This is a genomic window from Ruegeria sp. G10, assembly GCF_056533645.1.
In genome coordinates this window covers 618285-675136 of record NZ_JBQFOQ010000001.1, presented here as the reverse complement: position 1 = coordinate 675136, position 56852 = coordinate 618285, and the positions used below count along the sequence as shown (strand labels likewise).

The following is a 56852-nucleotide window of genomic DNA, read 5'->3' as shown; positions in this document are numbered from 1 at the left end:
GTTTTCTCGGCAATCTCACGCGCAGCAGCAACGATACCGTCCGCAATTGTGGTCCCCTTCGCCGTCCGCGAGGCGGCGATGATCTGGTCATAGGTCGGATCGGCCTCGACCTCGATGGCGACCTTGTTCATGGTCTGCACCGCCTCAACCGGATACGACCCGGCTGCGGATTCCGCGCTGAGCATGATGGCATCCGTCCCCTCGTAGATCGCGGTGGCGACGTCCGAGACCTCGGCCCGCGTGGGCATCGGGCTTTCGATCATGCTTTCCAGCATCTGGGTGGCGACGATGACGGGCTTCGCCGCGCCTCGACATTTGCGCACCAGACGTTTCTGGATCGGCGGCACCGCCGAGACGGGCAGTTCCACCCCAAGATCGCCACGCGCGACCATGATTCCGTCCGAGGCGTCAAGAATGTCGTCAAACGCTTCAACCGCCGCGGGCTTTTCAATCTTCGACAGAATCGACGCACGGCCATCCGCCAGCGCGCGCGCTTCAAACACATCTTTGGCCCGCTGCACAAAGCTGAGCGCCAGCCAGTCCACACCCAGCTGGCACACAAATTCCAGGTCATCGCGATCCTTGGCCGACAGCGCCGCCAGCGGCAGGACCACATCAGGCACGTTCACACCCTTGCGGTTGGAAATCGTTCCGCCAACCTCGACAGTGCAGTTGGCGAAGTCCTGACCGCAATCCTGCACGATCAGGCGGATCTTGCCGTCATTGACCAGCAGCCGCGCGCCCACTTCCAGCGCGGCAAAAATTTCAGGGTGGGGCAGGCATACACGCCCCGCGTCCCCTGGCGCTGGATCAAGGTCCAGCCGGAAGGCCGCGCCTTCCGCGAGTTCCTCGGCGTCGTTGGCGAACACGCCGACGCGCAGCTTGGGGCCTTGCAGGTCGGCCAGAATCGCGATCGGGCTGTCCAGATCCTTTTCGACCTGCCGAATGATACGGTGGCGTTCACGAATCTCGTCATGGCTGCCATGGCTCATGTTCAGGCGGAATACATCCGCCCCGGCCTCGTGCAGGGCGCGGATCATGTCATAGTCATTGGACGCCGGTCCCAGCGTCGCGACGATTTTCACATTTCTCAGGCGTCGCATTTGTCGGGCTCTCCTCAAACGTCCGTATGTTATCGCAAACAGTTCTTTGCCTGCTTATTGCGCAATTCCCTTTCCGAGGCAACTGCCGTACACCTGCATCAAACAAGATGACAGGCTCATGACATACTCTCCGTTTTTCGTGCACGGCGCGGATCGCCCGTCGCGCTGGCTGATTACCTGCGATCACGCAACCAATATGGTGCCGCCCGACATCAACGGCGGCGATCTGGGCCTGCCGCGCGAGGATATGGAGCGTCACATTGCCTATGACGTCGGCGCTTATGAGGTCTCGAAACATCTGGGCGAGCTTCTGAACGCGCCGGTGATCGCGGCCAATTTCTCGCGTCTGGTGATCGATCCGAACCGGGGTGAGGATGACCCGACGCTGGTGATGAAGCTCTATGACGGCTCGATCATCCCCGGCAACCGTCATGCGGACGCGCCCGAGCGCGAACGCCGCCTGCAGATGTGCTATCGCCCTTATCACGAGGCGCTTGCGGAACTGGCGGCGCTGCCCCATGCGGTCATCATCTCGATGCACTCTTTCACGCGCCAATTGCGCGGACGCGAACCGCGCCCGTGGCATATCGGCGTGCTGCATACCCCGGACGAACGGTTCTCGCGCCCTTTGATCAACCGGCTGCAGGCCGAGGACGATCTCTGCGTCGGGGTCAACGAGCCCTATACCGGCGTCCTGCCCGGCGATGCGATCGACAAGCACTGCACCACGTTCGGGCGGCCCAATGCGCTGATCGAACTGCGCAACGATCTGATCGCGGATCATGACGGGCAACGGCACTGGGCCGAACGACTGGCCGTGATCCTGCAGGATGCGTTGTCCGACAGCGGGCTTTAGCGGCTTTTGTTGAAACATCGGGGGCGGGTTGCTACCTCAGACGGGAACACGCCCAACAAGCCGGAGCCCTGACATGGACAAGCAAACCGAAATCGAACTTCAGGCCGCCGCCTTCCGCCGGTTGCAAAAGCATCTGATGGAAGACCGCACCGATGTGCAGAATATCGATATGATGAATCTGGCCGGGTTCTGCCGCAACTGCCTGTCACGCTGGTATCAGGAAGCCGCCAGCGAAAAAGGCATCGAGATGGGCAAGGACGAGGCGCGGCAGGTTTTCTATGGCATGACCATGGATGAATGGAAGGCGAACTATCAGACCGACGCCAGCGCCGAGAAACAGGCCGCCTTCAAGGTCGCCTTCGAAGAGAATGTGGGGAAAGAGGGCTGATCCCCGAGTTCTCTTGACCGTTCCGGAAAGTATCCTAAAGTATTCCTCACAAGAATACTTCATCCCAATCCCGGGTAACACAGGATACCGATGAGCCAGGACCATCACATTCCGCGTCCCGACGAGGCCGCCCTGATCGCGGGCCTGCTCAACCCCGACCCGCTGGTGGGGGAGAGCGCCGGGCTGTTTCTGGCCGCCCCGCGCCGCACCGGCAAAAGCACCTTCCTGCGCCGCGATCTGACCCCGCTGCTCGAAGGTCAGGGGCGGTTCGTGATCTATGTCGACCTCTGGGCCGACCGCAGCAGCGATCCCGGCGCGCTGATCACCGCTCGTCTGGCCCGCGCGCTGCAGGAGTGCGACTCGCTGATTGTAAAGCTGCGCCGCAGGGTACCGTTCTCATCCATCGGGGCGCTGGGCTTTAGCGTGAACCTCAAGGCCGCCGGCGCGTGGGAGGGCACGATCCCAGACGCGCTGATGCTGCTGTGCGAGGCCACCGGCAAGGATGTGGTCCTGATCGTCGACGAAGCGCAGCAAAGCCTTGCGACCGAGGCGGGCCGGAATGCGATGTACGCGCTGAAGGCGGCGCGGGATGCGGTCAATCAGGCGGGGTTCGAGACGCGGCTATATCTGGTCATGACCGGCTCGCATCGCGACAAGCTGGCGGCTCTGATCCACAATCAGCAGGCCCCTTTCTTCGGCGCGCGTGTGCGCGATTTCCCGAAGCTGGGGCAAAGCTATACCGCCGCCCTGACCGAACGGATCAATGCACGGCTGGCCGAGGATGCACAGGTCTCGGCAGATACCATGGATGCGGTGTTCGAAGATCTGGGCCGCCGTCCCGAAATCCTGAACGACTGCCTGCGCGATCTCATTCTGGAAACCACCCCCGGCGATCAGGCGCTGCGCGCCATCGCCGACCGGAAGAAAGTTCAAATGCGCGAGGCGCTTCTGGCCGAGATCAGCACCCTGACCGACCTGCAACAGGCCATCCTGCGCAAGATGGCCGTGGATGGCATCGACTTCACACCGTTCACCGACGACACCCGGCAGGCATTGGCCGGTGACCGCAAACCCTATAGCAAGGGCGGCATCCAAAAGGCGCTGGACGTGCTGCGCGACAAGGGACTGGTCTGGCGGCCCAGCTTCGGCAGCTATGTGCTGGAAAACGCCGACCTCGCGCAGGCGCTGCGCGAAGAGGCGCGGAGTTAGACCGCCGCTTTCAGGCTTTCTTCCAGATAAATCTCGCGCAGGCGCTTGGCGATGGGGCCGGGCGTACCTGCGCCCAGCGTCTCGCCGTCAATCTCGACCACCGGCATCACAAAGGTCGAGGCCGAGGTGACAAAGGCCTCATCCGCCTCTTTCGCCTCATCGATGGTGAACAGCCGTTCCTCAACCACCATCTGCGCCTCGGCCGCCATCCGCAGCACCGCCTTGCGGGTGATGCCGTGCAGAATCTCATTTGACAGCGGGCGGGTGACGATCTTGCCGTCCTTCACGAAATAAGCGTTGTTCGAGGTGCCTTCGGTCACATAGCCATCCTCGATCATCCACGCGTCATCTGCGCCCGCCTTCTTGGCCATCATCTTACCGAGCGAAGGATAAAGCAGCTGCGTTGTCTTGATATCGCGGCGACCCCAGCGGATATCGTCGATCGAAATGACGCTGATCCCCTTCTGCGCCGCCGGGCTGTTGGCCAGGCCGGGCTTGTTCTGCGTGAACAGCACCAGCGTCGGCTTGACGTCATCTGCCGGAAAGACGAAATCCCGATCCCCATCGCTGCCGCGCGTGACCTGCAAATACACCATGCCCTCGTCGATTTCGTTCAGCTCGACCAGCTTGCGATGAATGTTCAGCAGCTCATCCTTACTGCAGGGCGCCGCCATATCCAATTCGTCCAGCGACCGTTTCAGACGCACCGCGTGGCCGTCAAAGTCGATCAGCTTGCCGCCCAGAACGCTGGTCACCTCATAAACGGCATCCGCCATCAGAAAGCCCCGGTCAAAGATCGAAACCTTGGCCTCGGTCTCGGGCAGGTAGTCTCCATTCACGTAAACGGTGCGGGTCATGTTTGTCTCCTCAACCCCAGAGCTCCACCTCAGGCGGATGCACCCCGGCGTCATCAAAAATCAGCGGTGTAGTGCGGTCTTCGGCCAGAAGAAGCGGCCCGTCAAGGTCCGTTACCATGGCCCCCTGCGCCAACAGCGTCGCCGGAGCCATCGCCAGAGAGCTTCCGACCATGCATCCGACCATCACCCGATACCCCTCGGCCAGCGCGGCGCTGCGCAACTCCAACGCTTCGGTCAGCCCCCCGGTTTTGTCCAGCTTGATGTTGACGACATCATATTTGCCCTTCAACGCGGGCAGGCTGGACCGGTCATGACAGGATTCGTCCGCGCAGACAGGCACAGGCCGCTCCATCCCGATAAGCGCGTCATCATCTCCGGCAGGCAGCGGCTGTTCGACCAGCGCCACGCCCAACCGCACCAGATGCGGGGCGAGGTCGGCATAAACCTCGGCGCTCCAGCCCTCATTGGCGTCCACGATGATCCGGGCATTCGGGGCCCCCGCGCGCACGGCTTCAAGCCGCGGCATGTCATCGGGCGTGCCCAGCTTGATCTTCAGCAGAGGCCGATGCGCGTTCTGCGCCGCCTGCGCCTGCATTGCCTCGGGCGTGTCCAACGACAGGGTATAGGCCGTGATCTCAGGCCCCGGCACCGGCAGCCCGGCCAGATTCCACACCCGCTTGCCCGACCGCTTCGCCTCAAGATCCCACAACGCACAATCCACCGCATTGCGCGCGGCACCGGCAGGCAACAGGTCCATCAGCGATTGGCGCGAAAACACCTCGGGCAGAGCTGCAATCTCGGCCTCAACCGAGGCTAAGGTCTCATCGTAACGCGCATATGGCACGCATTCGCCCCATCCCTGATGCGCCCCGTCGGTGATCCGTACGGTCAGTACCTGCGCCTCGGTCCGGGACCCGCGCGAGATGGTGAACACCTGCGCCAGCCGAAACACATCACGAGAGACTTCAACCTGCACGCGCCCGCTCCTTCATCTTTTCCCAAATACTCCCGCCGGAGGCAGAGATTTTTCGACGAAAAATCTCCCCCCGCACAGACCGTTCAAATCATATCGCAGCCAGCGCGTCGACCAGCTTGCCCGAGCCAAAGCGGAACGGATCGGTTGCAGGCAGGCCCATATCGGTCTCGATCTGCGCCAGATATGCCACAGCGTCTTCTTCGCTCATATGCTGGGTATTCACCGACACGCCCACAACCTGACAATCCGGATTGGCGACCCGCGCCAATGTCAGTGCCATATCGCGCAAGGCCTCCAGCGAGGGCTGCTGATATCCGGGCAAACCCCGCATATGCGTGCGCGTGGGCTCATGCGACAGGATCAATGCGTCGGGCTGCCCGCCATGGATCAGCGCCATGGTTACCCCCGAATAAGAGACGTGAAACAGTGACCCCTGACCCTCGATCAGGTCCCAGTGATCGTCGTCATTGTCCGGGGTCAGCCATTCGACCGAGCCGGCCATGAAATCCGCGACGACGGCATCCAGGGGCACCCCGTCGCCGGTGATCAGAATACCGGTCTGACCGGTGGCCCGGAAGGTGGATTTCATGCCGCGCTTACGCATCTCGGCATCCATCGCCATCGCGGTGTACATCTTACCAACCGAGCAATCCGTCCCCACCGCAAGACACCGCTTACCGGTCCGTTTGACACCATTGGCAATTGGATAATCGACCTCGGGGACCCGCACATCATGCAGCTTGCGCCCGGTGGCCTCGGCCACGGCGACCAGATCGGGTTCATCACGCAGCAGGTTGTGCAGGCCCGAGGCCAGATCAAAGCCCTCTTCCAGCGCCATGACCAGAACCTTCTTCCACTCCTGGCTGATCACGCCGCCCCGGTTGGCCACGCCAATCACCAAGGTCTTGGCCCCGGCTTCGCGCGCTTCGACAAGTTCCATGTCTGTCAGACCAAGATCAGCTTTGCAGCCGTCCATGCGGTACTGGCCGACGGCATTCTCGGGCCGCCAGTCCTTGATGCCCACCGCAACCTTGGCAGCCAATTGGTCAGGCGCATCCCCCAAAAACAACAGGTATGGTGTTTCGATCATCGCGCAGCGCTCCTTTGCTTCCGCTCCAAACTAGAGAACCGATTTGACGAGCGTTTCTCAAACTCTTTCCGCAACTCTATCCTTGGCGCAAATATTTTGCGTGATGGGTAAGGAATCCGGGACGATCTTCGAAGTTTTCAAACTGATCAATCTTTGAGCACCATTTGCGAGCTCCTGATTTTCTGTGCTGCACACGCATTGCCGCAGCTGCACAATCGCGCTTGCGTGCGTCCGCGCAATTTAATATCTCATCACCAAGAACAAACGTAATTTCATTGCTCACGCGAGGTCCAGATGAGTTTCCGTATCCAACCTGCCGCTCCGGCGCGGCCCAACCGTTGCCAGCTGTTCGGGCCGGGCTCGAACACCAAACTGTTTCCCAAGATGGCGGCATCGGCGGCGGATGTGATCAACCTCGATCTTGAGGACTCGGTCGCGCCCTCGGACAAGGGTACCGCCCGCGCCAACGTCATCGAGGCGCTGAATACCGTGGATTGGGGCAGCAAATACATGTCAGTCCGTATCAACGGGCTGGATACGCCGTATTGGTACCGTGATGTGGTCGATGTACTGGAACAGGCGGGCGACCGGCTGGATCAGATCATGATTCCCAAAGTGGGCTGTGCTGCTGATGTCTATGCGGTCGATGCGCTGGTGACGGCGATCGAACGGGCCAAGGGCCGGAGCAAGCCGATCTCATTCGAAGTTATCATCGAATCCGCGGCAGGTCTGGCGCATGTCGAGGAGATTGCCGCCTCTTCACCGCGTCTGCAGGCCATGAGCTTGGGTGCCGCCGACTTCGCCGCGTCCATGGGGATGCAGACAACGGGCATCGGTGGAACGCAGGAAAACTACTACATGCTGCGCGAGGGGCAGAAGCACTGGTCCGACCCGTGGCATTGGGCGCAGGCTGCCATCGTCGCAGCTTGTCGGACCCATGGCGTGTTGCCGGTGGACGGCCCGTTCGGCGATTTCTCGGATGATGAGGGCTATATCGCACAGGCCAAACGCTCGGCCACGTTGGGCATGGTTGGCAAATGGGCGATCCATCCGAAACAGATTGCTTTGGCCAATCAAGTCTTCACCCCGTCGGACGAGGCAGTTTCGGAAGCCCGCGAAATTCTTGCCGCGATGGAGCAGGCCAAAGCCAATGGCGAAGGCGCGACCGTCTACAAAGGCCGTCTGGTCGATATCGCTTCGATCAAACAGGCCGAAGTGATTGTGGCGCAGGCAGAACTGATCGCAGCCGGAGGCTGAGCATAGAGCGGCGCCCGAAAGGGCGCCTCTTTTGGATTATGATCCGGCCTCAGCGACCAAAGGCATTATCTGGCGTCCAGGACAGTTTCTCGCCACTCTTGCCCCATTTCATCATCAAACACGACGTCGCGTACTTCTGATAATAGAAAATCTTGAGCTCATACCAGCCAGCCTGGGGGACTTCGACCTCAGTTCGCTGGTTGGCATTGCAGGGTTGACGACCGATCACTTTCCCGACCAGTTGACCCCCGATATATGCTTCGATGCCGTCGTTAGACCAGGTTTCAAGCTCATATACTCCAGGCGCATCAAATTTGATGTAGCCAGAGATATCGGCGGCGACGTTATAATGCTCGGTATGGGTCAAGACCGGGTCACCTTCGTCAGTATCCCGATAATCCAGCCCCTTTAGCGGCTTTCCGGCTTCCGAACCGTCCTGAAGCAGCGTTTTTGCTGCAGAGATACTGTTGATCCCCGCAGGCGGGGCACCGGCCCATGCGTATTTCACGTTCAGCCCTGCCTTGGGGCTGGGTTGCGGACTTGCGGGTTTCAATTTCAGCGGCTCCGACAAAGCCGCGCCGGCGATCAATGCGATCGCAGCGGCAAGCGCTCCGACTCGAACAAGTGTCATGGTTTCCTCCCAGTGTTTGGCCTTCGCGCGTTTGAACTTCGTCGGCAGGCCTTTTAGATGACACTATGATGTGAGTTTTAGCCCTGCAAGACAGTTAAAGATCACAATTCAGGCGTCATGCCCGCATGTCCTTGGGCGAACCCATCACGACATAGGATGTGATAGACGTGACATGCGGCAGGGTCCCCAGCACCTCGGTATGGAAGGTTTTATACGAGGGCAGATCGGCGCATTCCACGCGCAGCAGGTATTCAATTGTGCCAGTGATGTTGTGGCATTCCACCACTTCCGGCGCGCTTTGCAATGCCTTCTCAAAACCCTCCTGTGCGGCTTTGGTATGCTCTCCCAGACCGACCCCGATATAGGCCACAAAGCCGATCCCCAGCGCCGCGGGATCCAGGACCGCGCGGTAACCGGCGATCACGCCCGCACGCTCCAGCTCTTGCACCCGGCGCAGGCACGCGGATGGAGACAGCCCGATACGCTCGGCAAGGTCGAGATTGCTGATGCGCCCGTCATGAGAGAGTTCGCGCAATATCCGGCTGTTTATGTCATCTATTTTCGCCATTTATTGCGAGTTTATCCGGTTAACGCACTAATACGCAATTTCATTTGGCCAAAGCTGCGGGATTATCCACCGTATGACCTATGAGATCCTATTGGCGCTGATCACTTTTGCATTTGTCTCGTCGATCACGCCGGGACCCAATAACCTGATGCTGATGGCGTCGGGTGCGAATTTCGGGTTCCGCAGGACAATCCCTCATATGCTGGGAATCGGACTGGGGTTCACCTTCATGGTGCTGTTGGTCGGGGCCGGGTTGGTGCAGGTTTTCAACCGGTTTCCGCTCAGCTTCACATTGCTGAAGATCGCTTCGGTTGTGTACCTGCTGTATCTTGCCTGGAAGATCGCCCATGCCGCCCCCGCCGAGTCGGATGCGCAGCGCGGGACTCCGATGACGTTTCTGCAAGCTGCAGCCTTTCAATGGGTCAATCCCAAGGCGTGGGCGATGGCGCTTACGGCGACCACAGCTTACGCGCCGGGTCACACCGTGTTGGCGATCGTCTTCGTGGCGCTTGTATTTGGCGCGGTGAACTTACCATCGGTCAGTGTCTGGACGGTACTTGGCCAGCAAATGGCTCGGTTTTTAACAAATCCGAGGCGGTTGTTGGTGTTTAACTGGACGATGGCCGCCCTGTTGCTGGCTTCGCTCTATCCGGTGCTGTGGCCCTGAAAGCCTGCCCGGGCCTATGGGCCTTGAATGGTGCGTGGTCGGTCCTTCACGCGTTTGATCCGCTCGCAGCGCATTCCGCGTTACCTGGCTGTGGTTTCCTCTAGCGACGTTGGCAGTGTTTGCACTCCTATCCCCCGTCGAAGATCTTTGCCGAGTTGCATCCGCGCCGACCTTTAGTCATATAGCAGGGAACTTCCGCGTTGAGAGGCGTCATGACCCAGTATCTGGATTTCGAAAAACCGCTGGCCGAGATCGAAGGCAAGGCCGAGGAATTGCGCGCGCTGGCCCGCGCCAATGAAGAGATGGACGTGGCCGAAGAGGCCGCCGCGCTGGACGCCAAGGCCGCCAAGCTGCTGGACGAGCTGTATGCCGATCTGACCCCCTGGCGGAAATGTCAGGTGGCGCGCCACCCCGAACGCCCCCATTGCAACGATTATGTCGATGCGCTGTTCACCGAATTTACGCCTCTGGCCGGGGACCGGAACTTTGCCGACGATCTGGCGGTGATCGGCGGTCTGGCCCGGTTCAACGACCAGCCGGTGATGGTGATCGGCCATGAAAAGGGTTCGGACACCAAATCGCGGATCGAACGCAACTTCGGCATGGCTCGCCCCGAGGGCTATCGCAAGGCCGTGCGCCTGATGGAAATGGCGGGGCGCTTTGGCCTGCCGGTGATCACCCTGATCGACACCGCCGGGGCCTATCCCGGCAAAGGGGCCGAGGAACGCGGCCAATCCGAAGCAATTGCGCGGTCGACCGAGATGTGCCTGAAAATCGGCGTGCCTCTGGTGTCGGTGATCATCGGTGAAGGCGGCTCGGGCGGTGCGGTGGCATTCGCAACGGCGAACCGCGTGGCGATGCTGGAACATTCGGTCTATTCTGTGATCTCGCCCGAGGGCTGCGCCTCGATCCTGTGGAAGGATTCCGAGAAGATGCGTGAAGCCGCCGAGGCGCTGCGTCTGACCGCGCAGGACCTCTATAAACTGGGTGTCTGCGACCGGATCATCACCGAACCCAAAGGCGGCGCCCATCGTGACCGCCCTGCCACTGTTGAATCGGTACGCGCAGCCATCGCCGCCATGCTGAAAGAGCTGGACGGCAAGGATGCGGTGGCCCTGATCAAGGACCGCCGTCAGAAATTCCTCGATATCGGTTCCAAGGGTCTGGCGGCCTAAGCCGTCAGCCGCCCAGACGCCGCAGCAATTCAACCGATGGCGTGCCGGTCACGGCCATGCCATTGGCGCGCTGATAGCCGCTGATCGCGGCCTCGGACTTCTTGCCGATCACCCCGTCCGCACCCTGCGTGTCATACCCGGCGGCGGTCAGGCGGCGTTGCAACTCCTTGCGGTCTTCCAGCGTCAGCCCGTTCTCATCCGGCCCGAACGAGGCCTGAAACGGTGCGCCCCCGGCAATCCGGTCAGACAGGTGGCCGACACCAATCGCATAGCTGTCCGAGTTGTTGTACCGCTTGATCACCTGAAAATTGCGAAACACGGCAATGCGCGGCCCGGGCGTCTGCGGCTGGAGCACGGCGACCGGCGTGCCGCTGACCGTACCGGCCTCGCCCCCCCAAGGTTGCCCCCGCACCCAACCGGCGCGCGCCAGATAGGCCGCCGTTGACGCCAGCGAATCCGCCGGATCCTCGGACCAGATATCGCGCCGTCCGTCGCCGGTGAAATCCACCGCATAGGCCAGATACGAGGTCGGGATGAACTGCGTATGCCCCATGGCACCGGCCCAACTGCCGGTCATGTTGGCAGGGCTCGTGTCGCCCTCCTGAATAATCTTCAGCGCCGCCACCAGTTGCTTTTCAAAAAACGCCCCCCGCCGCCCGTCATAGGCCAGCGTCGATGTGGCCGAGATCACCGGCACATCCCCGCGCCGCGCGCCATACCGGCTTTCCAGCCCCCAGACGGCAACGACCACCTCTTTGTCGACGCCATACTGCGCCTCGATCTGCGACAGGGTACCTGCATGGCGCACCATCATCTGCTTGCCGGTGCTGATCCGCTCATCCGAGGCGGCAATGGCCAGATAATCCTCGAGCGAGCGTTTGAATTCGACCTGATTGCGATCGCGTTCGATCACGCCAGGCAGATAGCCCGCGCCCTGAAAGGCCCGATTGAGCGTAGACTGTGAAATGCCCTGAGACCCGGCGCGACTTTTGAAGCTGGCGACCCAGGCATCATACCCTGCGTTCGGGACGGTACGCATGCGGCTTGCGGGGGCGGAACTTGGCGTGCTGCCGCCAGAACAGGCAGCCAGCAGGCTTGCCCCAAGCCCGGCGGAAAATGTGCGACGATTGATCATGGTTGAAATCTGCTCTTGTTGTGATTTGCGAACAGATTACCCCAGCCGGGTCGCGCAGACCAGCGACGCGATACCCGAAATCAACAGGCTTGGCAGATGGGCAAAATGCCGCTCAGGTTACAAGCAGGCGCAGGCCTTGCGTCACATCTGAACGAACCGCCAGCCGCAAGCCCGGTTCATCCCCGGCCTTGAGGGCAGAGATAATCAGGCGGTGATGGTGCGGCGGCTCGGTGCGCCTGAGTTTGCCATAGAGCGCGCGCATCGTCGGGCCCAGCTGCAACCAGACAGTTTCTGCCATCGCCAACATCGCCGGGGCTTGTGCCCTTAGATACAGAGTGCGGTGAAACTCCAGATTGGCGCGGATATAGCCCACCGCATCGCGTTTCGTGACCATCTCGGCAACGCTCATGTTGATGCTTTGCAACCGGTCGATCAGTGCCATATGGGCGCGGGGCAGGGCGCGGCTGGCCAGCTCGACCTCAAGCAGTGCCCGCAGCGCCGCCAGTTCCTCGATCCGGTCTCGGCTGAGTTCGGGCGTCGAGACCCGCCCAGAGGTGGATAGCGATAGCGCGCCTTCCGCCGCTAGTCGCCGCACGGCTTCACGCGCAGGCGTCATCGAGACGCCGAATTCCTTGCCGATCCCGCGCAGGGTCAGCGCCTGACCGGGCGCGATTTCACCATGCATGATGCGGGATCGAAGGGCGCGATACACGCGATCATGAGTGGCAGTGTGCGAGTCGGCGGTGCGTGTGGTCAACATGGGCTTATGTGATCACAAATCCCGCGCAGGTCAACCGCTGGCCTCGAACCGGTAGCGGTGCAGCTGCGTTCCGTGCTCGCGCAGCCAGCGCCGTGGCGCTTTGTATGATCCATAGATGCGCTCAACCTGAGCCCAAAAGGCTGCCGAGTGGTTCATTTCGGCCAGATGTGCCACCTCATGCGCGGCCACATAGTGCAGCACATCGGGCGGTGCGAGGATCAGCCGCCACGAGAACATCAATCCCCCGGCAGAGGTGCAGGACCCCCAGCGCGAGCGCGTATCGCGCAGGGTCAGGGTATTGTACGGGCGGCCAAGCATCGCCGCATAGTCATCGCAGGCGCCGCTCAGCCGATCCCGGGCCAGCTCTTTCAGGAAACGTGCAAGACGGCGCGCTTCGGCCCCTTTGGGAACAGCAACCTCATCGCTGCTCAATTGAACCCGTCTGCCCGTAGCAGGGACGATTCGGCGTTCTATTCCCTCAATCGGAATCGTTTGTCCGAATTGCACAAACACGGTCTCTGGGCGATCGTCGAGATGCCCCCTGATCCAATCCTCTTTCTGCTGCGCGAAACTCAGCGCTTCGGCCTCGGCAACACCGGTCGGGTAGGTCAGCGTAACCCGCCCATCCAGTTGGGAAATCCGCAAACTGATCCGCCGCGCGCGCGCCGATTTGCGCAATGTCAGCGGCACCGGAGGCCGTCCCGGCAATGCGTGTCGCCCCATGGGCCGATCTCCTTCGCGCAAAGGCTTTGACAGTGCCTGCCGCATGTGGCAGGTGACCTGAATCATTGTTGAGATTCACCTGATATCAAGGGGATTTGATATGCCCAAGGAAGAATGGGGCGTAAAGCGTGTCTGCCCGACCACCGGCAAACGCTTTTACGACCTGAACAAGGACCCGATCGTCAGCCCCTACACGGGTGAGGTCGTGGAACTGGAAACCGGCAAAAGCCGGATGATCGCTGCTGATGCGGAAGATGCGGCCTCGGTCAAAGCGCGCGAAGCGTCCTCGGACGAAGATATCGTGCTGGACGATGACGACAATGTCGATGTCGAACTGGACGATGATCTGTTGGACGACGATGACGACGACGGCGACAACGTCTCGCTGGACGACATCAAGGATATGTCGTCGGAAGACGAGAACTGACAGGACCCGAGGCGGCCCTTGCCGCCTCGTCCCCCCCCTTGGGGCGCAGGCCGAAACTTTTTGCGCGTTTCGATTTTTAGGTCTTGCACTTGCTTGCTACGTCTCATAAACGTCCGTCCACCGCTGCGGCGGTACCTGAATGGGGCCTTAGCTCAGTTGGGAGAGCGCTTGCATGGCATGCAAGAGGTCAGGGGTTCGACTCCCCTAGGCTCCACCAAACAAACTCCCTAACATACTGATTTAAGACGATTATATCATCAGTTTCTGCGATCGATCCCCCCTTTTTTCACCCCTTGGGCCTTCGCTAAGTAATAGTAGTAGGACACGATTCCTGAGCGCACGCACAAATGTTTTCGTGCGACAATTCCCACCCACAGGCCATACCCCCTCAGGAAGGACCCGTGTTTCGAATCAAATATGATGAAGTAGAAATGCGCCCTCGGGGGAAGGATCATAAAACCCGAGAGCGCAGCCTGGCCAATCAGCCAGTACATGTTGGGCGGTATTCCTGACAACGATCCGCCCAACAATTCTTCAACCCATACCGAACCACGGTGCGTCCCAGCTCACGCGAATTAGACCGCGCGGCCGTCGCCTTCGCCCAGAAATTCGGCGCCTCACACTTCGCAGCCTCATGCTGTGACCGCTGGCCAGCTTTCGAGCCAAGAATCGATCTCAGCAAGAGCCCAGCGCTTGTAGCGGCCTATTTTCAATGGCTGGGGAAAACCTTCGGAGTACTGTAGCTCCTTCAATTGGTTTTCGCTGATCCCAAGGTAGTAACTCAATTGCCCGAGGGTGCAGGTAGGGGGTAGTTGATTGCGCATGGGCTTCCCTTTCACGCTTTTTGATGATTGGTTTTTTGATCGAGAGACCGTTGGCCCATATGGATCAGGCGACGTGCTACCTGAGATAAGGATAACTCCGCCCCCTCATCTCGGAGAATACGTTTTTGGGCGGCTTCCAGTGACTCACGTAGGTTTCCGTCTTTGTCGTATAGTCTAAGATCAGGCATTACGGTCTCCAAAGTAACGTTTCCATTCATCTCCGGGTTGGTCGGCAGCGGGTGTTCTTCGGAATGCGGCTAGATTTCGTTTCCCGATCTGAGCTTCGATTAGCTTTGCAGCGCGTGCGCACGTCAGCACGAGCAGTATTCTTACTCACAAATCCCCAGCTATGCGGGCGGTGGCAACTATTGGGATACGACGGGCGAGGCCCTTGTGCTTGATCTGGGAGAGGATCATTATCTTTTTGCATTGATCCCCAAAACCATCGCCGCGCGTAGTTTCGATAACGCCGGTCGACTGGCGAACTGGCGCAACAGCACATTCGGATTCTACCACGCTTTTCTGGGTTTGAAGTTTTTCACAAAGGGCGCAGTGCCCGTGTCTGAAAGTAGCATGCCCACGCTGGTTAGCTTTGTGGATATCAATGATCCTGCGACGGTGTTTTTGGTGGACCCCAATAACATGGCGGCCAGCTTGGGTGAGGGCTTTTCCCTTCAAAGCATGGATGTAGAAGTAACTTGGAGCCCAGTGACCGAAGGTGCGTTGGAGCAGGTATTGGGATGGTTGGGTGATGGCGTCACGCTGGAAAGTATCTGGAGTTCTCTCACACCGGGTCAACGTGATCTTCTTAGTAGTGTCAATTGGCGTAAGGGTATTGAATAACGATTGTTTCCGGCCTTCCTGGCGATGGATAGTACCCATTCTGCGAACCCGGTCTTTGCTATGGAGCGATTTGTTCAACGTAGTGCCACGGCATGAGCTCATGGAGGCGGTTGATTTTGTGATCCGCGATGCGCTCCAGAACCCAGGTCAGCCAGGCTTGTGGGTCGACGCCATTGAGTTTGGCGGTCTCAATCAGGGTGAAGGCAATGGCCATGGCTTTGCCGCCACCTTCTGATCCGGCGAACATCCAGTTCTTGCGCCCGATTGCGACGGGTTTGACGGCGCGTTCGGCAGCGTTGTTGTCCAAATCCAGGCAGCCCTGATCCAGATACTGGTGTAGCGACTTTGCGGGTGAAGCGCAGGACGTTCGAGGATTTGCTTATAGAGTGACTTAGTGAGAACTTTGGGGGAACCGATAGGGTTTCCTCGTTTTTTGTTTGTTGGTAAGTACTCCAACTACGTTGGGAAACCTCTAGCTTTCAGGCGTTTAGTGTATCACTATATCGGACAATGGATTTTACTAGTACATACTCTTGGCTCGGCATCCCTGACACCGTAGCAACGATATTGGTTTTGGTTTCGTTAAGTCTTGCCCTAGCGCCGTGGTTTAGTGGGACGGAATTGGGCCCTTTGAAACTCCCTCAACTCGGACGAAGGCAGAGTCTCTTTCTGAAGTACTGTGGCCCCCTCACCTTTGTCATGGCGATTGCCGGGTTTTTCCCGGCATGGTCATACACAAACCAGAGCAAAACAAATGAGGCTACAATCTCAATCGGAGATGGCATACAAGTCGAAATAAGCAACAAATCTGGCGAAGTGATAGTTGAGGTATACGTAACAGACCTTAATCAGGCAGAATGGTCAGTCAACCTACTTGATTGGGATGTAATTGAACCGAATAGTGAATTTGAGCTTCAACTACCTAGCGGTGAAATCAGTTACTGTAGAGCTGACCTACGTGCCGTATTAGGTAACGGACAGGTTGTTGAGATATATGATCACGACTTTTGCGGGATGCAATCGATAGTGATCAATTCCGCTAGTAGCGATTAGCCGCCCCACAAGTTTTGAGTTTGTTTACCTGCTACCGTTTCGGCAACGGGATGAACTCCTGATCATCACCGGGCGGAAGATGAAACCGTGGGTTGTTACTGGTGAATGCTGGTGGGACATCTGTGCGGTTGAAGCGCAGGACGTTCGAGGATTTGCTGAAAGAGTGACCTGGAGAATTAGGAGGGGCCTAACGGTTCCCTCCTTTTCTCGTGGTTAGTTCTCGTCTGTGGTATCGGGTTCAGTAGCAGCTTTAGTAATGTTGAGTATAGCCGATTGAACGGAACGGAGGTGCATCTCTATGTCAGCACTTGTCAAAGCTAACTGCCTACCCAGAGCGATGTCCTCACCAGTTTGTGCCAAGTAATGTTCATCGACAACACCCCTGTTGTGGACGAAAAGGTTGCGCTTCTGATTTAGCAACCATAGATCGCTACCCAGACTTCTTTGGATTTCTTCGTCGCTAAACAGCGCCTTCATCACTCCCTTGATCGCCTTGAGGTTATCAAGTCGTTTCCCATGGAAAAGCACCGATCCCATGGACTGCGAAAGGTTGAAACCGTGGTCGCCAATCGTCTGGAAATCCACCGTCTGTTTGCCGAAGAAATCACGTAAGTCTGGCGATGAAATGACCGGAGTCGCTCTTAATGGGTCTTGATTAATCCAATTGATAGAAAAAGATCGGGCGAAACTCTCGAACACAGTCCATGTGGAAATTAGAGTTTGGACAAGTTGCTCTCTAGCGGCGGCCTTAATCTCATCTGATTGCAAATGCTGAAACATTTCTAGAAGGGTGGCATTTCGTAGCGTCTCACTACCAAGTCTGCTTCCTACGAACTCGTCCATTTGTTGTTTCGCTTCTACCCAAGCCTTTTCTTCGTGCGCCTTCGTAAGGCCAGCGCCTGGGCTTACTTCCTTTAAGCTGCCAATGCGCTGTGCCATGTGCAAACGATCAAAGTGGCGCTCAAATATCGAGTGGTTAATGAGCCAGAAAGGAAGCGAAGCCGCACTGATAACGCTTCGCAGTCCCGCCTCTGCCGCTAAAATGCTATCTCGCCACGGCTCCCCACCTTGCGCGGCTGACGCCAGTGGCTCCAAAATTGGCTCAGGTGAAATCACCAAGAACTGTTCCAACACTGCATCAAGGACTTCTTGAGGTGGGTGAGGGATGGTGCCTTCATCAGTTTCCGCGTTTTCGGTCACTCACTGCCTCCCGTAGCAATTTATCTCAATAAAAATATGGTCAGCGACGTTCAATCTGTGGGGATATTAGGAAGACAAAACTGCCAAATATGCAAACTACTTAGCTCGGCGCTCGCCGTTAGCTATTGCGGCGTTTTGTGCGTACAAGTCGAACGGATTGCACTAGGTACTCAGGTGGTTGATACAGGCAATTGCAAGTGCAGGTTGTCGAGCTTCGCCTCGAGCGTGCGAGAAGTCGCAAATTGGGAAACAGGTATGACGTTTACAAAATTAGGTTCAGTTATCGCGTGGCTCTTGTTGGTACTCGGGGGATTTCGGGTGGTAGTTGGGTTTCTATTGGCATTTGGAGCAGAAGACAACGAAGCCGCAGCCCGACAAATTCTGGCCGCTGCAACCACAGGTGAGGCAATTAACGAAGGGATGATTGCTATCTTCGTTGGAGTAGCGTTGGGTATCTTGGTCGAGATCAGCAAGACGCTACGCGCAAAACAGGAAAGTGAACAGTGAGAAAGTCTCGGGTGGTTGGTGCTATCACAGGCGGGTTGATCGGCTTCTTGATAGGCGGTGGGACAGGTATCGTCGGAGGCCCGTTTGTGGCCGTTGCCGGGGTCTTCGTTTTTGCCGGGATCGGGGTCCTCTGGGGGCTAAGCGCCGGTCCTGATCTTACTGACAAGGTGAGAGCTTGGCGTTCCAGCAGATAAGCAGTGGTGATCGAATAGTGTTACAGTGGGTTGTTACAGCGCAAGATGAAGAGTATACGTAAGCCGCTGATTTAATTGAAACCTACCACCTCAGGATCGCATCCCCTAGGCTCCACCAAATCCCGCAATTTCATCCATCGCTCACAGCATCGCGCTCCGACAGGTTGTGCCGCTATCTGGCTTGTTTGTGAGAGGACGTGTGGCAAGGCCCTTCGTGCTTGTGTTGGGCTGAATACCCCCGGGCATCACATCGTTATAAAGCGATGCGCCGACTGTGCACCAAGATCAAGCGCGCTGAAGACGTCAGGTGGCACTGCCGGAGAACGGACGTCCAGATTACCGCACTTCTTCAATTCCTGTTTCATGTCGATCGACTTGCCCAGGTATTTCCAGGCCGCTCTTGATGCGAATGGCATGCGCCTGTGGCTTGCCGTGGTTCCGAAAGTCAGCCCGGTCAGCAGGTTCAATTCGTTGCGATAAGGTGCATAGAGGATCGTTTCGACAACCGAATCCCGTGTCAGCACTTCGAATTCGGAAATAAACAGATATCGCTCAAGATACGTCACCATACCCGAATATTTCGAAATCACGCGTTTGCCTCTGGCTGTCGGTCGGGAGCGTTCGATGGTTCGAGAAAACACGTAGCCGTCTTGTTCGTTCAGACGGACAAGACTGCAGAACACATTATCGGGGGATTCCGACGAGACAAAGTAACTGCGATAGTAGCCCGTGTATTTGCGCAACTGGCGTGGATTGCCGGGGAAAGCGCGCGCGATCAGAGCGTCGGCTTGCATTGGCAATTGCCGCAACGGCTCGTGATCCGAGTTCTGGTATTTGGCGGCGAACTGCGCAGGTTCAAGGAACAGATCATTGGCCGCGACGCGCAGATGTTTGGAAATGCGGTTCAGATTATAGGCCGAAGGAACAGAGGCGCCGCTGAGATACTTGTTGAACTGCTGCCGGTTAACCCCAATCGCGCGACAGATCTGCGATGTCGATTCGTGAAACCCACAGATATGGCGCAGGTTCTCTGCGAAGTTACTCATGGCCAGGCCCCGATCATCTGTTAGGTATAAACAAACTGCTGCAATCTATATGCTACTTTATGCGCTATGGCGCAATACCGCATAACAGGGTTTAAACTCAACAAATCGCCACCCCAATGAACAGCGGCTAGCCTGTCATTGGAAACAAACTGTTTGGGAACTGGTATGCAGCTGGAAGAATATAGCGGTTATGACGCGATTGGGCTTGCTGATCTGATCGCTCGTGGTGAGGTTTCGGCGCAAGAAGTGCAGCAAGCCGCGCGCGAAGGCCTGGAGCGGCTGAACCCGGCGCTGAATTTTGCGCCGCATATCATCCCCGGTCCCGAGGCGGGGCAACACCGTACAAGTGGCCCTTTTGACGGCGTACCATTTGCGTTGAAGAATCTCGATCATGGTTGGGCGGGGCTTCCCAGCTCGATGGGAAGTCGGATTGGGGTTGGATATCAAGTGCGCAAAGATTCGGCTTTTGCGTCGCGCCTCAGAGCCAGCGGTCTGAAACCGATCGCGATTACCGCTTCTTCAGAATTCGGGATCAATGGACTGACTGAACCTCTGTCGGATGGTCCCTGTCGCAATCCTTGGAACACCAATCTGTCGACCGGCGGATCAAGTGGTGGTGCGGCTGCGGCTGTGGCCGCGGGGGTCTTGCCCATGGCGCATGCAAGCGATGGCGGGGGGTCCATTCGGGTTCCGGCGGCATGGTGCGGGCTGGTGGGTTTGAAGCCGTCGCGCGGGCGCAATCCGCTGGGCGGTGCCCTGTCGACCGATGGCAGCAGTTGGATCAGTGCGCAGCACGTCGTTTCAAGAAGTTTGCGCGATACCGTTGCGGCCCTTGATGTCACCGCAGGTCCGGTGCCGGGTGACTACGTGCCGTTGCAATCGCCTGAACACAGCTTTGTGTCGCAGCTGTCGAAATCGCCTGGTAAGCTGCGGATTGCTGTTGCAATTGATCAGCCGGGCGGTCCGGCCGTGGACCCCGAATGCGCCGCCGCCGTGCGCAAGACGGCGAAGTTGCTGGAAGATCTGGGCCATGATGTGGAAGAGGCGTGCCCCCGGATGGACTATCCGCATGTGCGCGATCTGTGTTTCGAGCTGTTCCTGCCGGGTATGATCGAAGGGATCGAACGGATCAGCGATCAGACCGGCCTGCCGCTGGGTCCTGAGACGCTGGAGCCGCAGACTCTTGCAACGCTGGATGCAGGTCGCAGGATGTCCGCGCTGGCGTTCAAAAAACGGTTGACCGAGCTGTCGGCCCTGTCACGGATGATGGGGGCCTTCATGTCGCGGTACGACGTATTTCTGACACCGACCGTGACCCAGCAGGCGCCTGAACTGGGCCTGTATTCCGGCCATGTCTACAGCGACACCTCGACAGACTTCTGGAACCGCGAAATGGATCTATATGCCTTTTGTGCGATTTTCAGCATCTCGGGCCAACCGGCGTTGAGCCTGCCTTTGCACACGACCCGGGCCGGTCTGCCGATCGGCGTTCAATTGAGTGCCGCAATCAATGACGAGGCCACGCTGTTCCGTCTGGCGGCGCAGCTAGAGCAGGCCAATCCATGGTCTGAACGGCGGCCTGATATTCATGTTGCCCATCATAACGTAAATGAACCCGCCTGATACAGGAGAGCAAAAAATGTACCGTCCTTTGACTTCAGACCTTTCGCGTCGTCATTTCCTGCGAAACAGCCTGGCCACGGGGGTCATGGCCGCCGGCGCTGGCGCTTGGCCGGGTATCTCGCTTGCACAGGAAACGCCCAAGAAAGGCGGGACGCTCAAGATCGGGTCGCGCCATGGCTCATCGACGGATACAGTGGATCCGGCGCATCTGGAGAACGGATTTCAGACCGCTCTGACCCGAGCGTTCAGCGATACTTTGACCGAAGTGGATGCGGACGGGAACCTGATCGGGTCGTTGGCGACCAGTTGGGAGGCCTCTGCCGACGCGAAAGAATGGACATTCAATCTGCGTCAGGGCGTCGAATTCCACAACGGCAAGAGTTTCAAGGCCGAGGACGTGATTGCCTCGCTCAACTATCACCGCAGCGAGGATTCAACTTCGTCGGTCAGGCCGCTGATTGATCCGGTGAAAGAGATCATCAAACTGGATGATCACACGATCAGGTTCGTGCTGGAAAGCGGCAATGCAGATTTCCCGTTCAATCTGGACACGCCCGGCTTCATGATCCTGCCCGCTGAACCGGATGGCAGCATCAATTGGCGCGCGGGGATCGGTACCGGCGGATATATTCTTGAAGAATACAAGCCGGGCACATCGGCGACGCTGAACCGCAACCCCAACTACTGGAACCCGGATCGCGCCCATGCTGATCGCGTCGAGCTGTACACGATTGCGGACTCGACGGCGCGATCCAACGCTTTGTTGACCGGAACGGTTCAGGTGATCGATCAGGTGGCGCTGAAGACGGCGGATCGGTTGGCGAGCATTGCAGGTATCACAGTGGAAGAGACTTCTGGCCCACTGCACTACACCTTTGCGATGCTGACCAAGCAAGCGCCATTCGACGATGTTAACGTGCGGAAAGCGTTGAAACACGCGCTGGACCGTGAAGAGCTGCTGGACAAGGTTCTGCAAGGCCGCGGGACCATCGGCAATGACAACCCGATCGGACCATCCTATCGGTACCATGCATCGGATATCGAGCAAAACAGCTACGATCCCGACAAGGCTAAACACTATCTCAAGAAGTCCGGCCTTTCAGAGCTTGAGGTCAACCTGTCGGCGGCCGAAGCCGCGTTTGCCGGCGCGGTGGATGCGTCAACTCTGTATCAGGCGCGTGCGGCGGACGCGGGCATCAAAATCAACGTGGTGCGTGAGCCAAATGACGGATACTGGTCCGAAGTGTGGCTTAAGAAACCATTCTCGGCTGTCTATTGGGGCGGCTACGCCACCGAAGACACCATGTTCACCACCGGATATCACCCGACCTCGTCGTGGAACGATACCAACTGGGATCATGAGAAATTCAACGCGCTGCTGCTTGAGGCACGCGGAGAGTTGAACGAAGAACTCCGCCGCGAGATGTATCGCGATATGCAGATCATATTGCGCGACGAAGGGGGCACCGTCGTTCCGCTTTTCGCCAACAATGTGATGGCACGGAATGCCGATGTCGGGCATGGCAAGCTTTCCGCTGCAAGCTCGCTTGACGGGGCCCGCGTTGCTGAGCGTTGGTGGGTCAACACGTAACCGACGACAGGTGCGGGGGCGGCCTTTGCCCCCGCGCCGCTTGCCGTTTTGGCAAGCAAACCAGCGGTTTCAATGCTTTTCGTGACGGGTGTGACGGAAACAAGACCGCATTGCGCCGCGACAAAGACGGTCAGGATCAGGCGGGGTATGCGACAGGTCAGCTTGCGTCGGTCAGGCGCCAGACATCATGCTCTCCGAAGCCGCGGATCAGTTTTGGCCCCAGGTCCTCCAGATCGAACTGGTCTTTGAGCACTTGGGCCACCTCGTCTTGTACGGTGATCGACATCGGATCAGAAAACTCCTGCAGCCGTGAGGCAAGGTTCACGGCGGGTCCGAATATATCGTAGACATATTTCTGGATTCCGACGACCGACCCCACGACCGACCCGGACGCCAAACCGATGCGGCAGCGCCATTGATGCGGGTGGCTCAGGTTCCGGCGGTTGAGATAGCGCACAAAACGTATGGCAGTGTTTGCAATCGCCTTGGCGTGATCCGGGGTCGGATCCGGAAGCCCTGCCACGGTAATATACGCGTCACCGATGGTCTTGATGCGTTCACAGCCGAACTGTTCGCCGATCCGGTCAAAAGCGCTGTAGATGTCATTCAGTTCGGTGACGGTCACGCTTGGATCCTGCGAGGCGACCATGTCGGTGAACCCGACAAAATCCAGCATCAGAACGGACACTGGATCATAAAGCTGCGGCGTGACCACGCCGAAGGTCTTGAATTCCTCGTAGACCGCGCGCGGCATCAGGTTCAGCAGCAGCTTTTCGACCTGTTCTTTTTCACGCTTCAGTTCGCGCGTGTTCCGTTCAACCATCATCGAATAGGAATCGATCATGGATTCCAGCTCTTTGATGCGGGTGATGTTCTGGCAGACAAGAACCAGAACGTCGTCATGCGCGACCGTAAAGTCGAGCGCGATCACCAGCGTCCTGCGTTTCTTTTTGAAGCTGATCTCAGAGGTATGCCGACCGGTCTCGGTCAAACTGTTCTCGACGGCACTGATTTCCAGATCAGGAAAAAGCTGCTGCAGCTCGTCTGATTGGGTATCGCTGCCGAACCATTCGTCAAACGTGTCATTCCGAAAACCGAACCGCAGCGTCCGGCGATCCAGAAGGGCAACACCGACGCCAATCGCGCGCAGCAGTTGTTCATTGATGGCTTCGATGGTCATGATCTACCTAACAATCAGGGGGCGTCGTTTCTCGAATTCCGCGACCACCGCCGCGATATCTTCTTCGGCGACATCGTGTTTTTTCAAAGCCCCGTGCAACACCGTTTCCAGTTCGTCGAAATGGGCATTCGTGATTTCCAGATGAGAATGCAACTGGCGCAGTTGATTGTCCGTGTAAGAGGCAGGACCACCCAGCAGCGACGCGATGAACTTGGTCTGGTGATCGACCATCTTCGTCATGTCCACATCGTCGAAGAACGGTCCGACCTCATCATTGTCCAGCAGTGTATCGTAGAATGAGATCACGATTTTGCTGATCTTGGAAAACCCGCCATACTTTTCGTATAATGTGCGTTCAACCATCGTTACGTCCTTTCTAACCAATACAAAACACATCCGTTCAGCGGTGCCTGGTGTTCAACGCATCCGGGCATGTTTGCCAGAACGCGTTGAATACCACGATATTGCGTCAGCGACGCTGTGCAATGATCTCGGCATATTCGGACGAGATGCACAGGGCGCCATTTGTGGATATATCGAATTTTTCGATCAAAGTCATAATGTCGCTGTGCAGGGCCGCCTGACCTGCGGGATCCAATGCATCAAATGCCTTTTGCATGGGGCCGTAAAAAGTGCGGAAATACTCGACAAAATGGTCTGCAGACCGGTAGCGGAACATGAAGTTCTTGCGCCGGAAAGAGGTTACTTCACACTCCGTGCCAAAAGCGTCTTCGATCCAGTCACGGCTGCCCCACAAGGCGGGCGAGTTCACGCCCGTTGGCGGCGGAACGTGTTTGCCAATGGTCTTGAAAAGCAGCCCGATAAAGCTGTCGGGTGTCCAGTTCGCCATGCCGATCTTGCCACCGGGTTTCACGACGCGCTGTAGCTCGGTTGCAGAGCGTTGCTGGTTGGGTGTGAACATTACGCCAAAAGTGGACACCACCGCATCGTAGGATTTATCCGAGAAGGGCAGGTTTTCGGCATCGGCAACCTTGTAGGTCACAAACAGACCTTCCGCTTTTGCGCGTTGGCTGCTGGCCTGCAGCAAAGTGTCGACGTAGTCTGTCGAGGTCACATCGCAGAACCGTCGGGCGAATGCCAAAGTGGCGTTTCCGTTGCCTGCCGCGACATCCAGAACCTTTGCGCCCGGAACCATATCCATCGCTTCGGCAAGCTCTTCGCCGGTTATCTGAAGTGTGACGCCGACCTTGCTGTAATCCCCTGACCCCCAGGCCGCATTCTGTTTTGCCTTGATGGCGGCAAAGTCGGTCGATGACGCGATTGATGATTGAATACCCATGTTTTCAGTTCCTTTTTTGTGTTTGCCGGTTTGACGCCAGCGGTTTCGGTGAGAACGAAGGGATCAGGCGGCGTGTTGCTGTGGCCAACTGATCGTTGCAACGGGCCGCTCTGCGCAGGCCACGTGTTCAAGGATGCGCGCATTGATCCACTCCGGCTGGAAAACCGGCGCCATATGCCCAAGCTCTGGCAGCAGCGCGATCCGGGCATTCGGCAGCGCCTTGGCAATGGCCACGGCAGCGTGCTGCGCGATATCGGGGGACTCCAGCCCTGTCATAACCAGCGCGGGCACTTCGATTGCGGTGAGGTCCTTCAACGCCCATGTCTCTGCAAAGCCATTGGCAAAATCGGACATGACGGACGTGATCAGACCGGCAAAGCGGTTTTTCGCTGCTGCAGGCAGGGTGTCCCAAAAGCCCCGGTGGTTCCAGAAGTCCAGAAAGTGCTGCATTCCGGCGGCGGCGTCTCCGTCAGCTGCGGCGGCGGTCAACAGACCACGCACCAAGCGGATTTGCTGGAACAGCTCTTGGCTGCGTTCGTTTCCGTGTTGAAGGAAATGAAAGGCCGCGGGCTCGTACAGCGTCAGGCTTTTGACAAGGTCTGGGCGCATCAGCGCGACCTTGATCGCGACACCGCCACCATTCGAGTGACCGACCAGATGCACGGGGCACCCGAAAGCTTCAATCTTGCGGATGACCGGCAGCGCGGAAACGGCCATACCCTGCTGAGAGGTATCAGCTGCCATCGGAGCAGCGCCATAGCCAGGCAGATCGAAGGCATGAACCTCAAAGCGCCCATCCAGATCCGAAGTCAGCTGGGCCCATTGGCCACTGTTTGAAGCGGAAGAATGCAACGCGACAATGGGTGCATTGCTTGTTTCAGAGGACATAAATGAAATGGTCATCGTTCTTACCCAATTGAATGTGTGATGGGCAATAAATGGCCTTTCATTGTTTCAATGTGATTTCTGAAAGCGGGGCCGAGTGTTTCAGTTGTAGCTCTGTGAACCAGGTCACACAGCGCGCTATCTGTTTCGAAATAAATCAGGAATTCGGGCGCGGCCGGCGGGCGGGCCTGCCGGATGAAACAATTGAAACACAACTGGCCGATTTTGAAATGGCATTGAAACAATGATATCTTAGAAAATCAGGATGACGATGGACATGGCGAACGATCTGGAAGAAATCGAGAAGGCGAGGGACCTTCTGCGCGATGCCATTGAATCCCTCAAGGAAGGCTTCGCCCTTTATGACGACGACCGTCGCCTTGTCATGTTCAACCAGCGATATGCGGAAATGAACAAGGGGGTCTCGGACTTGCTGCAGCCGGGGCTGGACTGGGAAATTCTGATGCGCGAGACGGCGCGCCGGGGCATCTATGCTGACGCGATCGGAAACGAGCAGCAATGGGTCTCGGACCGGCTGGAAAACGGGATCGAGTTCATTCAGGACTATGAACTGACCGAAACGGATGGGCGAACATATCTTGTTTCTGTTCACCCCACGAAATTTGGCGGCTTTGTCGTCACGCGCGAGGATATTACAGAGCGCAAACAGGCAGAGTTCGAAGAGCGTGACGGCGATCTTCTGATCCGCAAGGTTCTGGATGCCAGCGCGGCAGTCGTCACTATGGCGCAGATCGGAGATGGACAGATACTGTATCGCTCACCCGCTGCGCTGCAACTGTTCGGCCCCTGCAAGTCTGCAAAAGAACATTACCGTAATCCTGAAGAGCGCGCGGATTTCGTCACGCTGTTGCTGGCGGACGGGCGCGTTGACGATTACAAACTGGATCTGGTGAACGCCTCGGGCAAAACCTTCCCTGCGTCAATTTCTTCGCAGTTGATCGACTACAAGGGTGAAGAGGTTGTTGTCACCAGCATCATTGACCTGACCGTCCAGAAGGAAGCCGACGCGCTGATCCGGCAGGTCATGGAGGCCTATCCGGCCGCGATCAACATGACCCGCGCGGATACCGGCGAGGTGCTTTTTGCAACGCCTGAGATCAAGGATTTGTTTGGTGAACGCGATAGTTCGACGTCATATTATGCCAATCCCGGGGATCGAGAGCTTTATCTGAAAGACCTGCGACAGGCCGGGGCGCTCAGGGATCGGCGGATGCAGTTCATCGACGCAACCGGGCGCAAGTTCTGGGGTGCGGATTCTTCGCGTTTGATCGAATTCAATGGCGAAGAGGTCATCGTGTCGAACACGCGCGATCTTACGGATGAGTTGGCCGTTGAAGCAGAGCTTGAAAAGCAACGCGAGCTGGTTTTCCAAAACGAAAAGATGTCGGCACTCGGCGAGCTGCTTGCCGGCGTGGCGCATGAGCTCAACAACCCGCTATCGGTGGTTGTGGGGCATGCGCTTATGCTCAAAGAAGAAATAACAGACCCGGATTTGACTGCCAGAATAGAAAAGATTGGTACGGCGGCAGAGCGGTGCGCGAAGATCGTCAAAACATTTCTTGCGATGGCGCGTCAGCAACCAAGCAAAATCGAACAGGTCGATATTGCAAGCCTCATCGAGACCGCCGCTGATGTGGCAGGCTATGGCAGTTCGTCGGGTGAAGTCCGCATCGAACAGAATCTGCCTGCGGATTTGCCGCCGATTGCGGGCGATGCCGATCAGCTGACCCAGGTCGTCCTGAACCTCATAATAAATGCAGAGCAGGCCATGACCGCGTCAGGTGTGGGCGATCGGATCGTGTTGTCGGCCAAGGACCATCCCGATACCGCAATGGTGGAACTTACGGTCGAAGACAATGGACCGGGCATTCCCCGCAACATTGCCCCCCGGATTTTTGAACCGTTCTTCACCACCAAAGAGGTTGGCGATGGAACGGGCATCGGCCTGGCGTTTTGCCACCGGATTATCCTGTCGCATGGCGGTCATATCCGCCTTGATCAGGGCGCAGGAGCCGGCACCCTTTTCCGGATCACCCTGCCCGCCGCCATGCAAGAAGATCACCAAGCAGAAGAGGCCAGCCAACCTGTACCCGAACCCGCAAGACACAGGGCGCTGGTAGTGGATGATGAGGTCGAAGTGGGCGAGTTGCACGCCGAAATTCTGAGAAAAGAGGGGCTTCAGGTCGATCTTGCCACATCCGGAGAGGACGCGTTGATGCGTTTGCAGTCCACCAGATACGATGTGCTGCTGAGTGATCTGAACATGCCGGGCGTGGATGGCCGCAAGATCTACGAAGCGCTGCGGGACCGCTTTCCTCATATGCTGGCGCGAACCGCTTACATCACCGGCGACACGATGGGAGAGAGCTCGTTGGGTCTGTTGCAGGAATCCGGTCTGCCTTACCTTGAAAAACCTGTCTCTCCGTCAGAGCTTCGGACACTCGTTGCAAAGCTGCTTGCCGATCAGAAGGACCAACAAGATGGATGAAACCAAAACCCACGTTCTGGTCTGCGATGATGAGATTGATGTCCGCGAAATGCTTCAGGAATATCTCAGCAAACGCGGCCACACCGTCTCGGCCGCGTCCGGCGGTGAGGAGTTGCGGGCGATTGTTTCGGCAACCGACGTGGATGTCATTGTCATGGACATCAATATGCCAAAAGAAGATGGCCTTTCGATCCTGCGCTCGCTTCGACCGGAAAACACCACGCCTATCATAATGCTGACTGCGGCGGGTGACGTCGTTGATCGGATTATCGGCCTTGAAATGGGCGCTGACGACTACCTGGGTAAACCGGTCGATCTGCGTGAGTTGGAGGCCCGGATCAAGGCGTTGCTGCGGCGTGGCGCGCTCAATGCCTCGGTTGCATCTGTCAGCTCGGACGGTGGCTGCGCAGTTTTCGGCCAATACACGCTAGACACCGAGGCGGCGAAACTGCTTGCACAGGATGGGTCAGAGATTCAGTTGACCGCGATGGAATACAGGCTGCTCAAGGTCTTTGCTGACAATCGCGGGCGTGTCCTGAACCGTGATCAACTATTGGAGCAAGCACACGACCGGTCTTGGGATCCGTTTGACCGAAGCATAGACATCCGGATTTCAAGACTGCGGCGGAAGATCGAAGCCAACCCCGAAAAACCCGAGATCATAAGAACGGTCCGCGGAATCGGATATCTGTACGATCCGAGTTAAAGACCTTCACGCGTATCGGAATCGGGTTGCGCCTCAACACCGATTGGCTCGCCCTGTCGCGGCACGCTACGCTAAAGACAGCGTATTATTCCCAGCACAGCGACACAGCGGACGCCCAACAAGGAACATCGCGAACAGTTCCCGCCGAATCTTGAGATCGGTACGAGAGCGTTGATCTGTCGTGAGATAGATGGCTGGGGTGGTAGGATTCGAACCTACGATACACGGTACCAAAAACCGCTGCCTTACCACTTGGCTACACCCCAACGGTGAGCGGCTATCTACGACTGTTGGTTTCAGGGTTCAAGAGCTTTTTTGGACAAAATTGGCATGGACCCGGAAATTGCTTTTACGCAAGCGCCTGTGCCGATGCGCTTTGATCCTGCGGCGGGCAACAGGGTTCCCGAGGTTCCGGGTCAGGGTGTCTTTCGAGCGGGTATATTGATCGCTTAAAACAGATTCCCGCGCGAAACTGCGAGTGATACTCAATGGCGAAAACACTTGGTTAAGATGATGTTTTTGCGAAAAAATCTGGCACCTTATGTTGAGGCCAAGCCGCCGACGCCCTATCTTTGTTGCAAACGCCATCCAGTCCGAAGGAGCAAGCGATGAAACTGAATGCAAGAGTCGCCAAGGCGCTGAACAGTCAGATCAACACCGAGCTGCATGCCTCGTATACCTATCTGGCAATGTCCGCCTACTTTGAGGCGCAGGATTTACCGGGTTTTGCCAGTTGGTTTCGCGCGCAATCAGCCGAAGAGGAAACGCATGCCATGCGGATCTTCGACTTTATGGTGAAGCTGGGCGCTCGGGTTGAACTTGATGGGATCGCCAAGCCACAGGCGGACTACCTGTCCGCCGTTGATGTGCTTGAACAGGCACTGGCGCAGGAACAGACAGTGAGTGGGCAGATCAATTCTCTGTTTGCTTTGGCGCAGGATGAGAAAGAGTTCAGTACTCAGAATATGTTGAACTGGTTTCTGGCCGAACAGGTCGAGGAAGAAGATGTGATATCTTCGATTCTGGACAAGGCAAAGGCGGCGGGTGACAACCGCTGGAACCTTCTGCTTCTGGATCAGGAATTGGGCCAGCGGGGTGGCGCAGAAGCTGAGGCCTAGCTAGTCGCGGATCTCGCTTGGTTCTACCCCCCAAAGGTTGCTTTTAAGGGTCCAGCCGCGATATCCGCCCGCCGAAATGCGGCACCAGTCGAGGGTGCAACTGCCCAGGCGGGCCACGACCCCGGTTTCGAAATGTGCATTCACTTGCGAGTTCGGGTCAGGGTTGGCGTAAACCGGCAGCATGTCGGATTCGATCAGGACTGTGCGCACACCGGACAGCAATGCATAGTGGACCCAGCCGCCGGCGCCGTCGCGGTCCTGGACCTTGCGCCAGTTGCCGTACTCGGCCGTGATCTGCAGCGGCATGCCACGCCGTTTGAACACCCAGTCGATTCGATGGGTCAGCGATGGGCCGCGGCGCACGTTGCCCTCAGCCGCTTTCATAGAGACGTAGCGCGGCAGCGGCAGATTCGTGACAGGGCCGCGTGTGCCCTGTGCGAATGCGGTAGCCGCAGCAAACGCCAATACAAACGCTGCAACCCCCGCCACCAAACGGCGTTTCACTGAAAACCTGACACTCACTGCCTGCTCTTGCTGCCTGTTGACCGTGTTTCGAAAAAAGGTCGGGCCTTTGGCCCTTGGGGTTCTTGTGCCCCGTGTCATCCTGCGCCACGATGCCATGGCGCGCGACTGTTTGCAAAGCGGTAGGAGGGCTGAGGTGCCAAGAGAACGTCTGAGTGTTGTCGTTACGCGACGGTTGCCCGAGGCAGTGGAAACCCGGTTGAGTGAGCTGTTCGACGTGCGCCTGCGCGACGACGATACCCCCATGACGCGCGATCAACTGGTTGCGGCGGTGAAAGAGGCCGATGTGCTGGTGCCGACCATCACCGATAAGATCGACGGTGGCATTCTGGGGCAGGCGGGGGAAAATCTGCGCCTGATCGCAAACTACGGGGCGGGCGTCGATAACATCGACGTGGCGACGGCGCGGCAGCGGGGCATTCTGGTCTCGAACACGCCCGGCGTGTTGACCGACGATACCGCGGACATGACCATGGCGCTGATCCTGTCTGTGACTCGTCGCATCCCCGAGGGGCTGGGCCTGATGCAAAAGGGTGATTGGGAAGGCTGGGCGCCGACCGCATTGCTGGGGGGGCGGGTTGGCGGCCGTCGTCTGGGCATTCTGGGCATGGGCCGGATCGGGCAGGCCGTGGCGCGGCGGGCCAGTGCGTTTGGGATGCAAGTGCACTACCACAATCGCCGCCGTCTGCGCCCCGAGATCGAGCAAGAGCTTGAGGCCACTTATTGGGACAGTCTGGACCAGATGGTGGCGCGGATGGATGTCATCTCGATCAATTGTCCCTCGACGCCATCTACCTTCCACCTGATGAACGCGCGGCGGCTGAAGCTGATGAAGCCTTCGGCGGTGATTGTGAACACGTCGCGTGGTGAGGTCGTGGACGAGAATGCGCTGACCCGGATGATCCGCGCGGGTGAGATCGCGGGGGCGGGGCTGGATGTTTATGAACACGGCACGGATGTGAACCCGCGTCTGCGGCAATTGCCCAATGTGGTCCTGTTGCCGCATATGGGCTCGGCCACGCTGGAAGGGCGGATCGAGATGGGTGAGAAGGTAATCATCAATATCAAGACCTTTGAAGATGGCCACCGGCCGCCGGATCAGGTCGTCCCGGCGATGCTCTAGGCCGGAAGGGGAAAGACGATGGCGCAGGCATCTACTTTGCCACGCAATGAGGCCGGGATTGAAACGGCCGTGGGGATACTGAAGCAACGGTTCGGGGATCGGCTGCAAACCGGTGCGGCGATCCGCGAACAGCACGGCCACACCACCACCTGGATCGAGAACCAGAGCCCGGATGCCGTGGTGTTTCCACACTCGACCGAAGAAGTTGCCGAAATCGTCCGAACCTGCGCCGCGCATAAGGTGCCGGTGATCCCGTTTGGCACCGGCACCTCGCTTGAGGGGCATGTAAATGCGCCCGCTGGGGGCGTGTCGGTGGACCTGAGGCAGATGAACAAGGTTCTCGCCGTCAATGCGAGCGATCTGGATTGCACCGTGCAGCCCGGCGTGACCCGCACCGAACTGAACACGCATCTGCGCGATCAGGGGCTGTTTTTTCCCATCGATCCGGGGGCTGATGCCTCGTTGGGTGGGATGGCGGCGACACGTGCCTCGGGCACCAACGCGGTGCGGTATGGCACGATGAAGGACAACGTGCTGAGCCTTGAGGCCGTTATGCCCGACGGGCAGATCATTCGCACCGGTCACCGGGCGCGCAAATCCTCGGCAGGTTACGACCTGACGCGCCTCCTGATCGGGGCCGAGGGCACGCTGGGCATCATCACCGAGATTACCCTGCGGCTGCAGGGCATCCCTGAGGCGATCAGCTCGGCCCGCTGTTCTTTTCCATCGGTGGATGCGGCCTGTCAGGCGGTGATGATGACCATCCAATACGGCATTCCGGTCGCCCGGATCGAACTATTGGATCAGATGTCTGTCCGTGCGGCCAACGCCTATTCCGGGCTGACACTGCCGGAAACGCCCTTGCTGCTGCTGGAGTTCCATGGCTCGGAGACAGGCGCTGCCGAGCAGGCCGAAACCTTCGGCCAGATCGCCGAAGAGTTCGGAGGCACGGATTTCGCCGCGACCTCGACCACCGAAGAACGCACCAAGCTGTGGCAGGCGCGGCATGATATGTACTGGGCCAGCCTGCAGCTGCGCCCCGGTGCGCGCGGGATATCGACCGATGTCTGCGTGCCGATCTCGCGTCTGGCCGAATGCGTCACGACGGCTCAGGACAAGGCGCAGGAACTGGGCTTGCTGGCCCCGATTGTCGGCCACGTGGGTGACGGGAACTTCCATACCTTGGTGCTGGTCGACATGGACAGCCCGGCCGAAGTCGCGGCAGCGGACGAATTTGTCGGCTGGCTGAACGATCTGGCGATTTCGATGGACGGTACCTGCACGGGCGAGCATGGAATCGGTCAGGGCAAGCGCCCCTATCTGGTCAAGGAATTGGGCGCGGCCACGGCCTATATGTCGGCGATCAAGGCGGCGTTGGATCCTGATAACATCATGAATCCGGGCAAGATTCTCTGACCATTCGGTTGGCACACGGCCATAACAACGCCTCAATTATATGTGAATGATCCGCGCAAGAGCAGTTTTTTGAGGTCATTCATGGGCGCGTTGCGTTTTGTTGGATTCCTGTTGGTTGCCGTAGTGGTGATAGCGGGTCTGGATTACTACCAGCAGGACAAGAAGGTTGATGATCGTCTGTCCCTTCAAGGGTATGTCGACACCATAAATCAACGCTTCAATCTCTATCGGGTCGAGCTTGCCGCGGAAGAAGTCGCGCGTGAGCGGCAGAAGCGTTGGAAAGAGGGGCCAAAGCCATATCTTCCAACGACGGGCGATGGTTGGGTGCGTCGGGCAATTGTCGACGCAGACTATGCCCGTGATGCCCGCGAAGGGGTTTTGCAGAGCAACGTAAGCGAGGCGGCCCGCCCCCTGGCCCAAAAGCTGGCCGTGCAAGAGGCTGAGCAGCTTGCAATCAAACTCGATCGCACCAGCGCCGTTTACGAGGATGGCACCCACACCGTCTGGCTGCAGATGCGGTTCAGGGCAAATGCGCAATCGAATACGCTGGTCGGCAATCTTGCGATGACTATGGATGGTCTGGGCACCGGTTCCCGCGATTACGCCCCGTTTGGCATTGTCGGAGGCGTAGCCTACTTCCAATTTGCGCAGAACAAATACAGCCCGATCACCGTTGACGACCGCTCGTTCTGGTCAATGGTGACCGAGAGCATCACGGATCTGGAATCTGAACCCAGCTTTGACATCTACAAAGCGACAATAGGATTGGGGGAAGAAATCCGCCTGCAACTTTACTCGGATGCCCCCGCGCCAAAGCTGCGCAGCTTCCTCAAGCGCCTGAACTATGACGAATTGAACGCGTTACTCAGCAAGCCGGTGCCGGGCGTTGGCGATGGGGCGGTCTCCGACCCCGAGCGCGAACGCGAGGTCGCGGCAGAGATGGCCGGCTTGCGCAATGAGTTCACCAAACTGCGCCGGGAATTGGCGCAATTGCGGCTTGAGAATATCGATGAGCTTTCCCTGATGGCGAACACGCTGGCCAACCAGTATGGGCTGCCGGACGGTGCGTTCGATCTTACTGCCAACAGGATCGATTCGTCCGAAGATCTTGTGCAGGTCGGATACCGAAAAGGGTTGGCGGATATTCTGGAAGACCAAGTGCAGAAAGCAGAGGGTGGCAAAGGCGGCCTCATCGGGCGACTTCTCGCAAGCTTTGGTGTTGGTGATTCCGAGTCCGATGAGGTGGAGCCATCAAACAAGGGCGGCGGGTTCCTAAGCGGGCTGATGTCGGGCTTTGGCAAATCGGACTCGAATGAGAAAACGGCGGTCCGCGTCAACAAGGGTGGTGCGGGTTCGGGCAGCGAATGCCTGATGAACGGGTCGTCCAAACGTTGCACGCTTGGCGGCGGATAATCCACGAGTCAGAGCCTACAAAAGCGACCGGGCACATCTGCCGGGTCGTTTTTTTTATATCACTGGTCGGATGAATGTCGCGCCGGGGGCCGCAAATGCGCCATATGGTGTCAACTGAATTCAAGGGGGAGACACCCGGCTATGAAAACCCAAGTCAAAGCACTGGTCGTTGGCGGTGGCGCCGTCGGCACCTCGATTGCCTATCACCTGGCCAAGGCAGGCTGGGACGATGTGATGCTGATCGAACGCGATGAGCTGACGTCCGGCTCCACCTGGCACGCAGCTGGCCTGCTGCCGCTGTTCAATATGTCCTATGCGACAACCCACATCCATAAATACTCGGTTGATTTCTACAAGCAGCTTGAGGAAGAGACCGGCCTGAACGCGGGCTTCGCCGTTGTCGGCAACCTGCGCATGGCGCAGACGCAAGAGCGTATGGACGAATACATGCTCTATGCCTCGACCGCCGAGACCTGCGACGTTGCCTATGAATGGCTGACCCCCGAGCAGATCAAGGAACGCTGGCCACTGATCGAAACCGGCGACCTGAAGGGTGCGATCTATCATACCGAAGATGGCTATATTAACCCTGCTGACGTGACCCAAGCGATGGCCAAAGGTGCCCGTCAACGTGGCGTCGACATCGTTCGCAAGATGCAGGCGGATGCCTTCCACTGGAACGGTACCCATTGGGAAGTCACCTGCACCAAGATGGTCGAGCAGGGCGGCAACCTTGTTCCCTCGGATGAGCAGGTCGTCATCACCGCCGAGCATGTCGTGACCGCATCGGGCAACCACGCTCAGCGTACCGCCAAGATGCTGGGCATCAAGATGCCCGCGATCCCGGTTGAGCACACGTTCATCGTCATGGACAAAGACCCTGAGCTGGTCAAATGGCGTGAAGCCGGTAACCCCGAGCACCCTGTTGTGCGTGACGCCGACAACGAGTCCTATGCGCGTGAAGAACGCGGTGGCTGGATTCTGGGTATCTATGAACACGGTGCACCTGCGCGCTTTGAACATGGTGTGCCGGACAGCTTCCGCGCTGACCTGTTCCCGCTGGATATCGACCGGATCGCGGATCAGTACATGGCGATGGCCGAACGCGTGCCCTCCTGCGCCGAATCCGGCCTGAAAGACGATTTCAACGGCCCGATCTGCTACACCCCGGACGGCAACCCGTTGGTTGGTCCGGCTCCGGGTCTGCGCAATATGTGGCTGGCCGAGGGCTTCAGCTTCGGGATCACCGCCGCAGGCGGCACCGGCTATTATCTGGCGCAGATGATGGTCGATGGCGAAGCCGAGATCGACATGGCCTCACTGGACCCCAAGCGCTACAGCAGCAACTGGATGACCACCGAATTTGCGGCCCGCAAGAACGAAGAGTGCTATGAGCACGTCTACATCCTGCACCACCCGGATGAAGAGCGTGAAGCCTGCCGTCCTCTGCGGACTGTTCCGGCCTATGATCGCCAGAAAGCCCGCGGCGCGCAGTTCGGTTGGGTCAACGGTTGGGAACGTCCGAACTATTTCGGCCCTGTCGATGCGCCGGACAATTTCGACAAGGAAAGCCGTTCGTTCCGCCGTGGTGGCTGGTGGCAATATGCCGTCGAAGAGGCCAAAGCGATCCGCGAAGGCGTTGGCCTGATCGACGCGTCGGCCTTTACCAAGCACGTCGTCAAAGGCCCCGGTGCGACCCAGTTCCTGGATTGGTTCACCTGCAACAAGCTGCCCAAGGTCGGTCGTATCAACCTGACCTACGCGCTGACCTCGCACGGCACCACCCGCACCGAATACACCATCGTGCGCAACGGCGAGAACAACTACTACATCGTCTCTGCCGGTGCCTGGACCGAGTATGACGCCGACTACCTGCGCAAGGCGGCCGAGGACAAGATGGAAGAGTTCGGTTACATCGAAATCCAGGACGTGACCACTCAGTGGGGCGTCTTCGCCATCGCCGGACCCAAGTCGCGTGACGTTCTGAAAGAGGTCATCAAGGACGCCGATCCGAAAACCGCGCTGTCGAACAAGCGCTTCCCGTGGCTGTCGGCGCGTCAGATCGAACTGGGTATGTGCCCCGTGAACGCGATCCGCGTGGCTTATACCGGTGAGCTGGGTTGGGAATTGCACCATCCGATCGAAATGCAGAACTATCTGTTCGACCTGCTGGAAAAAGCCGGTGAGAAGCATGGTATGAAGCTGGTCGGTGCGCGCGCCCAGAACTGGCTGCGTCAGGAGAAATCCTATCGCGCTTTCGGTACCGAACTGGGCCGCGATGCGACCCCGTTGGAGGCCGACCTGCCGCGCTTTGTCGACCTGTCGAAAGACTTCTACGGCAAGGCCAAGCTGGAAGAGACCGGTGTGCGCTTCAAGTGCTGCACCCTGCTGATCGACGGACCAGACGATGCCGACCCATGGGGCCGCGAGGCGCTGTATACGCCCGAAGGTCAGCGCGTTGGTCGTCTGACTTCGGGTGGTTACTCGGTGGCGTTCGAGAAATCCATCGGCATGGGCTATGTGACGCCTGATCTCGCGGTTGAAGGCACCAAGCTGAAGGTCAAGATTCAGGACAAGCTGTGGGATGCCGTGGTCACCTGCGACAGCCCCTACGATCCGAAGAACGAAACCATCCGCAAGGACGGCTGATACCAAAAATGACCGGGGCGGCGCGTGTGAATGCGCCGCCTGCGGCGACGCATACCTCGGGCGGCGCCACCAAGTCTGCGTAAGCAGGGTTCCATTGGCGCGATGCTGCGGTGATTTATCGTTTGGAAACAAACGCCAGGTTGTTTGCTGGCAGTTCGGCAATTTCGACTACGTCTAGCCCGCTGTTTTGCAACAGGGCAACGACGTCGGCATCATTCTTGTAGCCGATATCCGCGTCCTGTTGAACGAGGGCGTCGTGAAAACGCCTGTCCCCCTCGCTGGTCAACTCTCCGGCACGCATGAAAGGGCCGTAAAGAACAAGGCGACCGTTGGGCTTCAGGGCCAAAGCGGCCTCGGCGATCAGCACGTTCATTTCGGCATGGCTGATCAAATGCAACAGGTTGATCAGAACGATCAAGTCTTGCGGTTCAAGCCGGGAATGCCAGTCGGGGGATGTCGCGTCCAGATGGACCGGAGCTGCCACGTTGGCTTCGGATTCGGTATAGGCACGGATGCTTGCGCGGCGTTCCTCGGTGATCTCGCTGGGCTGCCAACGTAAATCCGGCAGTGTCTGGGCGAAGGCAAGAACGTGCTGGCCCGTGCCGCTTGCAAGTTCCAGCGCGTGCCCCGATCTGGGGGCGACACGATCAAGCAAATCACAAAGAATGGCCGAATTCCGGGCGGCGGCGGGCGCAATAAGTCTGTTACCTTCCCCTTCGGTGGCGACGCTGGCATTCGAAGGCAACTTACGCTTGGTCATTGGCGGAGCCTTTCGGGCTGTAGTGCTTTAACCGTTGTCGCGCCAATTTGTGGCGCGGTGCCGCTTACCAGATCGGCCACAAGCTGCGAGGCGGCGGGCGCTGTCTGAAAGCCGTAGCCGCCTTGCGCGGCGGACCAGATAAACGACTGATCTGCGGGATCTGGTCCCAAAACCAGGGTGCCGTCCGGGGCAAAGCTGCGCAAGCCTGCCCAGTTGCTCTCGACGCGCACGACAGGTTCGGTCACCATCTCTTCGTAGCGCGCGATCCCAGTGGCCAATACCATATCGTCGGCATAGGCGTCGTGCGGCTCGGTCGGTTCGGCCTCGGCTGGCGAGATCAGCAATTTGCCCGCATCCGGCTTGGCGTACCAGCTTTCCCCAACCCCCAGCATCATTGGCCAGTTTCTGACATCATGGCCCCCCGGCGCCGGGATACGCGCCATTGACCGACGGCGCGGAGAAATGCCGATAGGATCAACCCCGGCCATGCGGGCGATCTCATCCACCCAGGCACCTGCGGCGTTCACGATGTGGCGTGCTTCGAACGTTTGCTGGGCTTCGATGATCCAGTGACTGGTTTTTGCGAGACGCACGACGTTCTGGCGGGTCAGAACCACGCCCCCGTTTGCCCGGATCTCGCGGGCAAAATCCTGCAAAACGCGGTCGGTGTCGATATCCCGGGCGTTTTCACTGAGTGCGGCGCAACTCAGCACCTTGGGATTCAGAATCGGTACGCGCTGACATGCATCTTCAATCGATATGGGACGCGCGCCAAGATCTGCGGCGTCTTCGGCGAATTGATCGCGCTGATGCTGAGACCCGACCAACATCAAACCGCGCTGTGTCAGATAGGGTCCGTTCTCAAAATACGATCTGCTGGCTTTGCTCAGTTCGACAACAGTCGTCGGGCCATAGCCTTCTTCGAACATCGCGGCAGATCGGCCCGACGCATGGTATCCCAGCGCATCCTCGGCTTCGAGCACGGTGACAGAGCCAAGCTTGGACAGGCGGGCCCCGGTACTTAGCCCGGCAATGCCGCCGCCGATTACCAGAAAGTCGATCATGTGTGCTCCTGTCCGGTGGGGGTTTTAGCGGTGGGGTCGCCAATTCATCTCATGGGCGGACCATTGCACGGGTATCGCGTCGCGAAAAGACTGAAGTCAAGAGCATTGGAAACTTGATCGCGCGGCTTCAGACTGGTTTTAGTGCACAGTGTAATGGATTTGGAGACAGACGTGACCCCGGCAGACCTTCACCCAATGGCGACGGGCCATATCCCGTCTTACGTTACGCAGGCGGACGGCAGTGATTTTCTGTTCACGTTCATGCTGCTGTTTACCGTTGCAGTGGTGATACTGATCGGAGTGGGGTATTTCACGCTGCACTCGATCCCCGAAAAAATGGCGCATGAAAACAATCATCCGCAATTCCAGCTGGTTGGGATTCTCGCGCTGCTTGCGCTATTTACGCATAACGGAATCTTTTGGGTTGCCGCGGTACTGGTGGCGGGTTTCCAGTTTCCTGATTTTGCCGCCCCTTTGCGATCGATTGCTGACGCAATCCGGTCGCTGGCTCCGGGGCAGACGCCGGTGGCGGAGCCCGAGCCTGAACCCAAGCCGACAGAAGCAGAAGCACAGGGGCACTGAACTATGATCGAGACGATACTGTGCGCCCTTGTTACGGTGCTTCCCGACTATCTGTTCCGCCGCTTTGTGCAAGGCAAGCGGATCGGGCATGAGATTACCCTGTTTACCATGTGGTACGAACTGCGCTGGGGCCTGACCACATGCGCCATTCTGGCGCTGACGGTGATCACTACGCTGTTTTATTTCCATCCGTCCAGCTCGACCGCGGCGTCTTATTTCCGGACCGTCACGATCCTGCCCCAACTGGGTGGGCGTGTGTCCGAGGTTTATGTGCGCAACAATGAAGTGGTGACAGCCGGTCAGCCGATTTTCCGGATCGAGGATTTCAGCCAGACCGCTCAGGTCGAGGCTGCGCATGCGCAGATCGCGCAGGTTCAAGCTTCGTTGAAAGTGGCCGAAACTGATCTGGCCGAGGCCGACGCTGGGATCGCGGGTGCCCGCGCTGCGCTGGATCAGGCTCTGGAGGATCTGGAGCGCAACACCACCTTGCGCGACGAAGGGTCCAGCGCTGTGCGTCTGGCCGAGATCGAGCGGCTTGAGAACCTTGTTGAAGAACGCGAGGCGAAGGTGGTTGCGGCGCAGTCGCAGCGGGCCGCTGTTGTCCAGCAGATCGAAGAACTGATCCCTGCGCAATTGGCCAGCGCCAACGCACAATTGGATGCTGCCCTGACCGAGTTGGACAAGACGGTGATCAATGCCGGTGTGACCGGTCGGGTCGAACAGTTCGGCCTACAGGTTGGCGACTATGTCAGTCCGCTGTTGCGGCCGGCCGGTATTCTGGTGCCCTCGAACCTGGGTCGCGACCGGTTTCAGGCCGCGTTCAACCAGCTGTCTGCGCAGGTCATCAAACCCGGCATGATCGGAGAGCTGGGGTGTATGACCAAACCCTTCACCGTGATCCCGGTCGTTGTGGTCGAGGTGCAGGACGTGATCCCCTCGGGTCAGTTCCGCCCCTCGGATGAATTGCGGGATGTTCAGAACAACACCAATCCGGGCTCGATCCTTGTTTATCTGGAACCGCTCTACAAGAGCATGGCCGACGATGTACCGCCCGGCAGCAACTGTCTGGCCAATGTTTACACCGACAACCATGAAAGGCTTGAGCATGAGGATCTGGGCTTCTGGGAAGCTGCATTCCTGCATGTGGTCGACACGATTGGTGTTGTCCACGCCGCGGGTCTGCGCCTGCGCCTGATCCTGATGCCGGTGAACACGCTGGTGCTGAGCGGTCATCACTGAGGACTAGAATGCGGTCGCGCGGGCGTTGCGCGACCGCGCTACAATTGGGGCGCGCTTTTATCCCGCGCGCTGTTTTCCAGCGATAAGATGTCTGCGGCGGGCAGTAGCGACAGATTGACATGCGCCTCGGTCGGGATCAGGCCGCGCAGCTGCAGGTCCAGATACCTCAGGCAGCAAACCCGCAAAAACGACGTGAAGTTCCCCAGGTCATGCCCGGCATCAAGGCTTTCGTTGTACAGTTTATGCAGCAGCTGAGGCACCGTCAGAGTGTCTCGTGCGCCAATGGTTTCCAGCGTGCGCCAGAACAGCTCTTCCAGGCGCACGCTTGTGACCATCCCGTCCATCCGGAAGGATCGCGTATGCGACGCCCAAAGCGCCGGATCGGCATCGATAAACAACTGGCACATTGGGGTCCTCCGTCTTTAGCGTCCCAGCCGTTCTTTCACATCGGCTGCAAAATCCTCGTATCGGCGCAGTGATTTCACCTCGACCGTCACATGGTGGCCCATTTTCTGCATGATGGGCAAATCAAACAGGATACGATCCAAGGTGTCGGGGTCTTCGACATCGACAATCGCGGTGACCTTGCGCTCGCCCACGACCTTCCACAGGTCTTTGACAACCCCCGCTGATTTAGCACCCAAAGCCGCTTCGGCTTCTTCGGCCCAGATGCCCAGAAGACCCTGCTGGGCCATGCTGGCATCGTATTCGACGTTAAAATTCAGTTGGTAAAGCATCATATCCTCCGCTTGGTGCTTTTTGAAGTTTTCAGGTAAAACGACCGCCCTTTTCGATGACTTCGACCTGATATCCATCGGGATCGGCGACGAAGAAAAACCGTGCGACACGGGTGCCGCCCGGCTGAAAATCGACGATATTGTTGGGGGCTCCACCAGCCGACGCGACCTGCGCATGGGCGGCTTCCAGATCGTCGACCACAAATGCGATGTGGCCATAGCCATCGCCTAGCTCGTAGGGGTCTGTGCGGTCTTTGTTGATGGTCAGCTCAAGTTCAAATGCCGAGCCGTCGGACACCATATAGACCAGCGTAAAACCTTCAAAATCCAACCGATCCCTGATTGTCAGCCCAAATGCGGATTCGTAGAACCGGACCGAGCGGTCCTCGTCCATCACCCGGATCATACTGTGCGCGAGTTTTGCCATATCTCACCTCCTGCATCTTTGTAACGAAGGAGGGTTCGTGAGTGGTATTAAGCGCTTAATACGCGGTGATTTTCGGTTTAAGCATCTGGCCTAAAATGAAATTTAGTCCATTTGGTGTCATAAAAAAAGCCCGCGACAAGGCGCGGGCTTTCCAGATGCTGTGCTATGGCGGTTATTGCGGAATTTCGCCTTCCAGCCCTTCGACGTAGAAGTTCATGCCTGCAAGTGTGCCATCATCGGCCACTTCGCCCTCGGCCAACCAGTCGCTGCCGTCCTGCTTTTTCAGCGGACCGGTGAAAGGATGATATTCACCAGCGGCCATTGCTGCCTTCATCGCAAGGGCCTCTTCCTTGACGTCTGCGGGTACGCGGTCGCTGATTTCACCTATCTCGACCATACCCTCGGCGATGCCATCCCAGGTGTTCACGGTTTCCCATGTTCCATCCATGACCGCCTGCGTGCGGGCGATGTAGTAGGGTGCCCAATTGTCGATGATCGAGGAGACGCGCGGGAACGGGGCGTATTCGCTCATGTCCGAGGCCTGACCAAAGGTGACAACGTTGCCCGCCTCTTGTGCAGCCGCCTGCGGCGCGGTCGAGTCGGTGTGCTGCAGGATCACGTCCGCGCCCTGTTCGATCAGTACGGTGGCGGCGTCGGCTTCTTTCGCCGGATCGAACCAGGTGTAGGCCCAAACAATCTTGAACTCGACATCCGGGTTCACCTTCTTGGCGTGGATATAGGCCGAGTTGATGCCGCGGATCACCTCAGGAATCGGGTAGGAGCCGATGTATCCGATGATGTTCGATTCAGTCATCTTACCAGCGATATGGCCCTGAACCGCACGGCCTTCGTAGAAGCGCGCCGAATAGGCGGAAACGTTCGGGGCGGTCTTGTAGCCAGTCGCGTGCTCGAACTTCACATCCGGAAATTTCTTGGCCACGTTTATGGTGGGGTCCATGTAGCCGAACGAAGTGGTGAAGATCAGGTCAGCCCCTTCCAGCGCCATCTGGGTCATCACACGTTCAGCGTCGGGGCCTTCAGGTACGGATTCGACGAAAACGGTCTCAACCTTGTCGCCAAAATGTTCTTCTACCGCCTGACGGCCCTTGTCATGCTCATACGTCCAGCCGCCGTCTCCCACAGGGCCGACATAGACGAAGCCGACCTTGGTCTTGTCTTCGGCCATGGCGCCTGTCGCCAGACCCAACGCCATTGCGGCGCTTGCCATTAGTGTGGTGAATTTCATGTGTTACTCCCCAAGTTGGTTTGGTTCAGTTGGCCCCTAGTGCGAGGCGTGGAAAGTCCGGCCCAATGCGGCAGGTGCGCTGCTCTTGTCGGCCGAAAGGATCACAAGCACAAGGATCGTGATGATGTAGGGCGACATTGCCAGATACTCGACCGGAATGGCAACGCCCGCTGCCTGCAAATTGAGCTGCAGAACGGTGATGCCGCCGAACAAATAGGCACCCAGCAAGGCGCGCCATGGTTTCCAGCTGGCGAAGACAACAAGCGCCAGCGCGATCCAGCCGACACCCGCGGTCATGCCCTCGGTCCATTGGGGCACCCGGATCAGGCTGATATACGCACCGCCCAGGCCCGCACAGGCCCCGCCGAACAGGATCGCCATGATGCGGATCTTGATGACCTTGTAGCCAAGCGCGTGTGCCGCATCGTGATTTTCGCCCACCGCGCGCAGGATCAGACCAACACGAGTGTATTTAAGGGTGGCCCAGACAGCGGCGGTCAGCGCGATACCGACATAGAGGATCGGGTCATGCTGAAACAGGATGGGACCGATCACCGGAATATCACTGATCACCGGGATATGGATGTCAGGCATATCGGGCGGTTTCACACCAACATAGCTCTGTCCCATCAGGGCGCTAAAGCCGAGGCCGAACAGGGTCAGCGCAAGCCCGCTTGCCACCTGGTTGGCCAATGCGACCTGTGTCAAAAGCACAAACAGCAGCGACAGAACCGCGCCGCCGATGGCCGCTGCGACAAAGCCCAGCCAGGGTGATCCGGTTTCAACCGAGATCGCAAAGCCGCTGATTGCGCCCACGATCATCATCCCCTCGACGCCAAGGTTCAGAACGCCCGCTTTTTCGACGACCAGCTCTCCGATCGCGGCCAGCAGCAGGGGGGTTGCAGCCACCATCAACGAGGCGACCAGAAGGACGGGATTGATTTCACCAAGGTCCATTACGCTACCTCGCTACGGGCCGCACGGATGCGGTAGTTTGTCAGAAGATCGAAGGCCAGCAGGAAGAACAAAAGCATCCCCTGAAACACCTGAATGGCAGCGGCAGGCAGGCCCAGTTGCGACTGGGCGATCTCACCACCAATGTAAGTCAGCGCCATCAGGCCCCCGGCCAGCAGGATACCCACCGGATGCAGACGGCCCAGAAAGGCCACGATGATCGCGGTAAAGCCGTAACCTACGTTAAAGTCGATGCTGACCACGCCCGAAGGTCCCGAGACCTCGAACATCCCTGCCAATCCGGCCAGAGCGCCGGACAGACCCAGACAGAACAGGATCAGCCGCGCCGGGTTCACACCCGCGAACTTGGCCGCGCGGGGCGCTTCACCCGTCAGGCGGATGTGAAAGCCCAGCATATGCCGGTTCAGCAGAACATAGGCAAAGATCACCGCGATGAGGGCGGTGACGACGCCCCAGTGCATCCCGGACCCCGCTATCAGCTCGGCATTATGCGCGCTGTCATAGGATTGCAGGTTGCGCGAGCCCGGAAACCCAAAGCCCTCGGGGTTTTTCAACAGGCCCAATGATACCGACGCCAGCATCTGCTCGGCCACATAGACCAGCATCAGCGACACAAGGATTTCGTTGGTCCCGAACCGCACCTTCAGGAAGGCGGGGATCATCGCCCACAGCCAACCACCAAAGGCCCCCGCAATCACCATGATCGGAAAGATGTACCACGCGTCCAGTGGGTAGAAGGCCAGCCCGGCACCGGCACCAAAGATGGCACCCATGATGTACTGCCCCTCGGCCCCGATATTCCAGATGCCGGCGCGAAACCCCAGCGACAGGCCAATGGCGATCAACACCAAAGGCGCGCCTTTCACCAGAAGTTGCGGGCGGTAGTAGAACGCAAACTCGCCGAACAACGGTTCCCAGAAGATGGTGCCAATGGCCTCGACCGGGTTCTTACCCAGAATGGCGAACAGAATGCCGCCAAACACCATCGTGGCGATCACCGCCACCAAAGGGGTCGCGTAAGACCACGCCTTCGACGGCTGAGGCCGTTTCTCCAACACAATCATCCGCGCATCCCCCGCCCGTCTTCATCTTTTTCCAAATACTCTCGCCGAAGGCGACGCGACTGCTCAAACATGCGCCACCTCCATGCCATGGGCACCACCCATCATCAGGCCGATTTCATCAACGGTCAGGCCGGTGGTCTCGCGCGGCGCACTCAGCCGCCCTTCGTTCAACGCCGCAAAACTGTCCGAGATCTCCATCAACTCGTCCAAATCCTGACTGATGCAGATCACCGCAGTTCCCTTGGCCGCCAGATCCAGAATAGCCTGCCGGATCGAAGCCGCGGCGGCGGCATCCACACCCCATGTGGGCTGGTTCACCACCAGAACATCGGGGTTCTGCAGCACTTCGCGACCAATCACGAATTTCTGCAGGTTCCCACCCGACAGCGAGCGCGCTGCGTTCTCGGGCCCCGGCGTCCGGACGTCAAACGCGCTAATGATCTTCTCAGCAAAACTCTTGGTTTCGGCCCATTTCAGAAACCCGTTGCTCTCCAGCCCTTCGCGAACCGATCCGGTCAGCAAGGCATTTTCTGTCAGGCTCATGTCCGGCGCGGCAGCATGCCCCAGCCGTTCTTCGGGCGCGGCTAGCACGCCCAGTTTGCGGCGCGCGGTGGGTCCGAGTTTGCCAATCGGCTGACCGTTGAACTTGATCGCATCGGCAGCCGTTGTGATTTCACCGGACAACACGCCCAGCAATTCGTCCTGCCCGTTCCCGGCGACGCCGCCAATCCCCAGAACCTCGCCCTTGCGGACGGTCATATGGACGTTCTTCAATGCGGTGCCGAACTCTGACGGCGACGGCACTGACAATCCGCTGACATCCAGCGCGACCTCACCGAACGCGCGCCCCGACCGTTCGGGCGTCTGCAGAGTCGATCCAACCATCATCTCGGCCATGTCCCGCGCCGAGGTCTCTGCCGGAACGCATTCGCCCACATTCTTGCCCAACCGTAGGATCGTAGCGTGATCGCACAGCGTTCGGATTTCTTCCAACTTGTGAGAGATATAGAGGATCGAGGTCCCCTCGGATCGCAATTTGTTCAGCGTCTCAAACAGGATATCAACCTCCTGAGGCGTCAGCACGCTGGTCGGTTCGTCCATGATCAACAGCTTCGGGTCCTGCAGCAGGCAGCGAATGATCTCGACCCGCTGTCGTTCACCGGCGGACAGATCGCCAACCGTGCGATAGGGGTCCAGCGGCAGGCCATAGGTTTCCGACACTTCCCGGATGCGTGAGGCCAGATCACCCATTGGGGGCGGGTTCTCCATCCCCAAAGCGATATTCTCGGCCACATTCAAAGCGTCAAACAACGAGAAATGCTGGAATACCATCGCAATCCCGTCGCCACGCGCTGCACGCGGCTCCGGTGGTGCAAAAGGCTGGCCGCGCAGCAGCATGGTGCCGCTGTCTGGTTTGACCAAACCATAGATCATCTTCACCAGCGTGGATTTGCCCGCGCCGTTTTCGCCCAGCAAGGCGTGCACCTCGCCTTCGCCAATATCGAAAGACACTTGATCATTGGCCACGACGCCGGGATAGGCTTTGGTCAGCCCTTGAAGACTCAAAAGTGGAGTGGTCACGCGCTCAGGTCCTTCTTCAACTCGGTCTGTCGGGCCGGGCGCAAGAGCTGCGCGGCGACGCCAACGGCGATCATTTGTGGGTGCTTACCCAGGCCCGGATCGCCGATCGGGCAAGTGATCCGGCTGATCCGTTCGGGCGAGTGTCCAAGGGCCGCCAGCCGCGACCGGAATCGCGCCCATTTCGTAGCCGAGCCGATCAGTCCCGCAAAGCGGAAATCATGCGAAAGCAGCCTGTTGCACAGCTCCAGATCCAGATTGTGCGAATAGGTGAGCACAAGATGCTCGGCTTCATCCGGTGCATGGCGCACCAATTCGGCCGGTTTGGCCGTTGGAATGACGGTCACTCCGACGGGGACGGTATCGGGAAAACGCTCAGGGCTCGTATCGACCCATGTGATCGCGAGATCGGGCAGCGGTGCCAGAACATCGACCAAGGCACGACCGACGTGGCCTGCGCCCCAAATCCATAGGTCGCGGGTCGGTTTGTGGACTGGCTCGATCATCCAGCCGTCGACCAGTTGCGGTTCGGGCGCGACGCCCTGACTGCGCGCCGATGCCAGCAGCCGTTTGACCGACAGGGGCATGTCTCCGCCGGACGGAGCGCGCGCGATCACAGCGTCGTCCAGAGCGTTGACGGTGTTCCAGTCATAGACCTCGCTCAGCAGCGATACAGCACCGCCGCAGCATTGGCCCATATCCGGACCAAGCGCGTGATGGGTCAGGCGGGCCGGGATCGTTTGGGTTCGCGCGGCTTCGGCAGCCTGATACTCGAGCGTTCCGCCGCCGATGGTGCCGCTTTGACCATCCTGCCAGACCAGCATCGCGGCGCCCACTTCGCGCGGGGACGACCCTTTGATCCCTGCGATGACGACCCGGACTACGCGCCCATGGTTTTTGACCGCTTCCCGCAAAGCCTCCACGTCAAATCCCATCAGATGTCTCCCTTCATCCGTTGGACACCGCGCCAGACCTCTTCGGCCGTGGCAGGGGCGTCCAGCGCAGGGTAGGCGGTGCCGCAGGAGGCAACTGCATTCGACAGAGCCAACCATGCCGAAATACCCAGCATGAAGGGCGGCTCACCCACCGCTTTCGAGCGATAGATCGTGTCCTCGCGGTTCTCGCCGTCCCAGAGCGCGACGTTGAAGATGTCGGGCCGGTCCGAGCAGGCGGGGATTTTGTAAGTCGAGGGCGCGTGCGTGCGCAGGTTGCCCTTGCCGTCCCAGACCAGTTCCTCGGTCGTCAGCCAGCCCGCGCCCTGCACATAGGCCCCTTCCACCTGCCCGATATCCAGCGCCGGGTTCAGCGACGCGCCCGCGTCATGCAGAATGTCTGCGCGCAGGATGCGGTTTTCTCCGGTCAGCGTGTCGATGGCGACCTCGGTGATTGCGGCCCCGTAGGCGAAGTAGAAAAACGGACGCCCCCGCCCCTTGATCCGGTCCCATTCCAGCTTGGGTGTTTTGTAGAACCCGGTCGCGGACAGGCTGATGCGGCCCATGTAAACCAGTGCCGCGGCCTCGGCGAAGGTATAGCGTTCCGCGCCCACCGAAACGTGGCCATCTGCAAAAACCACGCTTGCGGGATCGGCCTGATGCCGCTTGGCCAGATAATCGGCCATCCGGTCGCGGATCGTGTCGCAAGCCGCTTTCACCGCCATGCCGTTCAAATCGCTGCCTGACGAGGCCGCCGTGGCCGAAGTGTTCGGCACCTTGGCGGTATCGGTTGCGGTGATCTTCACCATCTCCAGCGGGATTCCAAAGCGCGAGGCCGCCACCTGCGCGACTTTCTGGAACAGACCCTGCCCCATCTCGGTGCCGCCATGGTTCAGGTGGACCGAGCCATCCTGATACACATGCACCAGCGCACCCGCCTGATTGAGGTGGGTCAGCGTGAACGAGATGCCGAACTTGACCGGAGAGAAGGCGATGCCTTTCTTGATCACGCTGTGTTCGGCGTTCCATTTCCCGATTGCCGCTTTGCGCGCGGCGTAGTCGCTGGATTTCAGCAATGCCTCGGTCATGCCGTGCAGTTCGAAATCACCGACCTCCATCCCATAGGGGGTCGTGTTGCCCCCGGCGGGGAGGGGGCGCACGGGGGCCTCGCCCGTCGCAACCGCGCCGCGGCTGGTCAGGTCCTCATGCGGGTCGGGATGGCCCAGCGGTTCTTCGGCGGTGGGCTGCCCGGCGACCTTGTGCGCCGGTTCGTAATAGTTCCGGCGGCGCAGTTCGACCGGGTCCACGCCCAGCTCATGCGCCGCGTGATCCATCACACGCTCGATGCCGACCATGCCCTGAGGGCCGCCGAACCCGCGATAGGCGGTGGCGGATTGGGTGTTGGTTTTCAGCCGGTGGCTCTCGATCCGCGCATTCGGCAGCAGATAGGCGTTGTCGGAATGCAGCATCGCACGGTCGGCGACGGGCAGGGACAGATCCTGCGCCCAGCCGCAGATCGCGTGGTGCAGGAAAGAGACGCCCTGAATATGCCCATGTTCATCGAACCCGGCCTTGTAGGCGATGCGAAAGGCATGGCGCTTGCCGGTGATGATCATGTCATCATCACGGTCATAGCGCATCTTGCAGGCCTTGCCCGTCGCACGGGCAGCAACGGCGCAGGCGACCGCCAAAGCGTTGCCCTGACTTTCCTTGCCGCCGAACCCACCGCCCATGCGGCGGGTCTCGACCCGGACGGCGTGCATTGGCACGCCCAACGCGTCGGCCACTTTGTGCTGAATCTCGGTCGGGTGCTGGGTCGAGCTGTGCACCAGCATGTCCGCGCCCTCATTCGGCACGGCCAGAGCGGCTTGACCTTCCAGATAGAAATGTTCCTGCCCGCCTAGTTCAAACGAACCCTCGATGACATGGGTCGCGCTGGCGATGGCAGCTTCGGCGTCACCCTTGGCGTAGATGCGTGGGCCGTCTTCGAACCGGCTGTCGGCGGCCAAAGCGTCTTCGACCGTCAGGATCGGTGTCTCTTCGGAATAGTCGATCTTGCCAAGCCGCGCGGCCTTGCGGGCGGCCAGATGGCTGGTGGCGATGACCAGAAACACAGGCTGGCCGATGTAATGAACGGTTCCGTCCGACAGCAGCGGTTCATCGTGGATGGAAGGTGAAACGTCATTGGCAAAGGGCAGGTCTTCTGCCGTCATCACCATCACCACCCCATCGGCGGCTTTTACGGCTGATAGGTCCATCGCGGTGATCTTGCCTTTGGCAAGCGGGCTGAGGCCGAATGCGAGATGCAAAGAACCCTTTGGCGTTGGGATGTCATCCACATAGCGCGCGGCACCTGCAACATGCAGAGGGGCCGCGTCGTGGGGGAGGGGCTTAGACACGCTCATGCCGACACCTCCAGCACGTTTGTGACCTCGCCCTGATCCTCGAGGAAATAGCGCTCCAGCATCGCTTTGGCCGTTTCCAGACGATAGGTGGCCGAGGCGCGCATGTCCGTGAGTGGAGTGTAGTCGTCGGCAAATGCCGGCAGCGCGGCGTCAATTGTTTCGCGCGTCCAGGGTTTGCCGATCAATGCGTCCTCGACGTTGGTTGCCCGTTTCGGAATGCCCGCCATGCCGCCAAACGCGATGCGTGCCTGCGTGACGGTGCCGTCCGTAACGGTGATGTTGAAACAGCCGCAGACGGCTGAGATATCCTGATCGAACCGTTTGCTGAGCTTGTAGACCTTCAGCCGGTCGGGTTGGCGCGGAAAGCTGACGGCTTCGACGAATTCAGCAGGCGCGCGGTCCTGTTTGCCGTAGTTGATGAAGAACTTCTCCAACGGAATCTGTCGCCGTTCGTCGCCCTTGCGCAGATGCAGGGTTGCGCCCAACGCGATCAGGGCGGGCGGGTTGTCTCCGATCGGTGAGCCGTTGGCGATATTGCCGCCCACGGTGGCCGCGTGGCGCACCTGAACGCTGGCGTAGCGGCGGATCATCTCGGCATAGGACGGGTGGTGGTCTGACAGAGCGTCGCCCATACGGTTCATGTCGACCATCGCGCCAAAGCGGATTTCGGTGTCGGTGATCGTGATCTGTTTCAGGTCCTCACAGCGGCTGAGGAAAATCACGGGGTCGAGGTCGCGCAGTTGCTTGGTGACCCAGAGGCCCACATCCGTCGCTCCGGCAATCAGAGTGGCGTCGGGGTGTTGCGTATAAAGCGCGGCCAGTTCGTCGGCGGTTTCGGGCAGGAAGGGGGGCTCTGCCCCCCGGCCTTCGGCCTCCCCCCGAGGTATTTGTGAACAAGAGAAGGATTGGTCGTTGGTGACCCATTCAGGGACCGGGTGGGGTTCGGCGGCTTTGGCGGCGCGGATGATCGGGGCATAGCCGGTGCAGCGGCACAGGTTGCCTGCAAGCTGGGTGTCGTGATCGGTTGCGCCATTGGCGTGGCCTGCGACCATCGACATCACGAAGCCGGGGGTGCAGAAGCCGCATTGTGAGCCGTGCAGATCGACCATCGCCTGCTGCACCGGGTGGTGTTCCTGATCGGGGCCGCTTGCGCCCTCGACCGTGCGCACCGCTTTGCCGTGCAGCTGAGGTAGGAACAGGATGCAGGAATTCAGCGCTTTGGCCGTGCCATCTTCGGTGACCATGACCGTGCAGGCCCCGCAATCGCCTTCGTTGCAGCCTTCCTTGGTGCCGGTCAGGCCGCGATCTTCGCGCAGCCAGTCCAGCAGGGTGGCTGTCGGATCGACATCCGCCAGCTCCACTGTCTCTCCGTTCAGAAGAAACGTGATGTTCATTCGAGAAACCCGTCGCGTTACCCTGTTGCGCCCGTTGGGCCCTCCTTCGATGCGACGTAGAAAGAGTGGCGGGCGAATTGCTTGCCATCGGATGTTAGAAACTGCGCAGCCGATCTGGCAAGAAAAACTGCCTGCGGAATGCACTATTGCACGGGCTACGCCGAGAATTACCGCGTTTGTTTGCTATTCAGCCGCCTGAAACTAAAGTGTTTTCTGTCATTCGGGTCTGCGTCTTTCCGAAGCACCTTCTGGAAAAGCCGAATAATCAGAGCTGATTTTTTAAGCATCGCAAAGCGTCGGTTCGCGCTTTTGCAGCGCCCTTGGCTGGGATAGCGTAGGGGGCATGAGCAGCACCCCTCGATTCATTCACCTCCGCGTTCACACCGAATATTCTCTGCTGGAAGGCGCTGTGCGGCTGAAGAAGCTGCCGGGTCTTTGCGAGAAGGCCGAGATGCCTGCTGTTGCGGTGACGGACACCAATTCGATGTTCTCGGCGTTGGAGTTTTCCGTGACCGCCAGCGGTGCGGGTATTCAGCCGATCATGGGATGTCAGGTTGATTTGGCGTTTGTGCAGGCGCAGCCCGGTGAGAAGCCGAAAGCGCCCGCGCCGCTGGTGCTGCTGGCGCAGTCCGAGGCCGGGTATGAGAACCTGATGAAGCTGAGCTCGTGCCTCTACGTGGACAAAGGCGGGCAACTGCCGCAGGTCACCTTGGACGAGTTGGCCGCGCGGTCCGATGGCCTGATCTGCCTGACCGGCGGGCCGGACGGGCCGGTGGGGATGTTGCTGCAGCAGGGGCAGCGCCCGGCGGCCGAGGCTTTGGTGGACCGGTTGGCCGGAATGTTTCCGGATCGGCTCTATATCGAGTTGCAGCGCCATCCAGGTGAGGATGGCCAGCCCGAGGCCGAACGCCTGACCGAGCGGGGCCATGTGGAGATGGCGTATGCCAAGAATCTGCCTCTGGTTGCCACCAACGACGTCTATTTCCCGACTTCGGATATGTACGAAGCGCATGACGCGCTGATCTGTATCGCCGAAGGAGCCTATGTCGATCAGCAGGAGGGCCGTCGTCGCCTGACGGCGCAGCATTATTTCAAGTCGCAGCAGGAAATGGTGACGCTGTTCGCCGATCTGCCCGAGGCCATCGAGAACACAGTTGAGATTGCACGACGTTGCGCTTTCATGGCCTATCGCCGCGATCCGATCCTGCCGAAATTTGCCGATGATGAAGTTGCCGAACTGCGACGCATCGCCAATGAGGGCCTGCAGAAACGTCTTGCGGTTATCCCCCATGCGGTGACGCCTGAGGAGTATCAGGAACGGTTGGATTTTGAGCTGGGCATCATCGAAGGCATGGGGTTCCCCGGCTACTTCCTGATCGTTGCGGACTTTATCCAATGGGCCAAGGATCATGACATCCCGGTAGGGCCGGGGCGGGGCTCGGGTGCTGGCTCTCTGGTTGCCTATGCGCTGACGATCACCGACCTTGATCCGCTGCGCTATTCGCTGCTGTTCGAACGGTTCCTGAACCCCGAGCGGGTGTCGATGCCCGACTTCGACATCGACTTCTGCATGGACCGCCGTGAAGAGGTGATCCGCTATGTGCAGCAGAAATACGGGCGCGATAAGGTGGGGCAGATCATCACCTTTGGTGCGTTGTTGTCGAAGGCGGCGGTGCGCGATATCGGGCGGGTGCTGCAAATGCCCTACGGGCAGGTGGATCGCCTGTCCAAGATGATCCCTGTCGAGGGGGTCAAACCCGTCTCCATCGAAAAGGCTTTGAAAGATGAACCGCGCCTGCGCGAAGAGGCGCGTAGCGAAGAGGTTGTGGACCGTCTTTTGACCTATGGCCAGCAGGTTGAGGGGTTGCTCCGCAACGCATCAACCCACGCGGCGGGGGTTGTCATCGGAGACCGCCCGCTGGATGCGCTGGTGCCTTTATATCAGGACCCGCGATCCGACATGCCCGCGACCCAATTCAACATGAAATGGGTGGAACAGGCCGGGCTGGTCAAATTCGACTTTCTGGGTCTGAAGACGCTGACGGTGATCCAGAACGCGATGGATATCATCTTCAAATCCGGCCGGCCCCTGCACATTGCGGCGGATGGCACCGAGCTATACGAACCTGCCGAAGGGGCCGAGAACCAGATCAACGCCATCCCGCTGGATGATGAGGCGACATACAAGCTCTATTCGGCGGCCAAGACGGTGGCTGTGTTCCAGGTGGAAAGCTCGGGCATGATGGATGCGCTCAAGCGAATGAAGCCTGACTGCATCGAAGATATCATTGCGCTGGTCGCGCTTTACCGTCCCGGCCCGATGGAGAACATTCCCAAGTTCTGCGAGGTCAAGAACGGGCTGAGCCAGCGGGACAAACTGCACCCGTCCATCGACCATATTCTGGACGAAACCCAAGGCATCATTGTCTATCAGGAGCAGGTGATGCAGATCGCGCAGGAAATGGCGGGCTACAGCCTTGGTGGCGCGGATCTGCTGCGCCGCGCGATGGGTAAGAAAATCCAAGAGGCGATGGACGCCGAGCGGCCCAAATTTCTGAAAGGTGCTGCCGAGAACAACGTGGACGAGGCAAAGGCGACCGAGGTTTGGAACCTGCTGGACAAGTTTGCCAACTACGGCTTCAACAAATCCCACGCGGCGGCCTACGCGGTGGTCAGCTATCAGACCGGCTGGCTGAAGGCGAACCACCCGGTCGAGTTCATGGCGGGCGTCATGAACTGCGATATCCACCTGACCGACAAGCTGGCTGTCTATTTCGAAGAGGTTCGGAAGGGGCTGGACCTGCCCTATGTCCCGCCTTGCGTAAACCGCTCTTTGGCGACGTTCGACGTGATCGACGGGCACCTCGTTTATGGGCTGGGCGCTTTGAAAAATGTGGGGGTCGAGGCGATGAACCTTGTGGTCGACGGGCGCGCGGGTAAGCCGTTTGTCAACCTGTTCGATTTCTCCCGCAGGGTTGACCTGAAGCGTGTGGGCAAACGCCCGCTGGAAATGCTGGCTCGCGCCGGGGCCTTCGACCAGCTCGACGGTAACCGCCGCCGGGTGTTCGAAAGCCTCGATGCGCTGGTCAACTACTCGGCCGCGATTCACGAGCAAAGGAACTCAAATCAGGTGTCTTTGTTTGGCGAGGCGGGCGACGATCTGCCCGAACCGCGCTTGTCGCCATCACCAGATTGGTTGCCGGCAGAGCGGCTGAGCGAGGAGTTCAAGGCGATTGGTTTCTACCTGTCCGGCCACCCGCTGGACGACTATATGCCCGCTCTGAAACGCAAGCAGGTCATGACACTGGATGAAGTGACCGAGAAGGCGCGTTCGGGTCCATTGATCGCGAAGATGGCGGGTGTTGTCGCCGGGCGGCAGGAACGCAAATCGGCGCGCGGCAACCGGTTCGCCTTTGCGCAACTGTCCGACCCGACAGGGGCCTATGAGGTCACGCTGTTCTCGGACACGCTGGAGAAATGTCGCGAGTTTCTGGAAACCGGTGCGCAGGTGGTTCTGACCGCCGAAGCCACGATGGAGGCCGACCAACTCAAACTGCTTGGCCGTTCGGTCGGCCCCGTCGATTCAGTGGTGGCGGACGCAGGCGCGACCGGATTGCGGATATATGTCGACACTCCGCAGGTTTTGGCCACGGTTGCCAAAATCCTCGAAGACGCCGGAACGGCGGCCAAAGGCGCTGCGAAAGGGCCGATCCAGATGTGTTTGTTGGACAAGGACCTGCCCGGTGATGTCGAGATGGACCTGGGCCAGAGCTTTCCGATCAACCCGCAGATCAAAGGTGCGATCAAGTCGCTGGATGGCGTGATCTCGGTCGAAGAAATCTGAACCACCCCTTTGTTGCCTCGGCCCATATCCCTCGCTAGGCTAGCTGCGTGGGATTAGAAGGAAGGGCACAGATATGACGATTGCTGGCATGGGGTTCAGGGCGGTAACGGGCGCTTTGGCTGTAATTCTTGTTCTTGCGACGGCAGGGGCCGGGTTGGCGGATGATAAAAAGAAGAAAAAGCAAACCATCGAAGGCGCATTGATCGGCGCAGGCGTCGGCGCATTGATCGGAGACGGGAAGGGCGCGGCCATTGGTGGCGTGGCCGGTGCCATCATCGGCCATAACTGGAAGTGAATAAGATGAAAATCAGCGTTTTCAAATCTGCACTTTGCACCGGCTTCTTTATTGCCCCGACCCTTGCGCTTGCGGATGAGGCTGCCGAGCAAATGGTGCAGGATGCACTGCCAGTGATGCACTATACCTGCGCCTCGATTGCGGAAGAGGCCGATGGGGACGAAGCCTTTGTGGTGAGCGTTGTCGAAAAGATGACGGCCCTGTCGCTTTATAATCGTCAGATCAATATCGAAGATCACGCGACCACCGACCAGGAAAAAGCCCAACTGCGTGAGGCGTTCATCGCCGCTTTGTCCGACGCCTGTGCCGCCGACAAAGATGCCCTGCTTGGGGGAGTGGTCGATTCAGCGGTGAAAACAACGCTGGGGCTTTGACCCCTCAATAATGCGGCGGGCGTTCGTCGCCGTAGACGATTCCGCCTGACCCTTCCTGCGCCTGTTCCGCCTCGCGCTGGAACAGCATCTCGACGCGGCGGGTCAGACGGTCGATCTCGTCCTGTTGCCGGGTGACGATCGTGTTCAACTCGTCGACCGTGCGGGTCAGGTGGGCGATCTGTTCTTCCAGATGCTGCATTCGGGGGCTCCTGTGCTTGCGCCGGTCATAGCGGCCAAGTGCCCCTATGACCAGAGAAACCGCGCGCCGCGCTTGCCCCGATGCGGGCCATGGGATAGACCGCGCGCGGAACACTAAGCCCCAAGGACGCCCCACATGGCCAAGCCCAAGAAACAGCCCCGCCCCAAGGCCGTCACGCCGAAAGGGTTCCGCGACTATTTCGGCCAGGAAGTC

The 56852-nt window shown here is 58.9% G+C and carries 53 protein-coding genes, 2 tRNA genes and 1 pseudogene (2 of these 56 cut by a window edge); 25 read left to right on the top strand and 31 right to left on the bottom strand.

Features of this window, described 5'->3' with window-relative positions; all coding sequences use genetic code 11:
- Window positions 1-1103, bottom strand: the 5' portion of a protein-coding gene (gene pyk / locus ACR0KM_RS03330) for a pyruvate kinase (RefSeq protein WP_480819158.1). Its footprint begins 343 nt before the window's first position; only the first 1103 of its 1446 coding nucleotides appear in the window; the start codon lies at window positions 1101-1103; its stop codon lies beyond the left edge, outside the window.
- Window positions 1104-1221: 118 nt separating this feature from the next.
- On the opposite strand from pyk, the gene ACR0KM_RS03325 reads away from it, so the two are divergent.
- The 3 genes from ACR0KM_RS03325 (at window position 1222) to ACR0KM_RS03315 (ending at window position 3556) form a co-directional block, all read left to right on the top strand.
- Entirely contained in the window at window positions 1222-1959 is a 738-nt protein-coding gene (locus tag ACR0KM_RS03325; protein WP_480856600.1) for an N-formylglutamate amidohydrolase, read from the top strand.
- A 73-nt stretch (window positions 1960-2032) separates the two neighbouring features.
- Complete coding sequence (locus ACR0KM_RS03320; protein WP_480856602.1) at window positions 2033-2347, top strand: DUF1244 domain-containing protein; 315 nt, start codon at window positions 2033-2035, stop codon at window positions 2345-2347.
- 90 nt (window positions 2348-2437) lie between these two features.
- Window positions 2438-3556 (top strand): ATP-binding protein, encoded by a 1119-nt coding sequence (locus tag ACR0KM_RS03315; protein ID WP_480856604.1) that lies wholly within the window; start codon window positions 2438-2440, stop codon window positions 3554-3556.
- On the opposite strand, the gene ACR0KM_RS03310 is transcribed toward ACR0KM_RS03315, so the two are convergent.
- The 3 genes from ACR0KM_RS03310 to dgcN form a co-directional block, all read right to left on the bottom strand.
- Complete coding sequence (locus ACR0KM_RS03310) at window positions 3553-4413, bottom strand: D-amino-acid transaminase (RefSeq protein WP_480856606.1); 861 nt, start codon at window positions 4411-4413, stop codon at window positions 3553-3555. The two genes, ACR0KM_RS03315 and ACR0KM_RS03310, sit on opposite strands and share 4 nt — an antisense overlap.
- A gap of 10 nt (window positions 4414-4423) precedes the next feature.
- Window positions 4424-5389 carry an N-acetyl-D-Glu racemase DgcA gene (dgcA, locus tag ACR0KM_RS03305; protein WP_480856608.1) on the bottom strand — a complete coding sequence of 322 codons (966 nt, stop codon included), beginning with the start codon at window positions 5387-5389 and terminating at the stop codon, window positions 4424-4426.
- Window positions 5390-5477: 88 nt separating this feature from the next.
- On the bottom strand, window positions 5478-6479 hold the full coding sequence (gene dgcN, locus ACR0KM_RS03300) for an N-acetyltransferase DgcN (RefSeq protein ID WP_480856610.1): 1002 nt from the start codon (window positions 6477-6479) through the stop codon (window positions 5478-5480).
- 294 nt (window positions 6480-6773) lie between these two features.
- On the opposite strand from dgcN, the gene ACR0KM_RS03295 reads away from it, so the two are divergent.
- Window positions 6774-7736: an L-malyl-CoA/beta-methylmalyl-CoA lyase gene (locus tag ACR0KM_RS03295; RefSeq protein WP_480856612.1), complete on the top strand. Its 963-nt coding sequence runs from the start codon at window positions 6774-6776 to the stop codon at window positions 7734-7736.
- 49 nt (window positions 7737-7785) lie between these two features.
- On the opposite strand, the gene ACR0KM_RS03290 is transcribed toward ACR0KM_RS03295, so the two are convergent.
- Together ACR0KM_RS03290 and ACR0KM_RS03285 are read right to left on the bottom strand one after the other, a co-directional pair.
- Complete coding sequence (locus ACR0KM_RS03290; RefSeq protein ID WP_480819167.1) at window positions 7786-8367, bottom strand: PA14 domain-containing protein; 582 nt, start codon at window positions 8365-8367, stop codon at window positions 7786-7788.
- A 115-nt stretch (window positions 8368-8482) separates the two neighbouring features.
- Window positions 8483-8935: an Lrp/AsnC family transcriptional regulator gene (locus ACR0KM_RS03285; RefSeq protein WP_480819168.1), complete on the bottom strand. Its 453-nt coding sequence runs from the start codon at window positions 8933-8935 to the stop codon at window positions 8483-8485.
- A gap of 73 nt (window positions 8936-9008) precedes the next feature.
- On the opposite strand from ACR0KM_RS03285, the gene ACR0KM_RS03280 reads away from it, so the two are divergent.
- Together ACR0KM_RS03280 and ACR0KM_RS03275 are read left to right on the top strand one after the other, a co-directional pair.
- Window positions 9009-9602: a LysE family translocator gene (locus tag ACR0KM_RS03280; protein ID WP_480819169.1), complete on the top strand. Its 594-nt coding sequence runs from the start codon at window positions 9009-9011 to the stop codon at window positions 9600-9602.
- Window positions 9603-9814: 212 nt separating this feature from the next.
- On the top strand, window positions 9815-10777 hold the full coding sequence (locus ACR0KM_RS03275) for an acetyl-CoA carboxylase carboxyltransferase subunit alpha (protein WP_480856614.1): 963 nt from the start codon (window positions 9815-9817) through the stop codon (window positions 10775-10777).
- A 4-nt stretch (window positions 10778-10781) separates the two neighbouring features.
- Here the strand turns inward: ACR0KM_RS03275 and ACR0KM_RS03270 are convergent, their stop codons facing one another.
- The 3 genes from ACR0KM_RS03270 to ACR0KM_RS03260 all read right to left on the bottom strand — a co-directional run bounded on the left by ACR0KM_RS03270 (window position 10782) and on the right by ACR0KM_RS03260 (window position 13395).
- On the bottom strand, window positions 10782-11912 hold the full coding sequence (locus ACR0KM_RS03270; RefSeq protein WP_480856616.1) for a lytic murein transglycosylase: 1131 nt from the start codon (window positions 11910-11912) through the stop codon (window positions 10782-10784).
- Window positions 11913-12024: 112 nt separating this feature from the next.
- On the bottom strand, window positions 12025-12672 hold the full coding sequence (locus ACR0KM_RS03265) for a GntR family transcriptional regulator (protein ID WP_480819172.1): 648 nt from the start codon (window positions 12670-12672) through the stop codon (window positions 12025-12027).
- A 30-nt stretch (window positions 12673-12702) separates the two neighbouring features.
- Window positions 12703-13395: a M48 family metallopeptidase gene (locus ACR0KM_RS03260; RefSeq protein ID WP_480856618.1), complete on the bottom strand. Its 693-nt coding sequence runs from the start codon at window positions 13393-13395 to the stop codon at window positions 12703-12705.
- A 100-nt stretch (window positions 13396-13495) separates the two neighbouring features.
- Between ACR0KM_RS03260 and ACR0KM_RS03255 the strand changes: the two genes are divergently transcribed.
- The 3 genes from ACR0KM_RS03255 to ACR0KM_RS03245 all read left to right on the top strand — a co-directional run bounded on the left by ACR0KM_RS03255 (window position 13496) and on the right by ACR0KM_RS03245 (window position 15489).
- Window positions 13496-13822 (top strand): TIGR02300 family protein, encoded by a 327-nt coding sequence (locus ACR0KM_RS03255; protein WP_480532768.1) that lies wholly within the window; start codon window positions 13496-13498, stop codon window positions 13820-13822.
- A 141-nt stretch (window positions 13823-13963) separates the two neighbouring features.
- Window positions 13964-14039: transfer RNA gene (locus ACR0KM_RS03250), tRNA-Ala, on the top strand.
- Between the two features lie 1000 nt (window positions 14040-15039).
- Window positions 15040-15489, top strand: a complete 450-nt coding sequence (locus ACR0KM_RS03245; protein ID WP_480856620.1) for a hypothetical protein — start codon at window positions 15040-15042, stop codon at window positions 15487-15489.
- A 58-nt stretch (window positions 15490-15547) separates the two neighbouring features.
- On the opposite strand, the pseudogene ACR0KM_RS03240 reads toward ACR0KM_RS03245, so the two are convergent.
- Together ACR0KM_RS03240 and ACR0KM_RS03235 are read right to left on the bottom strand one after the other, a co-directional pair.
- Window positions 15548-15835, bottom strand: a pseudogene (locus ACR0KM_RS03240) (transposase domain-containing protein); the annotation flags it as partial.
- Window positions 15836-16755: 920 nt separating this feature from the next.
- Window positions 16756-17742 (bottom strand): hypothetical protein, encoded by a 987-nt coding sequence (locus ACR0KM_RS03235; RefSeq protein ID WP_480856622.1) that lies wholly within the window; start codon window positions 17740-17742, stop codon window positions 16756-16758.
- A 255-nt stretch (window positions 17743-17997) separates the two neighbouring features.
- Between ACR0KM_RS03235 and ACR0KM_RS03230 the strand changes: the two genes are divergently transcribed.
- Window positions 17998-18249 carry a hypothetical protein gene (locus ACR0KM_RS03230; RefSeq protein ID WP_480856624.1) on the top strand — a complete coding sequence of 84 codons (252 nt, stop codon included), beginning with the start codon at window positions 17998-18000 and terminating at the stop codon, window positions 18247-18249.
- A 439-nt stretch (window positions 18250-18688) separates the two neighbouring features.
- Here ACR0KM_RS03230 and ACR0KM_RS03225 read toward each other — a convergent pair whose 3' ends face one another.
- Entirely contained in the window at window positions 18689-19489 is an 801-nt protein-coding gene (locus ACR0KM_RS03225; protein ID WP_480856626.1) for a hypothetical protein, read from the bottom strand.
- A gap of 165 nt (window positions 19490-19654) precedes the next feature.
- Here ACR0KM_RS03225 and ACR0KM_RS03220 point away from each other — a divergent pair, with 165 nt between their 5' ends.
- Both ACR0KM_RS03220 and ACR0KM_RS03215 read left to right on the top strand, forming a co-directional pair.
- Window positions 19655-21112, top strand: a complete 1458-nt coding sequence (locus tag ACR0KM_RS03220) for an amidase (RefSeq protein ID WP_480856628.1) — start codon at window positions 19655-19657, stop codon at window positions 21110-21112.
- 16 nt (window positions 21113-21128) lie between these two features.
- Entirely contained in the window at window positions 21129-22703 is a 1575-nt protein-coding gene (locus ACR0KM_RS03215; RefSeq protein WP_480856630.1) for an ABC transporter substrate-binding protein, read from the top strand.
- A gap of 157 nt (window positions 22704-22860) precedes the next feature.
- Here ACR0KM_RS03215 and ACR0KM_RS03210 read toward each other — a convergent pair whose 3' ends face one another.
- The 4 genes from ACR0KM_RS03210 to ACR0KM_RS03195 form a co-directional block, all read right to left on the bottom strand.
- Window positions 22861-23883 (bottom strand): adenylate/guanylate cyclase domain-containing protein, encoded by a 1023-nt coding sequence (locus tag ACR0KM_RS03210; protein WP_480856632.1) that lies wholly within the window; start codon window positions 23881-23883, stop codon window positions 22861-22863.
- A 3-nt stretch (window positions 23884-23886) separates the two neighbouring features.
- Window positions 23887-24246, bottom strand: a complete 360-nt coding sequence (locus ACR0KM_RS03205) for a group I truncated hemoglobin (RefSeq protein WP_480819178.1) — start codon at window positions 24244-24246, stop codon at window positions 23887-23889.
- Between the two features lie 106 nt (window positions 24247-24352).
- Window positions 24353-25183 (bottom strand): class I SAM-dependent methyltransferase, encoded by an 831-nt coding sequence (locus ACR0KM_RS03200; protein ID WP_480856634.1) that lies wholly within the window; start codon window positions 25181-25183, stop codon window positions 24353-24355.
- 63 nt (window positions 25184-25246) lie between these two features.
- A complete protein-coding gene (locus ACR0KM_RS03195) occupies window positions 25247-26086 on the bottom strand; it encodes an alpha/beta fold hydrolase (RefSeq protein ID WP_480856636.1) in 840 nt (279 codons plus the stop codon).
- Window positions 26087-26345: 259 nt separating this feature from the next.
- Here ACR0KM_RS03195 and ACR0KM_RS03190 point away from each other — a divergent pair, with 259 nt between their 5' ends.
- Together ACR0KM_RS03190 and ACR0KM_RS03185 are read left to right on the top strand one after the other, a co-directional pair.
- Window positions 26346-28577: a hybrid sensor histidine kinase/response regulator gene (locus ACR0KM_RS03190; protein ID WP_480819181.1), complete on the top strand. Its 2232-nt coding sequence runs from the start codon at window positions 26346-26348 to the stop codon at window positions 28575-28577.
- Window positions 28570-29283, top strand: coding sequence for a response regulator (locus ACR0KM_RS03185; RefSeq protein WP_480856638.1), 714 nt, complete (start codon window positions 28570-28572; stop codon window positions 29281-29283). Before ACR0KM_RS03190 ends, ACR0KM_RS03185 begins: the two co-directional genes overlap by 8 nt.
- Before the next feature lie 191 nt (window positions 29284-29474).
- On the opposite strand, the gene ACR0KM_RS03180 is transcribed toward ACR0KM_RS03185, so the two are convergent.
- A tRNA-Gln gene (locus ACR0KM_RS03180) sits at window positions 29475-29549 on the bottom strand.
- A gap of 342 nt (window positions 29550-29891) precedes the next feature.
- Between ACR0KM_RS03180 and ACR0KM_RS03175 the strand changes: the two genes are divergently transcribed.
- Entirely contained in the window at window positions 29892-30401 is a 510-nt protein-coding gene (locus tag ACR0KM_RS03175) for a ferritin (RefSeq protein ID WP_480856640.1), read from the top strand.
- Here the strand turns inward: ACR0KM_RS03175 and ACR0KM_RS03170 are convergent, their stop codons facing one another.
- Entirely contained in the window at window positions 30402-30923 is a 522-nt protein-coding gene (locus ACR0KM_RS03170; protein WP_480856641.1) for an SH3 domain-containing protein, read from the bottom strand.
- 136 nt (window positions 30924-31059) lie between these two features.
- Between ACR0KM_RS03170 and ACR0KM_RS03165 the strand changes: the two genes are divergently transcribed.
- From ACR0KM_RS03165 to ACR0KM_RS03150, 4 genes are all read left to right on the top strand, one after another.
- Entirely contained in the window at window positions 31060-32046 is a 987-nt protein-coding gene (locus tag ACR0KM_RS03165) for a 2-hydroxyacid dehydrogenase (RefSeq protein ID WP_480856643.1), read from the top strand.
- A gap of 18 nt (window positions 32047-32064) precedes the next feature.
- Window positions 32065-33462, top strand: a complete 1398-nt coding sequence (locus ACR0KM_RS03160) for an FAD-binding oxidoreductase (RefSeq protein ID WP_480856645.1) — start codon at window positions 32065-32067, stop codon at window positions 33460-33462.
- A gap of 81 nt (window positions 33463-33543) precedes the next feature.
- The gene (locus ACR0KM_RS03155; protein WP_480856646.1) at window positions 33544-34875 is read left to right on the top strand and encodes a hypothetical protein; all 1332 of its coding nucleotides are present in this window, start codon (window positions 33544-33546) and stop codon (window positions 34873-34875) included.
- Window positions 34876-35016: 141 nt separating this feature from the next.
- Window positions 35017-37524, top strand: a complete 2508-nt coding sequence (locus tag ACR0KM_RS03150; RefSeq protein WP_480856647.1) for a GcvT family protein — start codon at window positions 35017-35019, stop codon at window positions 37522-37524.
- A 115-nt stretch (window positions 37525-37639) separates the two neighbouring features.
- Here ACR0KM_RS03150 and ACR0KM_RS03145 read toward each other — a convergent pair whose 3' ends face one another.
- Together ACR0KM_RS03145 and ACR0KM_RS03140 are read right to left on the bottom strand one after the other, a co-directional pair.
- On the bottom strand, window positions 37640-38284 hold the full coding sequence (locus ACR0KM_RS03145) for a DUF938 domain-containing protein (protein WP_480856648.1): 645 nt from the start codon (window positions 38282-38284) through the stop codon (window positions 37640-37642).
- A complete protein-coding gene (locus ACR0KM_RS03140) occupies window positions 38281-39348 on the bottom strand; it encodes an NAD(P)/FAD-dependent oxidoreductase (protein ID WP_480856650.1) in 1068 nt (355 codons plus the stop codon). The genes ACR0KM_RS03145 and ACR0KM_RS03140 overlap by 4 nt, the downstream gene beginning before the upstream one ends.
- A 153-nt stretch (window positions 39349-39501) precedes the next feature.
- On the opposite strand from ACR0KM_RS03140, the gene ACR0KM_RS03135 reads away from it, so the two are divergent.
- Window positions 39502-39930: a hypothetical protein gene (locus ACR0KM_RS03135; RefSeq protein ID WP_480819191.1), complete on the top strand. Its 429-nt coding sequence runs from the start codon at window positions 39502-39504 to the stop codon at window positions 39928-39930.
- Between the two features lie 3 nt (window positions 39931-39933).
- On the top strand, window positions 39934-41169 hold the full coding sequence (locus ACR0KM_RS03130) for an HlyD family secretion protein (protein ID WP_480819192.1): 1236 nt from the start codon (window positions 39934-39936) through the stop codon (window positions 41167-41169).
- Window positions 41170-41207: 38 nt separating this feature from the next.
- Here the strand turns inward: ACR0KM_RS03130 and ACR0KM_RS03125 are convergent, their stop codons facing one another.
- From ACR0KM_RS03125 to xdhA, 10 genes are all read right to left on the bottom strand, one after another.
- Complete coding sequence (locus ACR0KM_RS03125) at window positions 41208-41576, bottom strand: ribbon-helix-helix domain-containing protein (protein ID WP_480856652.1); 369 nt, start codon at window positions 41574-41576, stop codon at window positions 41208-41210.
- 15 nt (window positions 41577-41591) lie between these two features.
- A complete protein-coding gene (locus ACR0KM_RS03120; RefSeq protein ID WP_480819194.1) occupies window positions 41592-41906 on the bottom strand; it encodes a muconolactone Delta-isomerase family protein in 315 nt (104 codons plus the stop codon).
- 31 nt (window positions 41907-41937) lie between these two features.
- Complete coding sequence (locus ACR0KM_RS03115; protein ID WP_480856654.1) at window positions 41938-42333, bottom strand: VOC family protein; 396 nt, start codon at window positions 42331-42333, stop codon at window positions 41938-41940.
- Between the two features lie 172 nt (window positions 42334-42505).
- Entirely contained in the window at window positions 42506-43579 is a 1074-nt protein-coding gene (locus tag ACR0KM_RS03110; RefSeq protein WP_480819196.1) for a BMP family ABC transporter substrate-binding protein, read from the bottom strand.
- Between the two features lie 36 nt (window positions 43580-43615).
- Complete coding sequence (locus tag ACR0KM_RS03105) at window positions 43616-44536, bottom strand: ABC transporter permease (RefSeq protein WP_480530808.1); 921 nt, start codon at window positions 44534-44536, stop codon at window positions 43616-43618.
- Window positions 44536-45618, bottom strand: a complete 1083-nt coding sequence (locus tag ACR0KM_RS03100; protein WP_480731257.1) for an ABC transporter permease — start codon at window positions 45616-45618, stop codon at window positions 44536-44538. Before ACR0KM_RS03100 ends, ACR0KM_RS03105 begins: the two co-directional genes overlap by 1 nt.
- Before the next feature lie 63 nt (window positions 45619-45681).
- Window positions 45682-47199, bottom strand: a complete 1518-nt coding sequence (locus ACR0KM_RS03095; RefSeq protein ID WP_480856655.1) for an ABC transporter ATP-binding protein — start codon at window positions 47197-47199, stop codon at window positions 45682-45684.
- The gene (gene xdhC / locus ACR0KM_RS03090; protein ID WP_480856656.1) at window positions 47196-48131 is read right to left on the bottom strand and encodes a xanthine dehydrogenase accessory protein XdhC; all 936 of its coding nucleotides are present in this window, start codon (window positions 48129-48131) and stop codon (window positions 47196-47198) included. The genes ACR0KM_RS03095 and xdhC overlap by 4 nt, the downstream gene beginning before the upstream one ends.
- A complete protein-coding gene (gene xdhB / locus ACR0KM_RS03085) occupies window positions 48131-50533 on the bottom strand; it encodes a xanthine dehydrogenase molybdopterin binding subunit (protein WP_480856658.1) in 2403 nt (800 codons plus the stop codon). The genes xdhC and xdhB overlap by 1 nt, the downstream gene beginning before the upstream one ends.
- Window positions 50530-51927 carry a xanthine dehydrogenase small subunit gene (xdhA, locus tag ACR0KM_RS03080; RefSeq protein WP_480856660.1) on the bottom strand — a complete coding sequence of 466 codons (1398 nt, stop codon included), beginning with the start codon at window positions 51925-51927 and terminating at the stop codon, window positions 50530-50532. Before xdhA ends, xdhB begins: the two co-directional genes overlap by 4 nt.
- Window positions 51928-52270: 343 nt before the next feature.
- Between xdhA and dnaE the strand changes: the two genes are divergently transcribed.
- From dnaE to ACR0KM_RS03065, 3 genes are all read left to right on the top strand, one after another.
- Window positions 52271-55771, top strand: a complete 3501-nt coding sequence (gene dnaE, locus ACR0KM_RS03075) for a DNA polymerase III subunit alpha (RefSeq protein ID WP_480856662.1) — start codon at window positions 52271-52273, stop codon at window positions 55769-55771.
- A gap of 73 nt (window positions 55772-55844) precedes the next feature.
- A complete protein-coding gene (locus tag ACR0KM_RS03070) occupies window positions 55845-56066 on the top strand; it encodes a YMGG-like glycine zipper-containing protein (RefSeq protein WP_480819204.1) in 222 nt (73 codons plus the stop codon).
- A gap of 5 nt (window positions 56067-56071) precedes the next feature.
- Entirely contained in the window at window positions 56072-56440 is a 369-nt protein-coding gene (locus ACR0KM_RS03065) for a hypothetical protein (protein WP_480856664.1), read from the top strand.
- 4 nt (window positions 56441-56444) lie between these two features.
- Here the strand turns inward: ACR0KM_RS03065 and ACR0KM_RS03060 are convergent, their stop codons facing one another.
- Window positions 56445-56639 (bottom strand): SlyX family protein, encoded by a 195-nt coding sequence (locus ACR0KM_RS03060; RefSeq protein WP_480856666.1) that lies wholly within the window; start codon window positions 56637-56639, stop codon window positions 56445-56447.
- Between the two features lie 135 nt (window positions 56640-56774).
- Here ACR0KM_RS03060 and hisS point away from each other — a divergent pair, with 135 nt between their 5' ends.
- Window positions 56775-56852: the 5' end (the start) of a histidine--tRNA ligase gene (gene hisS / locus ACR0KM_RS03055; RefSeq protein WP_480856668.1), read on the top strand. The gene runs 1410 nt beyond the window's last position; the window shows 78 of its 1488 coding nt (coding positions 1-78); it begins with the start codon at window positions 56775-56777; its stop codon lies beyond the right edge, outside the window.

Coding starts and splice junctions, on each gene's coding strand:
- ACR0KM_RS03325 (WP_480856600.1), top strand. CDS start 1,222: ATGACATACTCTCCGTTTTTCGTGCACGGCGCGGATCGCCCGTCGCGC.
- ACR0KM_RS03320 (WP_480856602.1), top strand. CDS start 2,033: ATGGACAAGCAAACCGAAATCGAACTTCAGGCCGCCGCCTTCCGCCGG.
- ACR0KM_RS03315 (WP_480856604.1), top strand. CDS start 2,438: ATGAGCCAGGACCATCACATTCCGCGTCCCGACGAGGCCGCCCTGATC.
- ACR0KM_RS03310 (WP_480856606.1), bottom strand. CDS start 4,413: ATGACCCGCACCGTTTACGTGAATGGAGACTACCTGCCCGAGACCGAG.
- dgcN (WP_480856610.1), bottom strand. CDS start 6,479: ATGATCGAAACACCATACCTGTTGTTTTTGGGGGATGCGCCTGACCAA.
- ACR0KM_RS03295 (WP_480856612.1), top strand. CDS start 6,774: ATGAGTTTCCGTATCCAACCTGCCGCTCCGGCGCGGCCCAACCGTTGC.
- ACR0KM_RS03290 (WP_480819167.1), bottom strand. CDS start 8,367: ATGACACTTGTTCGAGTCGGAGCGCTTGCCGCTGCGATCGCATTGATC.
- ACR0KM_RS03285 (WP_480819168.1), bottom strand. CDS start 8,935: ATGGCGAAAATAGATGACATAAACAGCCGGATATTGCGCGAACTCTCT.
- ACR0KM_RS03280 (WP_480819169.1), top strand. CDS start 9,009: ATGACCTATGAGATCCTATTGGCGCTGATCACTTTTGCATTTGTCTCG.
- ACR0KM_RS03275 (WP_480856614.1), top strand. CDS start 9,815: ATGACCCAGTATCTGGATTTCGAAAAACCGCTGGCCGAGATCGAAGGC.
- ACR0KM_RS03270 (WP_480856616.1), bottom strand. CDS start 11,912: ATGATCAATCGTCGCACATTTTCCGCCGGGCTTGGGGCAAGCCTGCTG.
- ACR0KM_RS03265 (WP_480819172.1), bottom strand. CDS start 12,672: ATGTTGACCACACGCACCGCCGACTCGCACACTGCCACTCATGATCGC.
- ACR0KM_RS03260 (WP_480856618.1), bottom strand. CDS start 13,395: ATGGGGCGACACGCATTGCCGGGACGGCCTCCGGTGCCGCTGACATTG.
- ACR0KM_RS03255 (WP_480532768.1), top strand. CDS start 13,496: ATGCCCAAGGAAGAATGGGGCGTAAAGCGTGTCTGCCCGACCACCGGC.
- ACR0KM_RS03230 (WP_480856624.1), top strand. CDS start 17,998: ATGACGTTTACAAAATTAGGTTCAGTTATCGCGTGGCTCTTGTTGGTA.
- ACR0KM_RS03225 (WP_480856626.1), bottom strand. CDS start 19,489: ATGAGTAACTTCGCAGAGAACCTGCGCCATATCTGTGGGTTTCACGAA.
- ACR0KM_RS03220 (WP_480856628.1), top strand. CDS start 19,655: ATGCAGCTGGAAGAATATAGCGGTTATGACGCGATTGGGCTTGCTGAT.
- ACR0KM_RS03215 (WP_480856630.1), top strand. CDS start 21,129: ATGTACCGTCCTTTGACTTCAGACCTTTCGCGTCGTCATTTCCTGCGA.
- ACR0KM_RS03210 (WP_480856632.1), bottom strand. CDS start 23,883: ATGACCATCGAAGCCATCAATGAACAACTGCTGCGCGCGATTGGCGTC.
- ACR0KM_RS03205 (WP_480819178.1), bottom strand. CDS start 24,246: ATGGTTGAACGCACATTATACGAAAAGTATGGCGGGTTTTCCAAGATC.
- ACR0KM_RS03200 (WP_480856634.1), bottom strand. CDS start 25,183: ATGGGTATTCAATCATCAATCGCGTCATCGACCGACTTTGCCGCCATC.
- ACR0KM_RS03195 (WP_480856636.1), bottom strand. CDS start 26,086: ATGACCATTTCATTTATGTCCTCTGAAACAAGCAATGCACCCATTGTC.
- ACR0KM_RS03190 (WP_480819181.1), top strand. CDS start 26,346: ATGGCGAACGATCTGGAAGAAATCGAGAAGGCGAGGGACCTTCTGCGC.
- ACR0KM_RS03185 (WP_480856638.1), top strand. CDS start 28,570: ATGGATGAAACCAAAACCCACGTTCTGGTCTGCGATGATGAGATTGAT.
- ACR0KM_RS03175 (WP_480856640.1), top strand. CDS start 29,892: ATGAAACTGAATGCAAGAGTCGCCAAGGCGCTGAACAGTCAGATCAAC.
- ACR0KM_RS03160 (WP_480856645.1), top strand. CDS start 32,065: ATGGCGCAGGCATCTACTTTGCCACGCAATGAGGCCGGGATTGAAACG.
- ACR0KM_RS03155 (WP_480856646.1), top strand. CDS start 33,544: ATGGGCGCGTTGCGTTTTGTTGGATTCCTGTTGGTTGCCGTAGTGGTG.
- ACR0KM_RS03150 (WP_480856647.1), top strand. CDS start 35,017: ATGAAAACCCAAGTCAAAGCACTGGTCGTTGGCGGTGGCGCCGTCGGC.
- ACR0KM_RS03145 (WP_480856648.1), bottom strand. CDS start 38,284: ATGACCAAGCGTAAGTTGCCTTCGAATGCCAGCGTCGCCACCGAAGGG.
- ACR0KM_RS03140 (WP_480856650.1), bottom strand. CDS start 39,348: ATGATCGACTTTCTGGTAATCGGCGGCGGCATTGCCGGGCTAAGTACC.
- ACR0KM_RS03135 (WP_480819191.1), top strand. CDS start 39,502: ATGGATTTGGAGACAGACGTGACCCCGGCAGACCTTCACCCAATGGCG.
- ACR0KM_RS03130 (WP_480819192.1), top strand. CDS start 39,934: ATGATCGAGACGATACTGTGCGCCCTTGTTACGGTGCTTCCCGACTAT.
- ACR0KM_RS03125 (WP_480856652.1), bottom strand. CDS start 41,576: ATGTGCCAGTTGTTTATCGATGCCGATCCGGCGCTTTGGGCGTCGCAT.
- ACR0KM_RS03120 (WP_480819194.1), bottom strand. CDS start 41,906: ATGCTTTACCAACTGAATTTTAACGTCGAATACGATGCCAGCATGGCC.
- ACR0KM_RS03115 (WP_480856654.1), bottom strand. CDS start 42,333: ATGGCAAAACTCGCGCACAGTATGATCCGGGTGATGGACGAGGACCGC.
- ACR0KM_RS03110 (WP_480819196.1), bottom strand. CDS start 43,579: ATGAAATTCACCACACTAATGGCAAGCGCCGCAATGGCGTTGGGTCTG.
- ACR0KM_RS03105 (WP_480530808.1), bottom strand. CDS start 44,536: ATGGACCTTGGTGAAATCAATCCCGTCCTTCTGGTCGCCTCGTTGATG.
- ACR0KM_RS03100 (WP_480731257.1), bottom strand. CDS start 45,618: ATGATTGTGTTGGAGAAACGGCCTCAGCCGTCGAAGGCGTGGTCTTAC.
- xdhC (WP_480856656.1), bottom strand. CDS start 48,131: ATGGGATTTGACGTGGAGGCTTTGCGGGAAGCGGTCAAAAACCATGGG.
- xdhB (WP_480856658.1), bottom strand. CDS start 50,533: ATGAGCGTGTCTAAGCCCCTCCCCCACGACGCGGCCCCTCTGCATGTT.
- xdhA (WP_480856660.1), bottom strand. CDS start 51,927: ATGAACATCACGTTTCTTCTGAACGGAGAGACAGTGGAGCTGGCGGAT.
- dnaE (WP_480856662.1), top strand. CDS start 52,271: ATGAGCAGCACCCCTCGATTCATTCACCTCCGCGTTCACACCGAATAT.
- ACR0KM_RS03070 (WP_480819204.1), top strand. CDS start 55,845: ATGACGATTGCTGGCATGGGGTTCAGGGCGGTAACGGGCGCTTTGGCT.
- ACR0KM_RS03065 (WP_480856664.1), top strand. CDS start 56,072: ATGAAAATCAGCGTTTTCAAATCTGCACTTTGCACCGGCTTCTTTATT.
- ACR0KM_RS03060 (WP_480856666.1), bottom strand. CDS start 56,639: ATGCAGCATCTGGAAGAACAGATCGCCCACCTGACCCGCACGGTCGAC.